This is a genomic window from Nocardia sp. NPDC005978 (genome assembly GCF_040614455.1).
In the GTDB taxonomy this organism is placed as follows: domain Bacteria; phylum Actinomycetota; class Actinomycetes; order Mycobacteriales; family Mycobacteriaceae; genus Nocardia.
In genome coordinates this window covers 1-57,671 of record NZ_JBEXUS010000045.1, presented here as the reverse complement: position 1 = coordinate 57,671, position 57,671 = coordinate 1, and the positions used below count along the sequence as shown (strand labels likewise).

The window sequence follows — 57,671 nt, the reverse complement described above, 5'->3', positions numbered from 1 at the left end:
CGGAGATGTGGCCGTGCTGCGCTATCTGCCCAAGGAGGGTTCGGATGTCCATGCCGCACAAGAACGATGAGGCGCGCACCGATCGCGGCTGGATGCGGCACGCGATCGGCCTCGCCCGCCTGAGCCCGCCCAGTTCGACCGCGTTCTCGGTGGGCGCGGTCATCGTCGGCGCGGACGGCGTGGAGATCATCCACGGCTGGTCCCGCGAGACGGACGAGAAGGTGCACGCCGAGGAGTCGGCCCTGAACAAGCTGGAGCCCGGTGACCCCCGGCTGCCGCACGCCACCCTCTACAGCACCCTCGAGCCCTGTTCGCAGCGCGCGAGCCGGGATCGAAAGCCCTGTGCCGACCGCATACTGGCCGCGGGCATCCGCCGCGTGGTCATCGCCTGGCGCGAGCCGGGAACCTTCGTGGACAACTGCCAGGGTGTGGAGAAACTGCGTGAGCACGGCGTCGAGGTCGTGGAACTCGGGGATCTGGCCGACGAGGCCATGTCGATGAACCGGCATCTGTCGCTCTGACTTTCGCGCCCGCCGGGCCGAATCGGGCTGCCGGGCGGGATGTCTCGCCCCGGAACTACGAAAGCCGCACCCGTGGGTGCGGCTTTCGTGGTCTATCGGTCGAGTCTCACGGCGGTCCCAGGGACAGCACGCCGGTCGTGATGGTCACCGTCTGGCTCTTGGAGATGGACGATCCGGCCGTCGGTTGCTGGGCGAGCACCCGTCCCACGGCGGAGGCGTCCAGCGTGCTCTGCGTCGTCTGGCTGATCTGGCCGTTCCAGCCGCGCTGGCGCAGGATGTCCACGGCCTGGGCCGGGGACAGTCCGATGAGGCTGGGCATGGGGATCTGATCGCCGCTGGAGACCTGCACGGTCACCGCGGAGCCCTTGTCCGCCATGGTGCCCGCGCTCGGCGTGGTGCCGATGACGGTGCCCTTGGGCTGGGAGTTCGGCACCTCCTGCACGGTGACCTTGAATCCGGCGCTGTCGGCCAGGTTCGGCTGGGCCACCTCGATGTTCTGCCCGACCACGTCCGGGACGCGCACCTTCTCCGGCCCGGAGCCGAGGGTGATGGTGACCAGCCCGCCGGCGTCGATCTTCTGGGCCTCGCCGGGGACCTGGCTGGTGACCTTGTCCTTCTCGTCGGCGGCGGAGGCCTCGCGCTGGGTTTCCGGATTGAGCCGCAGCCCCACCGAATTCAGCTGCTGTTCGGCCTGCTGCTGGGTGAGCCCGGCCAGGCGCGGCACCGGGACCTGCGAGGGCCCGGAGGAGATCTGCAGGGTGACGGTGCTGCCCTTGTCGATGCGCGAGCCGCCCAGGGGCTGGCTGGCGATGACGTTGCCCTCGGCCACCTTGCCGTCGGGTTTGGTGGCGGTGACGACGGTGAAGCCGAGCTTCTCCAGATCCCGTTGCGCGAGTTGACCGTTCTTGTTGGCCATCTCGGGCACGGTGATCTGCTCGGCGTTGCTGCCGGGCCCGAGCAGTGCCCAGAACAGGCCGAAGGCGACGGCGAGGGTGCCGAGCACGCCGGCCACGATGAGCGCGGTGCGCCGCGGGTTGCCGTCGTTGTCGACGATCTCCTGTTCGGTGGTGTCGTCGCGGCGCTCGACCGTGCGGTAGCTGCGCGGCGGCGGCAGATCGTCGTCGAGGAAGCTGTTGCGGTCCTCGTCGCTCATGACCATGGGCGCGGTGGGCTTCTGCCCGCCCAGCACCCGGATCAGGTCGGCGCGCATCTCGGCGGCGGTCTGGTACCGGTTGGCCGGGTTCTTGCTCATGGCCTTGAGCACGACCGAGTCGAGTTCGCGCGGCACGCTCGGCAGCACGTGCGAGGGCAGCCGCGGATCCTCGCGGACGTGCTGGTACGCCACCGCGACCGGCGAGTCGCCGGTGAAAGGCGGTTCGCCGGTGAGGATTTCGTACAGCACGCAGCCGACCGAGTACACGTCCGACCGCGCGTCGACCTGTTCGCCGCGCGCCTGTTCGGGCGAAAGGTACTGCGCCGTGCCGATGACCGCGGCGGTCTGGGTCATGGGGTTGGAGCTGTCGGCCAGGGCGCGCGCGATGCCGAAGTCCATGACCTTCACCGCGCCCGCGCGGTTGATCATGATGTTGGCGGGCTTCATGTCGCGGTGCACGATGCCGTTTCGATGCGAGAAGTCCAGCGCCGCACACACATCGGCGATGATCTCCATGGCGCGCCGGGGCGGCATCGGTCCCTTGCCGCGCACGATGTCGCGCAGGGTGTCGCCGTCGACGTACTCCATGACGATGTACGGCAGCGGGCCGCCGTCGACCTCGGCCTCGCCGGTGTCGTACACCGCGACGATGGCCGGATGGTTCAGCGCCGCCGCGTTCTGCGCCTCGCGCTTGAACCGCAGATAGAACGTGGGGTCGCGGGCCAGGTCGGCGCGCAGCACTTTGATCGCCACATCCCGCGCCAGGCGCATGTCGCGCGCCTTGTGCACCTCGGACATGCCACCGAAGCCGATGATCTCGCCCAGCTCATAGCGGGACGAGAGGTTCTTCGGGGTCGTCATCGCGGTCCTTGGGGGATGGCTGGATCACTGTCGGCAGCGCCCTCGACTCCTCGAGCACCGGGGATGGGAAATGATGGTATGCCGATGCCCGGACGGCCCGCCGTGGTGGTCGTGGTCGCGCCCGCCGTGGTGGTCGGCGCGGCGGTCGTGGTCGGCGGGACCGTGGTCGTGGTCTTGGGAACCGTGGTGGTCACCGGCGGCTTGGTGGTCGTCGGCGGCACCGTCGTGGTCGGCGGTTCCTCGGTGGTGGGCGGCGGCTCGTAGGTGGTCACCGGTGGCGGAACCGGCTTCTCCTTCGTCGTAGTGGGCGGGGTGGTGGTCGTCGTGCTCGGCGGCGCCGTCGGCGCGATGACCGCACTGGTGCGGGTGGTCGGGGCCGGATCGTCCGGCGTCCCGCTGAGCAGCACGAAACCCGCCGCGGCGCCCAGGATCAGCGCGCCGACACCGAGTCCGGCCAGTGCCTTCTGACTGTTGGTGAACCGGCCCTGCGGCTCCGGCGCACCGGCCGGGGGCGCACCGAAAGCGGTGTTGCCCACCGGGGTCTGCGAACCCGACATCATGACCGTCGCGCCGGTCGGCGGCGCGGGCGGCGCCTGCCGGTGTGCCTGCGGCGGCGTCGGGTAGCGGGTGGTGGCCGAGTCGGGACGCGGCGCGTTGGGGATGATCACCGTCGGCCCGGGCGGCAGCACCCGGGTGGCGCCGGTCTGGGCGGGCAGGCCGCCGCCGGGTGTGGGCACCCGCCGGCCCGCGCGCACCGCGGCCACCGCGTCGGCGAACTCGCCGCCGGTGGCGAAGCGCTGCTGCGGATCCTTGGCCATGGTGATCTCGATGAGCTCGCGCACGTTCGGCGGCAGATCTGCGGGCAGCGGCGGCGGGGTCTCGCGCACGTGCTTCATGGCGACGGTGAGCGCGCCGTCCCCGGTGAAGGGCCGTTCGCCCGCCAGCGCCTCGTAGCCGACCACACCGAGCGCGTACACGTCCGAGGCCGACGTGGCGTCCTCGCCGGTGGCCTGTTCGGGCGCGATGTACTGCGCGGTGCCCATGACCATGCCGGTCTTTGTGACCGGTGAGGCGTCGACGACCTTGGCGATGCCGAAGTCGGTGATCTTCACCTGGCCGGTGGGCGTGACGAGGATGTTGCCGGGCTTGACGTCCCGGTGCACCACGCCGGCGGAGTGCGCCACCTGCAGTGCGCGCCCGGTCTGCTCGAGCATGTCCAGGCCCTGCTGGACCGAGAGCCGCCCGAGCCGGGACAGCACCGCGTTGAGCGGTTCGCCCTGCACCAGTTCCATGACCAGATAGGCCATTTCGCCGCCCGAGGGATCCAGCGTCTCGCCGTAGTCGTAGATGCCGGCGATTCCCGGATGGTTCAGCTGCGCCGTCGTCCTGGCCTCGGTGCGGAACCGATGCCGGAACGTGGGGTCGGCGGAGAACTCCGCCTTGAGCACCTTGACCGCGACTCGGCGGTCGAGGCGGGTGTCGAGCGCTTCCCAGACCTGGCCCATGCCGCCGGTGGCGATGAGCCGCTGCAGCCGGTAGCGGTCCGCGATCATCGCACCGTTGTTCAGCATTCCTGACCCTGTCTACCTTGCGCCTTCATGTCGTTCAGCCCCCCAGTCCGGCATCGAGCACCGCGCGGGCGACCGGAGCCGCTACCGAGCCGCCGGTGGCGGCCAGGGCGCGGTCGCCACCGTTCTCGACGATCACCGCGATCGCGATCTGCGGTTTCTGCGCCGGCGCGAACGCGATGTACCAGGCGTGGGGCGGGGTGTTGCGCGGGTCGCTGCCGTGTTCGGCGGTGCCCGTCTTCGAGGCGATCTGGTAGGCCCGCTGGCCTCCGCCCTGCGTGTTCTTCTCCGATTCGATCATCATGGTTGTCAGCTGGGTGGCCACCGGCGCGCTGATCGCCTGGCCGACCGACATCGGCTTGATGGTCTCCAGCATCGTCAGGTCGGGTGCTTGCAGCTGATCCACCAGATGCGGTTGCATCCGGACGCCGCCGTTGGCGACGGTCGCCGCGATGACGGCGTTGTCCAGCGGGGTGAGCGCCACATCGCGCTGGCCGATGCTGCTCTGGCCCAGGGCCGCGCCGTCCGGGATGGTCCCGACGGTGCTGTCCGCCCACGGAATCGGAATGTTGGGATGCTGGCCGATTCCGAACGCGGCGGCCTCGTCCTTGAGTTTCGCGGCTCCCACCTTGATACCGAGTTCCACGAAAGCCGTGTTACACGAGTACTTGAACGCCTCGGTGAGCGAGGCGGTCGCGGAATCGCCGGGGCCGCAATGACTCCCGTTGTAGTTCTCCAGCGTCGTCGTGGTGTCCGGCAGTGTGATGCGGGACGCGGCGGTGAGCTGGTCGTCGGGCTTGGCCGCGCCGTTGGAGAGCGCGGCCGCGGTGGTGATCACCTTGAAGGTGGAGCCCGGCGGATAGGTCTGGGACACCGCGCGATTGAGCATGGGCTGGCGCGGATCGGTGCGCAGCGTCTGCCACGCCTGCGCGGAGGCGGCCCCGTCGTGCCCGGACAACAGGTTCGGGTCGTAGGACGGGGTGGACACCATGGTCAGGATGCGGCCGGTGCTCGGCTCGATGGCCACCACCGAACCGGTGTAACCCTTGGCGGTGAGCTGCTCGTACGCGACCTGCTGCATGACCGGGTTGATCGTGGTGATCACGTTGCCGCCGCGCGGATCCCGGCCGGACACCATGTCGATGAGCCGCCGCCCGAACAGCTGGTTGTCCGAGCCGTTGAGCACCGAGTCCTCGGCGTGTTCGAGCCCGGTGCTGCCGTACTGCATGGAGTAGAAGCCGGTGACCGGCGCGTACCCCAGCGGGTCGGTCGGATAGGTGCGCAGGTACCGGTAGCGGTCGTCGGTGGAGACCGAGCTCGCCAGCACGGTGCCCTGCGCGGAGATCTGCCCGCGCTGGCGGGCGTACTCGTCCAGCAGCACCCGGACGTTGCGCGGATCGTTGCGCAGACTGTCCGCCTTGAAGACCTGGACGTAGGTGGCGTTGGCGAGCAGGGCCAGCACCATGACCATGACCGCCATCGCGACCCGGCGCAGCGGAGTGTTCACGCGAGGCCCCCCTTCGGCGGGCGGCGCACCATCTGGGTGGGCGCTTCCGCGATCGGCTCGGGCGCTTTCTTGCGCACCGGGGCGGGCGCGCGCGCCGCGTCGGACACCTTGATCAGCAGCGCCAGCAGCGCGTAGTTGGCCAGCAGCGACGAGCCGCCGTAGGACACGAACGGGGTGGTCAGGCCGGTCAGCGGGATCAGCTTGGTGACGCCGCCGACCACCACGAACAACTGGATGGCGATGGTGAAGGACAGGCCCGCGGCGAGCAGCTTGCCGAAGCTGTCGCGCACCGCCAGCGCGGTCCGGAGACCGCGAATGACGAAGACGCAGAACAGCATCAGCACGGCGGTCAGCCCGATCAGGCCGAGTTCCTCACCGATCGAGGTGATGATGAAGTCGGTCTTGGCGAACGGCACCTGGGAGGGCCGTCCGCTGCCCAGGCCGGTGCCCGCGAGCCCGCCGGTGGCGAGCCCGAACAGCGACTGGGAGATCTGGTAGCCGGTGTTGCTGTAGTCGTCGAACGGGTGCAGCCAGGTCTCCACGCGCACCTGCACGTGCCCGAACATCTTGTAGGCGAAGAAGAATCCGATGCCGAGCAGTCCGAGGCCGATGACGACCCAGCCCACCCGCTCGGTGGCGATGTACAGCATGACCAGCACGGTGCAGAAGATGAGCAGCGATGTGCCCAGGTCCTTCTCGCGCACCAGCACGCCGATGCAGACCAGCCACACCACCAGGATCGGGCCCATGTCGCGGGCGCGCGGCAGTTCCATGCCGAACACGTGCTTGCCCGCGGCGGTGAACAGATCGCGCTTGGCGACCAGCACCCCCGCGAAGAAGATGATCAGCAGGATCTTCGCGAACTCACCGGGCTGCATGCTGAAGCCCGGCAACCGGATCCAGATCTTCGCGCCGTTCACCTCGGAGTACTTGCTGGGCAGCAGCGCCGGGATGGCGAGCGCGATCAGGCCGACGAGCCCGAGGGTGTACGCGTAGCGGGCCAGCGTGCGGTAATCGCGCAGCACGATGATGACCCCCATGAAAACCACCATCCCCAGCCCCGTCCACAGCACCTGCTGATTGGCATCGGGGGAGGGGATGGACTTGGAGGCGAAGATCGCGTCCTGCTTCTCGGCCAGGTCCAGGCGGTGGATCAGTACCAGCCCGAGCCCGTTCAACAGGGCGACGATCGGTAGTAGGAGGGGGTCCGCGAAGGCCGCGAAACGCCGCACCGCCAGGTGCGCCACCCCGAACAGGGCCATGTAGGCCGCGCCCAGTTTGGCGATGTCCCAGGAGATCGACTGTTCCTGGCTGGCCTCGACCAGCACCAGCGACACCGTCGTGATGAGCGCCGCCAGTCCGAGGAGCAACAGTTCCACATTCCGCCGAGTGGACGGCGGAGGCGCGGGAGCGAATCCGCCCGGCGGACTGGGAAAGGCCCCAGCGGACGGTGGTGCCGGTGCGGACATCAGTCCGCCACCCTGCAGTTCTGCCCCGGCGTCTGCGGCGCGGTCGTGGTGGTGGCCGACGGCTGGTCGGTCTTGCGGGGTTCCAGCGGGCGGTTCTCGCCACCGGGCTGCGCCTCGGGCGTGGTGGTCGGGACGACCGTGGTGCTCGCGGGCGGGGTGGTGGTCGTGGTGGTGTTCGGCGTCGAGGCGGCCTGCTTCTCACACGGGGGCAGCAGTTCGCGCTCGGCGAGGGCGCGCATCTGCTTGACGGCGTCGTCGTGCGAGCCCGGGGGCAGCCCCTTGTCGACCGAATCACGGCCGGTGGGCTTGAGATCGATGAGTTTGAGTTCGCGGCAGCCGGCGGGGAATTCCGCGTCCGGCGCGACCAGTTGGAGTTCGCCGCCGCGGGTGACGCAGCCGCGCTGATCGACATCGCGAATGGAGTAGCCGAGTACCGAACCGGGCAGACCGCGGTGAATCACCACGCGGTCACCGTCGGCGCCCACGTAGTAGTTGCCGCGAATCATGTTGTAGCCCACCGTCAGACCCGCCCCGACGGCCACCAGCAGCGCGAGCGACAGGGCCACCCAGCGCAGTTTGTGACTCTTCTTGGGCGGATCGGGCTCCGGCTGCGCGACCGCGCGCCGGGGTGCGGCGCGCGGTGGTCTCATGGCGGCGGCCCGCCCGGCGGCGGTGTTCGGCGGGGGAGTGTCCTCGTCCTGCCCCGACGCCGCGCCCGCGACGATGGGGTGGCTCTGCCCGTAGTCCAGGTCGATGACATCGGCGACCACGACGGTCACGTTGTCGGGACCGCCACTGCGCAGGGCCAATTCGATGAGCCGATCCGCCGACTCGTCGGTGCTGCCCTCGCGCAGGGTGTTGGCGATGGTCTCGTCACTGACCACGTCCGACAGGCCGTCGGAGCACAGTAGGTAGCGATCACCGGCCCGGGCCTCGCGCACCACCAGGGTGGGCTCGATCTCGTTACCGGTGAGCGCCCGCATGATGAGCGAGCGCTGCGGATGGGTGTGGGCCTGCTCGGGGGTGATGCGGCCCTCGTCCACCAACGACTGCACGAAGGTGTCGTCGCGGGTGATCTGGGTGAGCTCACCACCGCGGAGCATGTAGGCGCGGGAGTCGCCGATATGGGCCAGGCCGAGTTTGCGGCCGGCGAACAGGATGGTGGTGAGCGTGGTGCCCATACCATCGAGTTCCGGCTCCTCCTCGACCTGATCGGCGATGGCGGCATTGCCCTCGCGCACAGCGCGATCGAGCTTGCCGAGAAGGTCGTCGCCGGGCTCGTCGTCGTCGAGATGCGCCAGCGCGGCGATCATCAACTGGGAGGCGACTTCACCGGCGGCGTGGCCGCCCATGCCGTCCGCCAGCGCGAGCAGTCGCGCGCCGGCGTAGACGGAGTCCTCGTTGTTGGCTCGGACGAGACCGCGGTCGCTACGCGCGGCGTAGCGGAGAACAAGAGTCACGATCGCAGCTCGATCACTGTCTTACCGACACGGACAGGGGTGCCGAGTGGAACTCGCACCGGGGTGGTGACCTTCGACCGGTCGAGGTAGGTCCCATTGGTGGAACCGAGATCCTCGACGTACCAGTCCTCCCCGCGCGGCGAGAGTCGCGCATGCCGGGTGGAGGCGTAGTCGTCGGTGAGGACCAGTGTGGAGTCGTCCGCGCGCCCGATCAGCACCGGCTGCGCGCCGAGCGAGATTCGAGTGCCGGCGAGTGAACCCTGAGTCACCACGAGATATTTGGCGCCCTTCTGGCCTCGGCGCAAGGATGGGAGCACCGCTGAACCGCCAGGGGCCCGTGGTGCGACCCGGATGCCGGAGGCCGCGTAGATATCGCTGCGCAAGGTCCGGAGCACCGCCCATACGAACAGCCACAACAACAGCAGGAACCCCGCACGGGTCAATTGCAGGATCAATCCCTGCACGGTGCTCCACCTCCTGTTCGACCGTGTCGTAGGTACGGCTTTCGACCCCCAACCGGTGTGCTGGTCGAAGCGGCCCTATTCGCTACGCGTGCCGGGCATTCCGACAGTGGTAGCAGCCGCCGCGCGTGCTGGCAGCATCATAGGGCCGTAGACCGGTTGCGATCACGATACGACCGAGGATTCTCGGGTCATATCGTGACCTGCACCGCGAGCTTACGGGATCAGACGATCCGGATCAGGATCTCGGAATGCCCGGCGCGGATGACATCACCGTCGGCGAGCTGCCAATCCTGCACCGGAGACCCGTTGACCAGCGTTCCATTGGTCGAACCGAGGTCCGAGAGCATGGCCGTCTGGCCGTCCCAGCGAACCTCGATGTGCCGCCGGGAGACACCGGTGTCGGGCAGGCGGAAGTGCGCGTCCTGCCCGCGGCCGATGATGTTGCTGCCCTCACGCAACTGGTACGTGCGGCCGCTGCCGTCGTCGAGTTGCAGGGTCGCGGAGTAGCCGGACGCCGCGGCGGGCGCGTAGCCGCCGCCACCGCCCTGCTGCCCGTAGCCGCCGCCCTGCTGGCCGTAACCCTGGTCGCCGTAACCCGCCTGGCCCTGGTCGCCGTAGCCCTGCTGGTTCGGGTCGGCGTAGCCCTGCTGGCCCTGCTGGCCGTAGCCCGGGTCGGCGTAGCCCTGGTCGTACCCGCCCTGCTGGCCGTAGCCCTGGTCCGCCGGGTAGGCGGGCTGCTGCCCGTAGCCGCCGCCCTGCTGGCCGTAGCTCTGGTCGGCATAGCCCTGCTGGCCCTGATCGCCGTAGCCCTGCTGGCCCTGCTGCCCGTAGCCCTGGTCGGCGTAGCCCTGGTCGTACCCGCCCTGCTGGCCGTACGCCTGGTCCGCCGGGTACGCGGGCTGCTGCCCGTACGCCTGCTGGTCGTAACCCTGCTGGCCGTAGCCCGCCTGATCGCCGTAGCCGCCGCCCTGCTGGGCGCCGTAGCCCTGCTGGCCTTGCTGGCCCTGCTGGTAGTCGTACCCGTTCTGGTACTCGCCGTAGCCCTGGTCGGCGCCGTAGCCACCCTGCTGGCCGTAGCCGGCCTGGTCGCCATAGCCCCCCTGCGGTGCGGGGCGGCCCGCAGGCGGAGCGCCGTATCCACGGCGTGGATCGGACTCCGCGGGCTCACGGCTGGGGTCGTAGCCTGAGTTCTGCGTCATGGGGCCAGCTCCTGGTTGCGGGTTGGGTCGTGGTCTGCGTTCAGGTCCTGCCGCCGGACCCGCCCGGCGGTCGACGCTACCGCCGACGGCGTCCGGATCCACTCGGCCGCGAGTCCTGAACTGTCCGGTGTGCAGCGTAGGGGATGCCTCGAACTCGACGTGTACTTCGCCGTAGGTCTGCCACCCTTGTTCGCGGATGTAGTCCTGCAGATGCTTGGCGAATGCGCGCACGGTGAGGTCGTGATCGGCCTGTCCTTCGCCCTGGACGAGCTGCCCCAGGTCCGACTCGTTGACGGTGATGACGTAGCTGTTCGGTGCGAGCCGATGTCCGCCGCCGATGTCCTGCACGTTGTCCGAGGCCTCGCGCTGCAGCGCGGCCTCCACCTCCTGCGGGACAACGCTGCCGCCGAACGCACGCGCGAAGGCGTCACCGACTGCCCCTTGGAGGCGACGTTCGAATCGCGAAACAATCCCCATCGCCCCTCCTCTCGGGTCAAGGACGCTCCCTCGAGTGAAGCGTTCGTCGTGTCGGGTCTGCGGGTGTGACGCCGTTGACCTGCGCGTTCGTCCGATACAGCGGCACGCGAGCATGGCGTGTCGCTGTGGGGACACGGTGCTTGCATGATATCCGCGTTCGCCCACACCTGTAACTCTTGACGGCACCCCTGGGTTCCCAGCCTGCCATCACCCGCCGGGATAGCCGGTAACCAGCGGATTTCGTTTTGGCGCATACCCCGTGATACGTTTCTTCCCGTCGCTCGGGCGAGTGGCGGAATGGCAGACGCGCTGGCTTCAGGTGCCAGTGTCCGTAAGGACGTGGGGGTTCAAGTCCCCCTTCGCCCACAAACAGTAGGCCCCATCCGAATCCGGATGGGGCCTACTGCGTTTCGTGCTGCCTCCGGGTTCGCGCCTGTGTGCGCTCCCGAGCTTGCGCCCGATCGCACTCCCCGGCGATACCCCGTTTTTCGGGTCTTGTGCGGCGCCGTTCGAACCTCGGCGCCGATGCCCGGGAATCCGCAGGTCAAACGTAGTGTGACGAAGATCGCAGACACGCGCGTGAACTCCTCGGCCGGGGCGTTGCCGGAGTGCCTCCGACGGTCCGCGCGGGGGTGTAAATCGATTGCCGGAAGGTATCGAATCGGGTATGCGCCCGATTTCCTTCCGCCATTGCCGGATGCCCGTTTGGCCAAAATGAGGTTAAACAGACTTGGGGTCTGTTTCACTTTCGGTGACCGCTGGGCAATGGCGCTGAGATGGTGAGAAACACCAGCTTAACGCGGGTTGAACCACCGGCGACGGGTATTGGCCGGACTGATCGGCAAACGGCGCCGGGCGTCGCCGGCGGGGGTGTGCGGCGGGGGCGAAACGGCCCGGAGAAATGGCTCGGGCGCACGGTTCGGAAACGGCTCGGCAGCCGCCCCGCAAAGCCGAAGCTGGAAATTAGCGATGTTCTCGGGTTGCCTTCGTGCGAACCATGTTTCGCCTGGTCGCGTCGTGCGTCCGCTGAGCGAGTCGGAGGTTGCGTAGCCATAACGATTGTGTAGAGTCATCGGCAACGCTGGCCGCAGCTGAGCCGGACTCGCTGCGGCCAGTGCAAATCAATTCCTGGCCGTTGTCGCCGGCGTTCGAGTCGCCGGTGCCGCAGGGAATTCCGGGCTCTCGCCCACATGAACAGCGGGCATCGCCGGATTGCCGAAAATGTGCGCGGCCGCCTCCTCCGCCGCTTCCTCGTCCCGGACCACGCGCCGTCCCAGCCCGAAGACGTAGAGCAGGAAACCGATTTCGGCGAGCGCGCCGATCCCGACCCGCACCGCGGTCGGCCAGCCGCTCGGGGTGACGAAGCCCTCCAGCAGACCCGACACGAACAGCACCACGACCAGCCCCAGCGCGATGACCGCGGTGGCGCGTCCCTGCCGGGCCAGCGCTCGCGCCCGGGTCTCGTGCCCCGGATCGATGAGCGTCCAGCCCAGCTTCAGACCCGCGCCGCCGGCCACGAAAATGGCCGTCAACTCCAGCATTCCGTGCGGCAGGATGAATCCGAAGAACGATTCCAGCCGGCCCGCCTCGGCCATCAGCCCGGCGCTCACGCCGAGGTTCATCGCGTTCATGAACATGACGTAGACCGCGGGCAGGATCAGCACCCCGGTGAACAGCGCCGCCGCCGCCACCGAGGCGTTGTTGGTCCACACCTTGGCCGCGAAGGCGTCGTGCGAGTGTTCGGAGTAGTAGGTCTCGAAGGCCCCGCCGGGCCGGGTCAGCTCGTCGGTGTCCGAGTCGATGCCCAGATGCCGACGCGCCGAATCGGATTCGGCCACCCACGCGCCCAGCGCCGTGGACACCGCCAGGAACAGCGCGGCCACCGACACCCACCACGGCCACGCGCGATAGGCCGCCGCCGGGAAGCGCCGGGTGAAGAACAGGCCGATCTCGCGCATCGTGTCCACCTGCGCGCCGAGCGCGCGCCCGCGCGCCCGCGTCAGGACCGCCGAAAGCCCGGCGATGAGCTCGGGATCGGCCGAGCGGGTCTGCAACCGGGCCAGCTGCTGCGAGCCGATCCGGTACAGCCGCACCAGTTCGTCCGCCTCCGCCCCGGTGAGCCGCTTGCGGCGCGAGGCCAGCTGGTCGAGCCGATCCCACGAGCGCCTGTGCACGAAGGTGTACGCGTCCAGATCCATCGGTTGCCTTCCTGTGCTACCACTCGACAGAATGCTATCCATCGAATCCGGCCGCGAACCCGCCGCAGCGAAGCGAAGGCAGAAGATATGGCACTGTTCACGACCGGTGAGGCCGTCGCGGTCGAATTGCCGATCGCCCGCATTCCCACGCGGGCGGCGGCGTTTCTGCTCGATCTGATCCTGCAGCTGTTCATCGGCCTGGTGCTGGTGGTGATCACCCAGCTCACGCTGGACGCCTGGGACGCGGATTCGGCGTGGCACGACGCCGTCATGGTCGCCACCATCGTCGGGGTGCTCATCGGTTATCCGACACTGAGCGAGACGTTCTCGCGCGGGCGCTCGATCGGGAAGCTCACCCTGGGCCTGCGCGTCGTGCGCGCGGACGGCGGCCCGGTCGACTTCCGGCACGCGGTCACCCGCGGGCTCGCCGGCACCGTCGACTTCTGGTTGCTCGGCACCGGACTGGTGGCCGTGGTGAGTTCGCTGTGCTCGGCCGACGGCCGCCGGATCGGCGACGCGCTGGCGGGGACCGTGGTGGTGCACGATCGCAGCCGCCTGCCGTTCGCGGCGCTGGCCGCGCCGCCGCCGTGGCTGCTGGCCTGGTCCCGGCCGCTGGACCTGACCGGCCTCACCGACGAGCTGGCGCTCGCGGTCCGCACCTACCTGACCCGCTCGCGCACCCTCACCCCGATGGCGCAGGAGCAGCTGGGCCGCACCCTGGTGCTCGCGGTGTGCACGCAGCTCGCGGTGCCCCCGCCCAACGGCTATCCGCCGCTGCAGATCCTGGGCGCGGTGCTGGCCGAACGGCAGCGCCGCGCCATCATGGCCGTTGCGCCCCCGCCCGTGATCGCGCGCCCGGCGTTCGCGACCTAGCGTTCCGGAGCGGTTGCGGCGGAACCGGTCCCGTCGTCCGCGTGCGCAACCGGCCCCGATCCCGGTGATTCCAGCCGGATCCGGCGGCGCCGTCCGGCCGCCGCCCATCGGACACGACGGCCGGTCCCGTCAGAGCGCGCCGGTGCGCTTGAGTTCCAGATACTCGTCGGCCAGGGCCTCGGGGAGCCGGTCGGGCGACGCGGTGATCACGCGGACGCCGATGCGGCGCAGGTTCTCCCGGGCCACCGCGTCGTCGGCGACGACGTTCTCGGCCGCCGCGGCCGCGTACAGATCGGACAGGCCCGAACGCCGGGTGACCGCGTGCGCGACCTCGGGGTCGGTGACCGAAACGACCAGCACCCGATGGCGTTCTGTGAGCACCGGCAGCACGGGCAGCAGCCCCTCCTGCACGGTGGCCGCGTCGAGATGGGTGAACCACACCACCAGGCTGCGGCGGCGGGCGCGCTGCAGCGTGGTGCGCAGCAGACCCTGGTAGTCGGTGTCCACCAGCTCCGGGGTCACCGCGGCCAGCGCGTGCATGAGCTTGAGCTGCAGCCGTTTTCCGCCGACCCCGCGCACCTCGGCGCGCACCCGGCGGTCGTACGCGAGCAGATCCACCGCGTCGCCGCCGGCCGCGGCCAGCCCGCCCAGCAGCAGCGCCGCCTCGATGGTCGCGTCCAGGCGGGTGCCCGCGCCGACGTGGCCCGCGCTCACCCGCCCGGTGTCCAGCAGCATGACCACGTGCCGATTGCGTTCGGGCCGCCAGGTTTTCACCAGTACGTCGTTGGCGCGGGCGGTGGCGCGCCAGTCGATGGTGCGCACGTCGTCGCCGGCCACGTATTCGCGGAAGGAATCGAATTCGGTGCCCTGCCCGCGCACGGTCGTGGTGTTGCGGCCCTCCAGGTGCTGCAGCCGCCTCACCTTGGAGGCCATCAGCTTCTCGCTGGTGAACGGGGGCAGCGCGCGCAGCCGGGCCGGGACCGCGCGGCGCACCTGGCGTCCGGCCAGGCCGAGCGGCCCGTAGAGCCGCACGGTGACGGGCCCGGCGATCCGGTCGCCGCGGTACTGCGGCGTGAGTTCGGTGTGCAGCCGGGTCATCGTGTTGGGCGGCAGCCGCAGCGCGTGCCCGCGGTGATCGGCGTGCGCGCTCGCGGGCCAGTCGTCCCACAGCACGCCGCGCAGCGTCCGCGCGCCGGTGTTGAGCGCGACGAGTTCGACCTCGATGGTCCGCCCGCTGCGCACCGTGGTGATCGGCGCGCGCGAAAGCTCCAGCGCCGCCGCGGAACCCGCCAGCGCGAGATCGGCGAGCGCCAGCGCGGCGAGCACGCCGGTCGCCAGCAGCACCCCGGGCCAGGACGGCAGCACGAAGGTGACGAACAGCGCCGCGAGACCCGCCGCGGCGGCCAGCCGGCCGGTGACGATCACGCGCTACACCGGGACGGGCACGGACATCAGCAGGGACGCCATCACGCCCTCCGCCGTCACGCCCTCGACCTCGTGTTCGGGCCGCAGTTGCAGCCGGTGCCGGAGCACCGCCGTCGCAACGGTTTTCACGTCGTCGGGGGTGGTGTAGCCGCGGCCGTTCAGCCAGGCGAACGCACGGGCCGCGGCCATCAGGGCGGTGGCGCCGCGGGTGGAGGCGCCGTGCGCGACGGCGGGGGAGGTGCGGGTGGCCCGGCACAGGTCCACGGTGTACGCGAGGACCTCGGGGCTGACCGTCACCCCGGCCACGGCCCGGCGGGCGGCCGCGATGTGCGCGGGCCCGGCCACCGGGCGCAGGCCCGCCGCGACCAGATCACGCGGATCGAAGCCGGCCGCGTGCCGCTGCAGGATGCGGAATTCGTCGTCGCGCCCGGGCAATTGGATGTCGACCTTGAACAGGAACCGGTCCAGCTGCGCCTCCGGCAGCGGGTAGGTGCCCTCCTGCTCGATGGGGTTCTGCGTCGCGATCACCACGAACGGGTCGGGCAGCGGTTGCGGCACGCCGTCCACCGAGACCTGGCGCTCCTCCATCGATTCCAGCAGCGAGGACTGGGTTTTCGGTGGGGTGCGGTTGATTTCGTCGGCGAGCAGCAGGTTGGTGAAGACCGGTCCGCGCCGGAAGGTGAACTCGGCCGAGTGCGGGTCGTAGATCTGCGATCCGGTGACGTCGCCGGGCATCAGGTCCGGGGTGAACTGGATGCGCGCGTGCTCCAGATCCAGGGCGGTGGCCAGCGCCCGCACCAGCAGCGTCTTGGCTACGCCCGGAACGCCTTCCAGCAGCACGTGACCGCGGCACAGCAGGGCCAGCACCAGGTACATCACGGCCTGGTCGTTGCCGACGACCGCCTTGCCGATCTCACCGCGCAGTGCGAGCAGCGCCTGCTGGGCCTGCTCGGGGGTGACGGTGTGATTGGTTGTGGCGAACGTGTCCACCTGGGGCTCCGATCGGGTCACAGGACCTCCGCTTCGATCCATTCGAGTTGTGCGGCCACGACTTCCAGCGTGGCCCGGTCGGCGACCGGTTCGTACAGGGCGGCGCGGACCAGCGCCGGATCGGCGCCGCTGCGCGCGGCGACGGCGCCGACCACCAGCTCCGGCGAGCTGTCGGCGGTCAGGCTCAGCACCGGCCGCAGGCGGCGCAGGGTGGCCGCGCGCAGCTTGCCGGCCACGTGATCGTGGTCGTGGGATTTGCGGTACAGCCCGGCCTGCCCGGCGAGCAGCTCGTGCGCCGGAGCCCGGACCGGCAGCGGTTCCTCGACCACGGTGCCGCGCCTGCGGCCGCGCCAGCACAGCACCAGACCCCAGGCGATGAGGAACTGCAGGCCGCCGAACGCCGCCCAGGCGGGCATGGTCTCGAAGATCGAATCCTGGCCCTCGCCGAATTCGCGCGGCCGATCCGGCACCTCGGGGGGCTTGCTCGGCGGATCCGGTTTGTCCGGCACGTCCGGAACATCGGGCGGCGCACCGGCATTCAGCAGCACGTAGATCAGCACCAGCACCACGAGCGTCCCGCCGAGCACGGCCCAGAACCGCCAGTCGCTCAGGATCGGCGGCCAGCGGAACGGCTCGCGATCCCGCTTGTCCCGGGTCTTGCGGACGCGTTTCTTGCGCCGCGCGGCGGTGACCTCGGCGGGTGCGCTCTTGGGCGCCGGGGCGACAGAGAAGCGGTCGGCCTCGGCCAGGCGCCGGTACTCGGCCTCGCCCGCGGGGCGGCCGCCGTACACGACCTCGTCGAAACTGTGTGCGGCCCAGGGGAGTTCCGCCGCGTCCTCGGGGACGGCGGCGGAGGCCGCGCGGGCGGTCTCCCCGGCGGTGCGGGCGCGCTGCTCCTCGAGAATGCCGCGCTGCTCCAGGCCGCGGGTGACGGCGCGGTAGCGCTCGCGCAGCGCGGTGCCGAAGTCGGCGCGGCGCGCGGCGTCCTCGGCGGCGGCCAGGTGCGCGGCGGCGGGGCCGAGCGCGGGTTCGGGCGGGGCCGCCTGCGGCTGTCCGGAATTCGGCTGTCCGGCGGGGTGATCGGTCACGGCCGCGCCTGCCCGGGCACCCGGATGTCCCAGGCTTCGCGCCGGCAGCGCCGGTCCACGTAGGCCACGACCTGCGCGGCGGACTCCACCATCTCGGCGAACGCGATCATGAGCAGGGAGATGGTGATGATCAGGACGGTCACCGTCCAGCGCCGGGTACCGGAGATGTCCGAGACGTAGTTCCACAGCGCGAACAGCGGCACGAGCAGCACGACCATGAGCGCGCGCAGGTACAGCCACACCCCGACCAGCTGCCATTCCGTGCCGCCGGTCAGCAGTCGCGAGCGGGCGGTGGCGGCCTTGTACGGCGCGGAGTCGTCGAAGATCACCGGCAGGGTGAGCGAGCGGCGCGCCCGCAGCCAGGCCAGCCAGAGGACGGCGAGCGGCAGGGTGATCATCAGCGGCGTCCCGAGCGCCAGCACGCCGATCCCGATGAGCGTGAACATGACCTGGTACCCGAGCACCGGTCCGGCCACCTCGGACAGCCGCGCGAACGCGCCCCCGCGGTCGAGCGGCCGCCGGTGCACCACGGCCAGGCCCATCGGCACGGTGACCCCGCGCATGATCAGCCGGACCACCCACGCGCACAGCAGGGTCGCGATGATCGCGCCGACCAGCACGCCGTCATCGGAATCGCGGGTGGCGACCGAGATCAGGACCGTCGCCGCGATCGCGATGGCGCTCGCTCCGGCCACCGCCACCGCGGCCACGCGGGCCAGCGGTTTGATCCGCGCCTGCAACAGCGCGAAGGGGAGATCGAGGAGTTCGCGAAACTGCAGCGGGCGAACGGGCACGATCACCGAATCGGTGGTCGTCCCCCCCACCGAGCCGGTCGACGGTCCGACGGAGTCGGCGGCGGCTGGCAACACGGGCCCGAGTCTAACCGGACGAACCGCCGGTTAGCCGGGTGACGACCTGGCGATAGACCTCCGCGTCGACCGGCGGCATGCCGAGCAGTGCGCGCAGGTAGACCCCGTCGCCGACGAGCCGGATGATCTCGGCGTCCACCGGGTCCTCGATCTCGTTGTCCAGCACGCCTTTCCAGGAGTCGAGCACCTCGAACAGCGCGCGGTCGGTCTCGTCGCCGCTCTGGTCGACGGGACCGTCGACGGTCCGCATGGCCGCGAGCATCGAGCGGTAGAGGGCGAGTTCGTGCACGTCGGCGTCGTCGTAGTGCTGAGGGTTCTGCAGGTACCACTCGGCGACGGACTGTCCGCTGTCCACCACGGTGCGGACCTGCTCCTCGGTGCGCCGGCCGAGCCTGCGCACCAGTCCGGCGAGCAGGGCGTCCTTGGATTTGAAGTGATAGAGCAGGCCGCCCTTGGAGACGCCGGCCGCGGCGGCGACGCTCTCCAGCGTCACCTGGGCCATGCCCTTCTCCAGCAGCAGGGTCTCCAGCGCGTCGAGGATCCGGTTGCGCGTGCCGGCGGGATCACGGGTGGTCACGGCGATCAACTGTACCGTCTGGACGGTTGATCTGTTACTGTACCGTCTGGACGGTTCACCTCTGATCGAAGAGACCCCGAAAGAGAAAGACACATGAGCCCCGACACCACGGCACGTTCCGGACCCGTGTCACCCCAGCACGAGACCACCGCGAGCGGCCCCGCGATCCGGCCCGGCGATCCCGCCCCGAGCAAGGCCACCGCCCGCACCTGGGCGGGCCTCGGCGTCCTCGCGCTGGCCCTGCTGCTCATCTCGGTCGACGCCACCGTGCTGGACCTGGCGGTCCCCGCCATCACCGCGCACCTCGCGCCGACCACGCCGCAGCTGCTGTGGATCATCGACGTCTACTCGTTCGTGCTGGCCGGTCTGCTGATCACCATGGGCACCCTCGGCGACCGCATCGGCCGGCGGCGATTGCTGCTCATCGGCGCGGCCGGATTCGGCGTCGCCTCCGCCCTCGCGGCCTGGGCGGTCAGTCCCGAGATGCTCATCGCGGCCCGCGTGCTGCAGGGCGTCGCGGGCGCGACCCTCATGCCCGCGACCCTGGGCCTGATCCGGTCCATGTTCACCGACTCCCGCGAACGCACCCTGGCCATCTCGGTCTGGGGCGCCATGGCGGGCAGCGGCGCGGCCTTCGGCCCGCTGCTGGGCGGCTGGCTGCTCGAGCACTTCTGGTGGGGCTCGGTCTTCCTGATCAACCTGCCGGTCATGGCCGGTCTGATCGTGGCCGCGCCGTTCCTGGTGCCGGAATCGCGCGACCCGAACCCGGGCCGCTTCGACCTGGTGAGCGCCGCGCTGTCCATGCTGGCGCTGATCCCGATCGTGTACGCGGTCAAGGAATTCGCCGCGCACGGCCCGAGCGTGAGCCTGCTCGCGTTCCTGGCGACCGGCGTGCTGGCCGGATGGTTGTTCATCCGCCGCCAGCGCGCGCTCAGCACCCCGCTGATCGACCTGGACCTGTTCCGGCTGCCGCCGTTCCGGGCCGCGGTGTTCGCCAACCTGCTGGCGGTCTTCGCGCTGGCCGGCGTGCTGTTCTTCGGTTCGCAGTACCTGCAGTCGGTGCTGGGCCGGACGCCGTTGCAGGCCGGCCTGCTGCTGATCCCGGGCACCCTGGGCAGCATCGCCGGTTCGCTGGCCGCGGCCTACGCGGTGCGGTACTGGCGGCCGGTGACGGTGCTGTCCGCCGCGCTGGTCACCGGCGCCGCGGGTGCGTCGCTGTTCTGGTTCGCGGGCGCGGATCCGTCGGCCACGGTGCTGCCGTTCGTGCTGGGCTTCGTCCTGATCGGCCTCGGAGTCGGTGTGGCGCTGACGGTTTCGTCGGATCTCATCGTCAGCACCGCCCCGGCCGAACGCGCGGGCAATGCCGCCGCCATCTCCGAGACCGCGATGGAGGCGGGCATCGCCCTCGGCGTGGCCGTGCTGGGCAGCGCCGTCATGGCGGTGTTCCGCCGCGGCCTCGACCTCACCGGCGTCCCGGCCGAGCAGACCGCGGCCGCCCGCGAATCACTCGGCGGCGCACTGGAAACCGCGAAGCAGCTCCCGGCCGCGGCCGGACAGGCCCTGACCGAGGGCGCCCACCGGGCGTTCGTCGACGGCGTGCACGTGGCCGCCACCGGCACCACGGTCATCCTGCTGCTGACCGCGTACCTCACCTATCGCAGCGCGAAGACGAAGCGGCGCTGACACCTCACCGCACCCCACCTCGGTGCGGTGAGCGGACAACTGAAATCAGTGTGACCCGGGTGTTCCGTGCGGATCGCCCGGGTCACAGTGTCATTCGGGCCGATGCGTCTCGGTATCCGGTTCTTTCGCGTCCGGGCCACGATCGGACGCGCCCTCGGGAGGTCCGCTGGGCCGTGGAAGTACCGCCGGAGGCCGCCGGTTGTCGATACCACTGCCGCGCTGTGCACTCGGCCGTGCCGGTTACGCCGGGCGACCGGCACGAGGCAAGCGTGAAGTCTCCGGCCCCGTCGTGATCGCTGGACTTCCGCGAGATCAGCGCGTCGCCGACCATGTGGATTCGGCCCCGGTACAGCGCGGATGCAGATGGCCGGCACGCCCGGGGCAGTGCCGCGGACAGTTAAGAGCCTGTGCCCGGGGGCAACTCGCGCTGATCGCGGCCACCCAGTTCGGGGGTGTGGCGGCGGTCCAGTTCCGGGCGGTGCTGGGCGGGCAGCGCACCCTGCCGGTCGGCGGGCGGCAGCGGGTAGCCGGGCTCGACCACCGGGCCGGGCCCGAGCGCGGGGTAGCCGGGGGACGAGGCGTAGTGCTGCTCGTACTGAGGATAGGGATGCAGCACGTCGGCGGCCACGCGCTGGGCGTAGACGTGCTGGGGCGAACCCGCGGGCAGCTGGTAGCCGTACTGCGGGGGAGCGCCGTACATCTGCTGCCGGGCCTGCTGCGCGGCCGAATCCTCCGAGTCCACCGTCACCTTGCGAGTGCGCCGCAGCGTGAAGGTGATCTCCTCGGCCTCCTCGAACGCCTGGCGCACCGTGCGCAGCGGATGCGTCGCGGTGTCGATCGCGTTCGCCACGAACGAGGGCACCAGCGGCCGGATCCAGCGAGCCGCGGTATCGGTGAACGGCACCGTGCCGATGATCGGAAGCTCCAGTCCGCCACCCTTGTTCGCGGGCGCGGCCTGCGCCGCGACGGGCGCGACGGGCGCCGGGGCCTGCGCCGCCGGTGCGAGCGCCCCGCCGGCGCCGACCGGTGCCACCCGGCCGGGGGCGTAGCGGTCGGGCAAGTTCGGCGTGTGATTCACGGTCCCCTCCTGAGGCATGTCGTTGCCGGCCGGGCTCGCGGCCGGTAGTTCCCCCCGTGCCGCCGGGAGCTCACGCTGTGCGGCACGGTCGAATTCGTCGATCGCGCGCTGCTGCGCCGGTTCGGTGATGCCGATCTCGAAATTGCCGATGGCGGCGATGATCCGGGTGCGCTGGCGTTCGCGATCGATGGCGGTGTCCGCGTGCGCGGCCAGTTTGGCCGCGGTGAGCTGTTGTTCGGCCCGCAGGGCCTCGGCCTCCACGCGCACCTCGGCCTGTTTGACGGCGATGGCGGTGCCGGCGGCCTGATCGACCCGATCGGCGACGGTGCGGGCGGCGACGTCGCGATCGAACGAGGTCTCCCCGCGCCACCAGCGCAGCAGCAGCGGCAGCAGGGCCAGCAGCACGAAGAGCAGATCCAGCGCGACGCGCAGCGCCAGCGCGCCGGCGTGCGCGGTGGTGTGGTCGTTCATGGCGACCCAGCGCGCCCCGAGCCCGCGGTCGCCGCCGGTGTACGCGCCCGCCCGGGCGCTACCGAGCAGGGCGTCCCGATCGGTGACCCGGGCGTCCAGCGCCTCGACCTTGCCCTGGGCGGTGGTCAGGCGGGTGCGCGCGTCCTCGAGCAGTTGGTTGGCGGTGCGCTCCTCGGGCCCGCGCCCGGGCACGCCGGTGATGCGGGTCCGCGGGCATTCGGGCTGCGGGTTGAATTCGCAGCGCGCGGTGATCAGCGCGGCGTCGATGTCGTTCTGCGCCTTGGTCATCTGCTGATCCAGTGCGATTCGCTCACCCCGCGCCTGCTCCAGCGCGTCCCGGGCGGTCACCACGGCGGGCGCGGATTCGACTCCGCGCCCGGCCTTTTCGTCCAGCAGTCGATCGACGGTGCCGCCGAAGAGCACGGTGCCGGCCAGTTCGGCGACCACGATGCCGACCAGCGCGGCGACCGCGATCCGCGCGGCGAACTGCCCTCCGGCGGGGGTGGCGTACACCGATCCGCCGCGCTGATCCTCTTCGCGCTCGGGCGTCGCGGCCGTCGCCAGGGCGCGAGATATCGCCCCTACCAACAGGGTTGAGAGCAGCGCCGCGACGACGGCGGCGGCGAGATGCCAGTCCGCGGCCCCCGCCGCGAGGGCGACGATCACGCCCGCGGTGATCGCGAACAACGCGACCACGGCTCCGGTCACCGAATAGCCGGTGCGTTCGTGGCGGTCGGACAGGCCCGCGTGCGCGCCCCCGAGCCAGGTGAGCAGAACGGTCATGGGGCTCACATCCTCTAAGTCCCAGGCTTATTCGGGTTCTCTCGAGCGTCGCCGTATCGGTGAAAGGTCACGGTCTTGTCTCAGCGTGACAGGCCGGTGCCGGTTCCACCGACTGTGGCGGCTGGGATGTGGCCAGCCTCACATCGGCACGTTTCCAGCGTGTGACGTGGTGTTGATCACGCTGGTACCGGGCGAAACGGGCTCGCTCGCAGCGACTGGTCACATGTTCAGCGTTTGCTGGACATGTGCTGTAACACACATTCAACAAAGATTCCGTACGGTCGGAACGTTGCGAGAGCATGTCGCCCGGACCGTCGCGGCGTCGACTCGACGTCTCCGGAAAGTTAGCCGCCCCCTGCCCGGTTTGCCGGATGCCCCTGTGGGGAAATCAGTTTCGATGCAGGTGGGAGGTGTTCCGGAGCTGCGCCGGAACCAACCGCCCGAGTTCTCGCGCGCGCGACATCCAGTGGGCAAGTCAACTCGGGCCATCCTGCACTCCTGCTTTACACTGGACAACGCGCAGGTAGTGGAGGATCGATGCAGAAGCCCAGCTAGAGGTTGGTATTAGTGCAACCTAAGTTGGTTGGGTCGCAGGTCTGGACTTATCGTTTGCTCTTACGCCGAACACGACAAGTTCGGCATATCGCTCCATAACCGTCAGAGGCCCACCGGCGCTCAGCGTAATGGGCGAGAACGGCGCGGTTGGTGGCGAGCACGTAAGCGTTCGGTTACCGCCGAGCACCCGACGAGAACTCGAAACGGGTGAAAACAACTGGAGAGTTGACTGCACGGGACGACCATCAGCGCCGCTGGTCTCCAGACACGTCCGGGCGCAGTCCGACGGAGGCGTTCGACGAAGGCCGCAATTCTTCGAAGGCCTGTTTTTTGTGAAGGCAGAGGCATGACGCAACTTCCCGGCCACAGGTCCCCCACCGGCGGTGCCGGCTATGGGCACGGACCCCGCGGGCTCTATGACCCGGCGAATGAACACGACGCCTGCGGCGTCGCATTCGTCGTCGACATGCACGGCCGTCGTAGCCGCGACATCGTCGACAAGGCTATTACCGCCCTGCTGAACCTGGAGCACCGTGGCGCCGCCGGCGCCGAACCCAACTCGGGTGACGGCGCGGGCATCCTGATCCAGCTTCCGGACAAGTTCTTCCGCGCGATCGTCGACTTCGACCTTCCCGCCGAGGGCTCGTACGCCTCCGGTATCGCATTCCTGCCGCAGGCACGCCGCGAGGCGGCCCGCGCCGGGTACGGCGTGGAGCGCATCGTGCGCGAGGAGGGCCTCGAGGTCCTGGGCTGGCGTGAGGTGCCGATCGACGAGTCGTCGCTGGGCGCGCTGTCCCGGGACGCCATGCCGACCTTCCGGCAGATCTTCATCGCCTCCCCGAAGGACGCCGCCGAGCAGCTCTCGGGCATGGACCTGGAGCGCCGGGCCTACGTCATCCGCAAGCGCATCGAGCACGAGCTCGGTAAGTCGGGCGCGGGCGAAGGCGCCACGGGCAAGGAATCGGTCTACTTCCCGAGCCTGTCCGGGCAGACCTTCTGCTACAAGGGCATGTTCACGACCCCGCAGCTGCGCGCGTTCTACCTGGACCTCCAGGACGACCGCGTCGAGTCCGCGCTGGGCATCGTGCACTCGCGCTTCTCCACCAACACCTTCCCGTCGTGGCCGCTGGCCCACCCCTTCCGGCGTGTCGCCCACAACGGTGAGATCAACACCGTGTCCGGCAACGAGAACTGGATGCGGGCCCGCGAGGCGCTGCTGAACTCGGACGCGTTCGGCCTCGACACCGAGGGCAACAACCGCCTCGAGAAGATCTTCCCCGTCTGTACGCCGGGGGCTTCGGACACCGCTCGTTTCGACGAGGTCCTGGAGCTCCTGCACCTGGGCGGCCGCAGCCTGCAGCACGCCGTGCTCATGATGATCCCCGAGGCGTGGGAACGGCACGAGTCCATGGACCCGGCCCAGCGCGCCTTCTACCGCTACCACTCGTTCCTGATGGAGCCGTGGGACGGCCCGGCCTCGGTGTGCTTCACCGACGGCACGGTCGTCGGCGCGGTGCTGGACCGCAACGGTCTGCGCCCCGGCCGCATCTGGGTGACCGAGGACGGCCTGGTCGTCATGGCCTCCGAGGTCGGCGTCCTGGACATCGATCCCGCCACCGTCGTGCAGAAGACCCGCCTCAAGCCGGGCCGCATGTTCCTGGTGGACACCGCCCAGGGCCGCATCATCAGCGACGACGAGGTCAAGTCGCAGCTGGCGAGCGAGCACCCGTACCAGGAGTGGCTCGACAACGGCCACACCAAGCTGTCCGATCTGCCGGACCGCCCGCACGTGCACATGTCGCACGACCGCGTGCTGATCCGCCAGCAGATCTTCGGATACACCACCGAGGAACTCAACATCCTCATGTCGCCGATGGCGCAGACCGGTGGTGAGGCGCTCGGTTCCATGGGCACCGACACCCCGATCGCGGTGCTCTCGGCGCGCCCGCGCCTGCTGTTCGATTACTTCTCGCAGCTGTTCGCGCAGGTCACCAACCCGCCGCTGGATGCCATCCGCGAAGAGGTCGTCACCTCGCTGCGCAGCATGGTCGGCCCCGAGGGCGATCTGCTGAACCCGGGCCCGGAATCCGCCGGTCAGATCACCCTGACCCAGCCGATCCTGGACAACGACGAACTGGCCAAGCTGGTCCACATCAACGACGACGGCTCGCACCCCGGGCTGCGTTCGGTGGTCGTGCACGGCCTGTACCCGGTCGCCGACGGCGGCGCGGGCCTGCGCAAGGCCATCGCGGCCGTGCAGCAGCAGGTCTCGACCGCCATCGACGGCGGCGCGCGGATCATCATTCTGTCCGACCGCGAGTCCAACGAGAAGCTGGCGCCGATCCCGTCGCTGCTGCTCACCGCGGCCGTGCATCACCACCTGGTCCGCGAGCGCACCCGCACCAAGGTCGGCCTGGTCGTGGAGGCCGGTGACGCCCGCGAGGTGCACCACATGGCCCTGCTGGTCGGCTTCGGCGCGGCCGCGATCAACCCGTACATGGCTTTCGAGTCGCTCGAGGACATGCTGGAGCGCGGCGCGCTGCAGATGCCCGGGAGCACCGGCGATATCGCCGAGGACTTCAAGAAGGCCGTCTACAACTACAACAAGGCCGCCGGCAAGGGCGTGCTCAAGGTGATGTCCAAGATGGGCATCTCCACCGTCGCCTCCTACCGGGGCGCGCAGCTGTTCCAGGTCATCGGCCTGTCGCAGGAGCTGGTGGACGAGTACTTCACCGGGCTGCGCTCGCCGCTGAACGGCATCGGCCTGGACGAGATCGCCGGTGAGGTCGCCGAGCGGCACAAGGTCGCGTTCCTGGAGAACCGCAACGAGCGCGCGCACCGCGAGCTCGAGGTCGGCGGCGAGTACCAGTGGCGGCGCGAGGGCGAGTACCACCTGTTCAACCCGGACACGGTGTTCAAGCTCCAGCACGCCACCCGCTCGGGCCAGTACAAGGTCTTCAAGGAGTACACCAAGCTCGTCGACGATCAGTCGGAGCGCCTGGCGTCCCTGCGCGGCCTGTTCAAGTTCAAGTCCAAGGGCCGCAACCCGATTCCGATCGAGGAAGTCGAGCCCGCGAGCGAGATCGTCAAGCGCTTCTCGACCGGCGCGATGAGCTACGGCTCCATCTCGGCCGAGGCGCACGAGACCCTCGCGGTGGCCATGAACCGCCTCGGCGGCCGCTCCAACTCCGGTGAGGGCGGCGAGCACCCGGCGCGCTTCGAGCCGGAGGAGAACGGCGACTGGCGCCGGTCCGCGATCAAGCAGGTGGCCTCGGGACGCTTCGGCGTGACCGCGCACTACCTGACCAACTGCACCGACATCCAGATCAAGATGGCGCAGGGCGCGAAGCCCGGTGAGGGCGGCCAGCTTCCGGCCCACAAGGTGTACCCGTGGGTCGCCGAGGTCCGGCACTCCACGCCCGGCGTGGGCCTGATCTCCCCGCCGCCGCACCACGACATCTACTCGATCGAGGATCTGGCGCAGCTGATCCACGACCTGAAGAACGCGAACCCGCAGGCGCGGATTCACGTGAAACTTGTCGCGGAGCCCGGCGTCGGCACCGTCGCCGCGGGTGTGTCCAAGGCGCACGCGGACGTGGTCCTGATCTCGGGTCACGACGGCGGCACCGGCGCGTCCCCGCTGACCTCGCTCAAGCACGCGGGCGGTCCCTGGGAGCTCGGCCTGGCCGAGACCCAGCAGACCCTGCTGCTGAACGGGCTGCGCGACCGCATCGTGGTGCAGGTCGACGGTCAGATGAAGACCGGCCGCGATGTCATGATCGCCGCCCTGCTGGGCGCCGAGGAGTACGGTTTCGCGACCGCTCCGCTGGTGGTCTCGGGCTGCATCATGATGCGCGTGTGCCACCTCGACACCTGCCCGGTCGGCGTCGCGACGCAGAATCCGATTCTGCGCGAGCGCTTCACCGGTAAGGCCGAGTACGTCGTGAACTTCATGATGTACATCGCCGAAGAGGTTCGTGAGCTGCTGGCTTCGCTGGGTCTGCGCAGCATCGACGAGGCCGTGGGCCGCGTCGACCTGCTCGACACCGCCGTGGCCAAGGCGCACTGGAAGGCCGCCAAGCTGGATCTGTCGCCCATCCTCGACGATGTCGAGACGGCGTTCATGCAGCAGGACCGCCGCAACACCAAGGGCCAGGACCACGGTCTGGACAAGGCCCTGGACATCCAGCTCATCGCGCAGTCCACCGACGCGCTCGAGCGCGGCAAGCCGGTCAAGTTCGACACCAAGATCACCAACGTGAACCGGACCGTCGGCACCATGCTCGGCCACGAGGTGACCAAGCTGTACGGCGGCGTCGGCCTGCCGGACGACACCATCGACATCACGTTCACCGGTTCCGCCGGTAACTCGTTCGGTGCGTTCGTCCCCGCCGGCATCACCCTGCGGGTGGTCGGCGACACCAACGACTACGTCGGCAAGGGCCTGTCGGGCGGCCGCATCATCGTGCGCCCGTCGCTGTCCGCGCCCGAGGCCTACGTCGCGGAGCAGAACATCATCGCGGGCAACGTGATCCTGTTCGGCGCCACCAGCGGCCAGGCCTTCATCCGCGGTGTCGCGGGCGAGCGCTTCAGCGTCCGCAACTCCGGCGCCACCGCCGTGGTCGAGGGCGTGGGCGATCACGCCTGCGAGTACATGACCGGCGGCAAGGTGGTCATCCTGGGCGAGACCGGCCGTAACTTCGGCGCGGGCATGTCCGGCGGCATCGCGTACATCTACAACCCGAACGGCACCTTCGAGGCCAACCTGAACACCGAACTGGTGGATCTGGAACAGCTTTCGGAGGAGGAGACCACCTGGCTGCGCGACACCATCGCCCAGCACCGGGACGAGACCGGTTCGGCCGTGGCGGAGCGCCTCGTCGCCGACTGGGCGGCGCAGGTCGGTCACTTCGTGAAGGTCATGCCGCGCGATTACAAGAAGGTTCTGCTGGCCATCTCGGAAGCCGAGAAGGCAGGTCGCGACGTCGACACCGCAATCATGGAGGCCGCTCGTGGCTGAGATTGCACGCACCGTGGTAGTTGTCGGGTGCGCCGAGGTCGGCGCGAAAATCGGAGTCGTAAATGGGTGACGCACAGGGCTTCCTGAAGCACACGAGTCGGGAACTGCCGAAGCGCCGTCCGGTTCCGCTGCGCTTGCTGGATTGGAAAGAGGTCTACGAGGAGAAGTTCTCCCACGAGACCCTGCAGAAGCAGGCCAGCCGCTGTATGGACTGCGGTATCCCCTTCTGCCACAACGGCTGTCCGCTCGGGAACCTGATTCCCGAATGGAACGACCTGGTCTACAAGGGTTCCTGGAAGGAATCGTTCGATCGGCTGCACGCCACGAACAACTTCCCGGAGTTCACCGGCCGGCTCTGCCCCGCGCCCTGCGAGGCGTCCTGTGTCCTGGGCATCAACCAGGATCCGGTGACGATCAAGCAGGTCGAGGTCGAGATCATCGAGAACGGTTTCGACGAGGGCTGGGTCACCCCGGTGTACCCGACCCGCCTGACCGGCAAGAAGATCGCCGTGGTCGGTTCCGGCCCCGCCGGTCTGGCCGCCGCGCAGCAGCTGACCCGGGCCGGGCACACCGTGACCGTGTTCGAGCGCGACGACCGCATCGGCGGCCTGATGCGCTACGGCATCCCGGAATTCAAGATGGAGAAGCGCTTCATCGATCGCCGCCTGGCGCAGATGGAGGCCGAGGGCACCGTCTTCAAGACCGGCGTGAACGTGGGCGTGGACATCTCCGCCGAGCAGCTGCGCGAGCAGTTCGACGCGGTGGTGCTGGCCGGCGGCGCGACGATCGCGCGCGATCTGCCGGTTCCGGGTCGCGACCTGGACGGCATCCACCAGGCCATGGAGTTCCTGCCGCTCGCGAACCGCGTGCAGCTGGGCGACGACGTCACCGACGAGGACGGCCTGCCGCGCATCAACGCGCGCGGCAAGAAGGTCATCATCATCGGCGGCGGCGACACCGGCGCGGACTGCCTGGGCACCTCGCACCGTCAGGGTGCGGCGTCGGTCCACCAGTTCGAGATCATGCCGCGTCCCCCCGAGGAGCGCGCCGGTTCGACCCCGTGGCCGACCTACCCGCTCATGTACCGGGTCGCCTCGGCGCACGAGGAGGGCGGCGAGCGCGTGTTCTCCGTCAACACCGAGCGTTTCATCGGTGCGGACGGCAAGGTCACCGGCCTGCAGGCGCACGAGGTCTCCATGGTGAACGGTCGTTTCGAGAAGGTCGAAGGCACCGACTTCACCCTCGAGGCCGATCTGGTGCTGCTGTCCATGGGCTTCGTCGGACCGCAGAAGCACGGTCTGCTCGAAGGTCTGGGCGTGGGCTACGACCAGCGCGGCAACGTGATGCGCGACGGCGAGTGGGCCACCACCGTCCCGGGCGTCTTCGCCGCCGGTGACATGGGCCGCGGTCAGTCGCTCATCGTGTGGGCCATCGCCGAGGGCCGTGCCTGCGCGTCCGCGGTGGACAAGTACCTCGAGGGCGAGACGGCGCTGCCGTCCCCGGTCCGCCCGACCGATGTCGCCCAGCGATAAGCGGTAATTCCGCCTCGACCCGAGAGCGCCCGTGGACTTCGAGTCCACGGGCGCTCTCGCGTTATCGGAAGGGTGATCCGGTCCGGCTCGAATTGCGATTCGATCACGCCGCCCGGCCATTATTGTGACTCGGCTCACATTCCAGTTACGGCTCGGCATACAGGTGAAATCGGACAACTTACGAAACACACGTGGCGTCGCTCGTAAGGCCCCTTTATTGTTATTCGCGGTGTGTTGTTGATCTCGGTCATGCGGTCGGGTTCGCACATCTCATACGGGGAGGTAACTGCGGTTAACCCCATATGCACCGGATGGACATCCGGCGACTTCACCATGATCGGGAATCGGGACGGAATCGGCGGTCCCGGGCGGCGCGAACTGGAGCAGAATGCGTGTGAAAAGAATAGTCGCGGCCGCGGGAGCGGCGGCGAGTGTGCTCATGTCGGGAATCGTGGTGGGCAGCGGTTCCGTTACGGCTGATCCGGGCTGCCCGGTCATGTACACCGTGGCCATTCCCGGCACCTGGGAAACCGGCCATGACAAGGAGCCCGGCCCCGGCATGCTGTCCGTGGTCACCAACGGGCTACCCGGCGACGTGGACTACGTGACCTACGCCGCCACCGCCTTCCCGTGGGAGGGCGACGTCTACGGCGCTTCCAAGAAGGAGGCGACCGACAAGGCCCGCGCGCTGGTCCAGAACATGGCCGGCCGCTGCGCCAACACCAAGATCTCGCTCACCGGCTACAGCCAGGGCGCCGACGCCGCCGGTGATCTCGCCGCCGAGATCGGCAGCGGGCTCGGCGTGGTGCGGCCCGAGCGCATCGGGGCCGTCGCCCTGATCTCGGATCCGCGCCGCTCGCCGACCGACGTGCAGGTGGGTCAGCCGGTGCCCGGCGCCGGCGCCGGCGGCGCTCGGGTCGGCGGCTTCGGCTGGATCGCGGACCGGGTGCGCACCGTGTGCGCCTCCGGCGACCTGTACTGCTCCACCGAGGAGAGCGACTTCATCAGCCGGTTCGCCGGATTCCTCGCCCAGACCTCGAATCCCAACCCCGCCAGCATCTGGCGGTACCAGCTCGAGGTCGGCGCGATCATCAACGATCTGATGGCCCAGGGCGGCATTCCCACCCTGCAGTCCCAGCTCAGCGAGGGCGCGAACGAGGCGCGGGTCAAGCAGTTCGAGCAGTTCTTCCGCACCGGACGGCACACCAGCTACGGCAGCTACGGCGTGGGCGGCGGCCAGACCGCGCTCACCTGGATGCACGGCTGGCTGGCCGGGGCCGCGTAAAGAACTCCGCCACACCGCTTTTCACGAGCGGGCTGTTCCAGGGCGCAACGCCGCGCCCGATCATGCGCAAGGCCGCTTCCCCGAACGGGGGAGCGGCCTTCGCCGTGTCCCGGATCAGCCGCGAGCGAGGCTGCGCGGCAGCAGATCCCAGACGTGCCCGTTCTCGTTCACCGTGGACACGGTGCGGCGGCCGGTGCGCGAGTAGAGGATTCGGGTGATCGAGCAGTAGTCGATTGGGAAGGTGAGCGGGCGTTCGAGCCCCAGTGCCTCCTGCAGCAGCACATTGATGACGCCGCCGTGCGCGAAGACGACCACGGTCTCGGTGTGCTCGGCCGCGGCGACGATGCCGTCCACGGCTGCCCGCACCCGGGCCACGAAGGCGTCGCCGTCGATCTGCTCGGGCAGGAACCCGGCCTTGATGCGGTCGTACACCTCGCGGAAGTCCTGCTGGGCGTCCTCGATGGGAATGTAGACCGGCAGCTCGCGATCGTATTCGGCCAGGCCGTCGAGGATCTCGACGTCGAGCCCCGCCTTCTCGGCGGTGGGCCGGGCGGTCTGCCGGGCGCGTAGCTGCGGGCTGCTCACCACGCGGGCGATGCGGTGCTGTGCCAGGGCCGCGGGCACCCGCCCCGCCTGCTCGACCCCGATCTCGGTGAGATCGGGGTCCGCCGGGCCGGACACCCCTTGGACGCGAAGCGGCTGGGCGTGGCGAACGAGGATCAACTGCACGGGGATCACTCTGCCGCACCGCGCGGGACGCGGCGTCGCGGGGGCCGAGCCGCTGTTACTGGCCCTTCTTCTTTTTCTGGGTGAGGAAGTAGACGATCGCCGCGATGGCGACGACGAGCCCGACGCAGCAGATGAGGCCGAAGATCAGTCCGCCGCTGCTCTTCTTCTTTTTCTTCGCGGCCAGTTCCAGCGCCGAGTTCCAGGTGTCGGGGCTGGCCCAGACGTGGTGGTCGAGCAGGCTGGCCTGGGTCATCAGGTCGAGGTAGTGCATCGGGAAACCCCATCTCATCGGTCGGTCACCCCCTCCCCGGGGCCAATCAAGGTTAGCTGGCCGTCCCGGTTCGAGGAGTCCACTGTGAATATGTCACCGCCGCCGAAACGTTTACACCGATCGTGATCTCGCCCGGAATCGGTCAGCTGGTACGGGGTTTCACCAGCGGGAAGGGCAGGGTCTCCCGAATGCTGCGACCGGTGAGCAGCATGACGACACGGTCGACGCCCACGCCGAGCCCGCCGGTCGGCGGCATGGCGTGTTCGAGGGCCTGCAGGAAGTCCTCGTCGAGTTCCATGGCCTCGGGATCGCCGCCCGCGGCGAGCATGGACTGCTCGGTGAGCCGGCGGCGCTGTTCCACCGGATCGGTCAATTCGCTGTAGGCGGTACCCAATTCGACGCCCCAGGCCACCAGGTCCCAGCGTTCGGTGACGCCCGCGATGTGCCGGTGCGAGCGGGTGAGCGGGGAGACCGAGGTGGGGAAGTCGATGTAGAACGTCGGCTCCTGGGTCTGCGACTCCACCAGGTGCTCGTACAGTTCGAGCACCAATTGCCCTACGTCCCAGCCCAATTGCCAGGCGATGCCGGTCTTGTCGCACAGCAGCCGCAGCCGTTCGGCGTCGGTCTCGGGGCCGATGGTCTCCCCGAGCGCCTCCGAGACCGCGCCGTGCACGGTCTTCACCGGCCATTCGCCCGAGATGTCCACCTCGATGATGTCGCCGTCCGGACCGGGCCGCAGCGCGACCGCCCGGCCGTTCGCGGCCGTCGCCGCGGCCTGGATGAGCTGTCGGCACACGTGCATCATGCGCTCGTAATCACTGTGCGCCTCATAGGCTTCCAGCACCGTGAACTCGGGGTTGTGGCTGAAGTCCACGCCCTCGTTGCGGAACACCCGGCCCAGTTCGAAGACCTTCTCCATACCGCCGACGCACAGTCGCTTGAGATACAGCTCGGGCGCGATGCGCAGGTACAGATCCAGGTCGTAGGCGTTGATGTGGGTGGTGAACGGGGTGGCGTTGGCGCCGCCGTGCACCTGCTGCAGCACCGGGGTCTCCACTTCCAGGAAGCCCCAGCCGTGCAGGGTGTCCCGCATGGACCGCACCACCGCGCTGCGCTTGGTCATCACCTCGCGGATGTCGGTGTTGATGGCCATGTCGACGTAGCGCTGGCGTACCCGCGCCTCGGGATCGGCCAGGCCCTTCCACTTGTCGGGCAGCGGATGCAGGCACTTGCCGATCATGCGCCAGTCGGCCGCGAGCAGCGACAGCTCGCCGTTGCGGCTGCGCCCGATCTGACCGCTGACCTCGATGAGGTCGCCGAGATCGAAGAATTCGTCGAACGCGGCGCTGCGCTCGGCACCGACCCGCCCGCGATCGATGACCAGCTGGATCTCCCCGGACCAGTCCCGCACCAGCGCGAAGGTGACCCCGCCGTAGTCGCGAATGCGCAGGAGCCGCCCGCACACTCGCACGGTGGTGCCCTGCGGGGAGCGGCGCGCGCCGGCGACGGTGTGGGTCGGGGGATAGGCCACCGGGTACGCGTCGATGCCCGCGTCGTTCAGCTTGGCGAGCTTGTCCATGCGCACCCGGACCTGTTCGGGGCGGCGCGGTCCGGTCTCGTCCCGGTCCTCCGGCGGCAGATCGGGCGCGCTGCCGTCCGCGTGCAGTCCGGTCATGGTGTCCGGGACCGAGGATCGGACGCCGGTGTGCGCGGAGGTGTTCGTCTCGATGCCGATGCGCGGCAGGAAGCCTTCGGCCAGCGCGCTGGCCAGCGCGACCCGGGGTAGCTGGCGGCGTTCCTCGAAGAGCGAGAAACGCGGCACCCAGTCCGGTTGGTACTTCACGTTGGACCGGTACAGCGCTTCGAGCTGGTACCAGCGCGAGAAGAACATCAGGATGCTGCGCCACAGGCGCAGCACCGGGCCCGCGCCGATCCGGCTGCCCTCTTCGAAGACGGCGCGGAAGACCGCGAAGTTCAACGAGATTCGGGTGATGCCGTACTGCTCGGAGCCCAGCGCCAGCTTGGAGATCATCAATTCCATGACGCCGTTGGGGCTCTGGCGGTCGCGGCGCATGAGATCGAGCGAGACGCCGGTGCGCCCCCACGGCACCAGCGACAGCATGCCGAGCACGCGCTCGTTCCGGTCGATGGCCTCGACCAGCAGGCAGTCCCCGTCCAGCGGGTCGCCGAGCCGGTCCAGGGCCATGGAGAAGCCGCGTTCGGTCTCGGTGTCGCGCCACGCCTCGGCGCGCCGCATGACCTCGCGCATCTCCTGCTCCGGGATCTCCCGGTGCCGCCGCACCCGGACGGTGACGCCCTGTTTGACGAGCCGGTTCACCGCCTGGCGGACCTGTTTCATCTCGGGCCCGGCCAGGGAGAACGTGCGGGTTTCGAGAATGGCCTCGTCGCCCAGGCGCAGCGCGGAGAGTCCGGCCCGGCGGTAGGCGGTCGCGCCGAGCTCGCTCGCGCCCATGACCGCGGGCGCCCAGCCGTACTGGTCGGCCAGCTGCAGCCAGGCGTCGATGGCGTGCGGCCAGGCTTCCTTCTTGCCGATGGGATCGCCCGAGGCCAGGCAGACGCCGAGTTCGACGCGATAGGTGACCGCGGCCTTGCCGCTGGGCGCGAAGACCACGGCCTTGTCCCGGCGGGTCGCGAAGTAGCCGAGCGAGTCCTCGACGTCGGAGCGTTCGAGCAGACCGCGCAGCGCGGATTCGTCCGTGCCGGTCAGGGCGTTGGCGGCGCGCTGGGAGCGGAACAGCACCGCGACCGCGGCCAGCAGCGCGACCGCGCCGAACAGCCCGAGCAGCAGGTTGATCAGATGGTTCGGTTTGCCGTTGAAGTCCTCGTTGCTGACGAGGATGGCTCCGGTGACCCGGGAGACGGCCCACAGCGGCCGCTGCACGCCGCCCTGCAGGCTGCCGGGGAACAGTTCCACCAGACCCCAGCCGACCATGCAGCCGAGCGCCAGGCCGCCGGCGAGCACCCCGAGCGCGCGCAGTACCGCGCCGCTCTGCACGCGGGTGTAGAACTCCGGCCAGGCGGCGATCAGCACGCCGATCACGCCGATGTGCACCAACAGGGCGATCAGTTCGTTGATATCTCGCTCTTGCGCGAAGCCGAGACCGTTCGCGAGCGCGAAAATCCCCATGTAGCCGACCAGTAGCCACCAGGCGATGCGCTTGCGGCTGGCGGTCGCGCCGGCGAGCAGGCCGACGAACACCGCCCAGACCAGCGAGGTGTCGGGCGCGTCGAAATAGTAGGTGTCGACGTAGTGCCGCAGGCCCGAGGTCAGATAGCGCAGTGCGGGCGAAACGCTCCACAGCGCGCAGAAGGCCGCGAAAACGCCCAGAATCAGCCCGGCGACGTGCGGAACCTCGCCCAGGCGGCCGTGCCCGCGATGCGGTACCTCCGGCGACCGGCCGGTTGCTCTGTGGTCGGTGTCGTGGTGCTGCCGGTCCTGCGTCGAAGTCACCGCACCAGTGTGTCTCTTGTTTTCGCCCATGTGCACTCAGCACCCGCCTCGTGTCGGGGTGAGACAGCTTACCGGCAGGTTGCCGGACCCGTATTTGTTCTGCCGCGCGGCACGGGTGAGGATGTATCCATGTCGGATCCCGTCGATGTGCCGATCGAAGACGATGTCATCCGTCTCGGCCAATTCCTGAAGCTGGCGAACCTCATCGATTCCGGCGCCGAGGCCAAGACGGTCATCGCCGAGGGCCTGGTTCGCGTCAACGACGAGGTCGAACTCCGCCGCGGCCGCCAGCTCCGCGACGGCGACGTGGTTCATCTCGCGGGCCATCAGGCCCGCGTCACCGCCCGCTGAATCCCGGGCGTGTCCTTCGGCCCGGGTCCAGGGGCGGCGGGGCGCCGGCGGCGTGAGCCCCGGGGAGCTCAGTCCTCGGCGCGGACGACGACCCCGTCGGAATCGCTGTAGAGCATGTCGCCGGGGGTGAAGGTGATGCCCCCGAACTCCACCTCCACGTCCTTCTCGCCGGATCCGGTCTGGGTGCTCTTGCGCGGGTTGGTGCCCAGCGCCTTGACCCCGATGTCCAGGGTGCGCAGGATCGCCGAGTCCCGGACCGCGCCGTTGACGACCACGCCGGACCAGCCGTTGTCCACGCCGCGCCCGGCGATGATGTCGCCGACCAGGGCGGTGTGCACGCTCGCGCCGCCGTCCACGACCAGCACGCGGCCGTCGCCGGGCTCGCCGAGGGTCTGCTTGACCAGGAGGTTGTCCTGGAAGCAGCGGATGGTCACGATGCGCCCGGCGAAGGCCTCACGCCCGCCGAACTGGATGAACTGGGTGTCGCAGCTGCGGATGCCGGGGCCGATCTCGTCGGCCAGGTCCGCGGTGGCCACCACGCTCTTGTCGGATGCACTGTTCGATTGGGTCACTCGATCATCTTGGCAGGGTGAAACGCGTAGGTCGCGTGTGCGGGTCCCCGGTGTGACGACGATCCCGTCGCCGATCGCGGCCGGACATATTCGGCTTTCCGCGAACCTGTGGCGAGCGCATACTTGACACAGTGGCGCCCACCGGAGGGAGGACCGGTAGCCATGGTTCGTATGGAGGGTGAACGGCTCGACGCGGCAATCGAATCCGATGCCGTGGGTGCGGCGCGTTCCTTGCTGGCGGCGGTGGCCGCGCGTTTCGCCGCGGCCTGGGAGGCGCACGGCACGCCCCCGGAGCTGGGGGAGTACCTGCCCGACGCGCCGGAGTTCCGGCGGCTGTGCCTGATCGAACTGATCAAGGTCGATCTCGAGTACCGCTGGATTCGCTACGACTTCCCCAAACGCCTGGCCGACTATCGCGCCGAATACGACGAATTGCGGTACGGCCCGCTGCCGCCGGATCTGGCGTACGAGGAGTTTCACGCGCTGCGCCGCTCCGGCCGCCCGGTCGACCACAGCGGTTTCCCGACCGAATCCGCGGGCACCGAGATCGCCTGGGGCGAGCGCGACTATCGCAGCACCTGGATCTCGCGCCCGGTGGCCCGCCAGTCCCTGGACGGCATCGAGGTCGGCGACCGGGTCGACGATTTCGATCTGCTGGTGGAATTGGGCGCGGGCGCGTTCGCCCGTGTCTTCCTGGCGCGCCAGCGTTCCATGCAGCGCCTGGTCGCGGTGAAGGTGTCGCAGAATCACGGCACCGAATCCGAGACCCTGGCCCAGCTCGATCACGAGAACATCGTGCGCGTCTTCGATCAGCGGCTGATGGTCGAGCGCGAACTCAAACTCATGTACATGCAGTACCTGCCCGGCGGCACGCTGTCCAAGGTGCTGAGCCTGGTGCGCGAGCGCCCGGTCGCCGAGCGCGACGGCCGGGTGCTGCTGGACGCGGTCGACACGGCCATGCGCGACAAAGGCGGTCTGGCCCCGAGCGAATCGCTCACCCGCGCCGCCGTCGCCGCCATGTCCTGGCCCGAGACGGTGGCCTGGCTGGGCAGCCGCCTGGCCCGCGCGCTGGACTACGCCGCGGACAACGGTGTGCTGCACCGGGACATCAAGCCCGCGAACGTCCTGCTCACCGCGGACGGGGTGCCCAAGCTCGCGGATTTCAACATCAGTTTCAGCCTGCACGTGGCGGGCGCGAGCCCGCTGGCGTATTTCGGCGGATCACTCGCGTACATGTCGCCCGAGCAGCTGGCCGCCTGTCACCCGCAGCTGCCGGACAGCGCCGAGGATCTGGACGGGCGCAGCGACATCTTCGCGCTCGGGGTGGTGCTGTGGGAATTGCTCACCGGCGAAAGACCTTTCGACGACGAGACGCGCGCTGGGGATTCGGAGTCCTCGCTCGAGCGGATGCTGCGCCTGCGCAGGCACGAGCTGGATCGGTCGCGCCTGGACGAGCTGCCCCCGGACTGCCCGCCGACGCTGCGCCGCGTCCTGCTGAAATGTCTCGCCCCGCGGCGTGAGGACCGCTGGCGCACCGGCGCCGCCCTGGCCCAGCAGCTGGACCTGTGCCTGGATCAGCGTGCCCGCGATCTGGTGGACCCGCCGCGAAACAGCCTGCGCGCCAAGGTCGGACCGTGGTCGCTGCTGCTGCTGGTCACCGCGGCCAGCTTCGTCGGCGACTTCCTCGGCATGCTGTACGCGAACCTGCACAACGGCCCGCTCTGGAATCTGTGGTTCTCCGCCGCCGAGCAGTCCAGGCTGCAGGCCGTCGGCGCGGGTCTGGCGCTGTGCACCACCCCCGCGGCCATCATCGTCACCAATTATCTGTGCCGCCGGGCCTTCATCGTGTGGCGCGGGCTGCGCCGGGGCCGCGCCTACGATCCGGACGAGCTGGCCGCCGCGCGCCGCGACACGCTGATCAACGGTGATCGCGTCGCCGGCATCGCCTTCCTGTGGTGGGTGATCTCGGCGATCGTGGCCGCCGTCTCGCTGATCGTGTTCACCGATCTGCCCGCCGGCCCGCTGGTGAATCTGACGGCGACGCTGCTGGTTTCGGGTGTGATCGCGGTGGCGTACCCGTTCTTCCTGGTGACGTTCTTCGTGGTCCGCTGCTTCTATCCGCGCCTGCTCACGCACGGTGAGACGGCCTCGGATCAGGACGCGCTGCGGGCGCTGGGGCGGCGGTGCACCCGCTATCTCGCGGTGGCGGGCGCGATTCCGCTGATCGGCGTGGTCACCAGTCTGCTGTTCCTGACCCCGCACGAGGTGTCGCTGGTCATCGGGCCGATCAAATGGCTGTGCCTGGCGGGCGTGCTCGGATTCCTGGGCGACTATTGGCTTTTCCGGCAATTGGAGGCGGATCTGCGGGCCTTCGAACGCGCGGTCAGTTCAGGAGCATCAGCACGAACAGAATGATCCAGAACGCGCCGACCGCGATGCCGGCGACGGCGAAACCCTTGTCCTCGCGCTGGGCGTCCACGCTCAATGCCGCCGCGCCCAGCGCGATCGCGGGAATGGCGGTGATGCCGCAGATGAATCCGAATATGCCGAGCACGAACGCGGTGAGCCCCATGCCGTTCCAGCGCGCGGCCTGGGTGAGGGAATAGCCACCCGGCCGATTCCCGAAGGGTTGATAGGTCACGGGATTGACGTACATCGGCGCCGGGGCCGGTCGCGGCACCGGCAGGTGCACCAGCACCGCGTGCAGATCGCCGAAGGTCCGGGCGTTGAGCGCCAGCCCTATTCGGTCGGAGAGTTCCTGGGCATTGATGCGACCGTCCTGGAAACAGGTCTTCAGGGTGTCGATCGCGCGTTCCCGATCGGCGTCGCCCGCCAGATAGCGCGGGTCCGTCCAATGAGGTTGCATGGCGTGCTCCAACGAAGCCGAAGCGGTGAAACTCTCTCCCCCCGAGCGTATTCCTCGGCGCGGGCTCGACGCGGGAATCGAGACCGGAAGCACAGGAACTCTTCAGCCTCGCCCGTGCCGCGCCGGAAGACGTACAGCGGGGTGATCCGGGCGAGCCGGGGCCGGAAGCGCTCCGGGCGGGGGTCGGCGGCTCTGACGACCCCGGGTGGTCAGGCGGAGGTGCGAGCGGAGTGGAATTCGGCGACCTGGGTCACCAGATTCTTGGTGGAGCTCTTCACCGCGAGCTTCACGAACGGCTCGATGGTCTTGCCGAGCAATTTGCCCGCGATGCCGCCGGGCACCCGGTAATCGACGATGGCGTCGATGGTGCACGACTCATCGCCCTTGGCCTGGAAAAGGAAGGTGGATTCGATCTCGAAGCCCCTGATGGATTTCACGCCGATGGCGAATCCGGGTTCGTGGCGCACGATTTCGATGGTCGAATGCAGGGTGACCGGGCCGAGTGAGATGGTGCCGTCGAAGGTGGCCCCGACGCCTTCGGTCTGTTCGGTCAGCGGGGTGAAGGCGCTGATCTCATTGATGAACCGGGGCAGATGCCGGTAGTCGTTGACGTAGGAATAGGCGGATTCGGCCGAGGCGGCGCAGTCCGCGACGATCTTGACAGCTGTCATGTAATCGACAGTAACGTGTTCTAATTCTGTTCGCAGATGATGAGGTGAGGGACACATTCACCCGAATCGGCCGGTACTCACGCGGTCACTGCCAGGGTGGCGGCCACGCCGAACACTACCGCCATCAGCAGCACCTCGGCAATCGCCCGGCGCAGCGAGGACTCCGCGTCCATGCGGTGGTCGCCGGCCACCGGCACCCAGGTCCGCCGCCACCACCAGCCCAGCGCCAGCAGCGCCAGCAGCAACGCCGTCTTGGCCAGCAGGATGCGCCCGTACCCGGTCGTCGCCAGCTCTGCCACGCCGCCGACCCGGACCAGACCGTTCACCAGCCCGGTCAGCGCCACCGTCACCGCCAGCGGCAGCGCCCAGCGCGAATACCGCGGCAGCAGATTCGCCCATTCCCCCCGCGTGCGCACGGTCAACGCCAGGGCCAGCAACACCCCGAGCCAGGCCGCGGCCGCCAGCGCGTGCACCGCGCCCAGCACCGACCCGAACGCCTGCTGCGACATGTGCCCGGTGATGGGCCGCAGCGCCAGCGTCACCGCGGTGAACACCAGCACCAGATCCGCGGTCGCGCGGTCGGGACTGCGAAAACCGAAGGCGCTGTACGCCGCGACCGCGCCGCAGCCCAGCAGGATCGCGATGCCGATCTGCCCGCCGCTGACCGTGGTGAGGTACTCGCCGAACTGGTTCGCGCCCAGTTCGGTCACGGGCAGGCCCATCACCTCGGCGGATTCCATGGCGAGCATGGCGAATTCCATGGCCGCCCACACCGCGGCGGCGATCGCGAGCAACCGCCACGGCGGCGACAGCCGCTCGGAAAGCCTTGGCAGCGCGGCCGCTCCCAGCACGGTCGCGCCCGCGCAGTCGGCGAGCACCCGGGCCGGGGCCTCGGGCTGCACCGGATCCCCGGCCGCGAGCAGCCACGCCGCGCCCGCCCCGGCCAGGCCGAGCGGGACGATCAGCAGCAGCAACCAGCGCAATCGGCTACCGCCGCTGTACGTTCCGCTCATTCGGGGTCCCGGGCGAGGATCGGTGCGGGGTCGAACCGGTTCACGAACGCCGCTTGCTCCGGCCGCCCAGCAGGGCGAAGGCCAGGCCGCCGCCGAACAGCACCACCGCGCCCACGATGAACACCCACAGCGGCACGCCGCCGTCGTCCCCGTTCGAGGAACCGGCGGCGCCGGCCTTCGCACCGGGTGTGCCGTTGCCGGCCTTGGTCAGGGTGAAAGTGCGCTTGTCCTTCACCGCGTGCCCGTCGGCCGAGGTGACACGGTAGGCGATGGTGTACACGCCCGCCGGGCCCAGTTCGCCGACCTCGATGCTCACCGTGGAGCCCTCGACCTTGGGATCGCCCTTGGACCAGAGATTGCCGTCCGGGCCGGTCACCGTCATCGACGGGTAGCTCGGCTGGAGTTCCTCGTTGAAGGTGACGCTGACCCGCGCGGGCGAGGTGTCGATCTGCGCGCCGTTCTCCGGGCTGGAGCCGATGGCGGCCGAATGCGCGTTCGCCGTGCCCGCGCCCAGCAGGGCGAAACCGGTCAGCAGCAGGCCGGTCAGGACACCGGCGAGGATCCTGCGGCTCATGCGCTGCGCCCCCGGATCACGGCGCCCAGGCCCAGGGCCGCGCCGAGCGCGCCCAGGGCCAGGCCGAGGCCGCCGAGCCAGCGGGCGGTGTCGTCGGTGGCCTCGGGGGCGGCCGGGGCGTCGGCGCTGTCGTGGCCGTCGCCCGAGCTCGCCGCGAGCTGCACGGCCGGGGCGGGATGCTCGGGCTCGCTGCCGTCGGCGTTCTCCTGCTGATCCCACTTCACGACCTTGCCGTCGCTGTAGGTCTGGGTCGCGGCGAAGCTCAGGGTCTCCTGCTTCGGGAGCGGGCCCAGCGAGATGACGAAGCGCTGGAACTGGCCCGGGGCCACGCCGGCGTTGCCGGGTTCGACGGCCCAGGTGACCGAGACGGCCTCGCCCTTGTCGTTGCGGTCGACCTTCTCGGACCAGCCCGCGAGGGGTTCGGTGCGGACGCTCTTCAAATTCGGTACTGCCACGGTGAGTTTGGTGGTGGACGCGGTGTCGGATTCGGTGGGCACCTTGAAGGTGGCGACCGTGTATCCGCCCTGGGCCGCGCCGGGGGCGTCGACGGTGACGTGTGCGGACGCGATGCCCGCGCCGAACAGGGTGATGCCCGCGGCGGCTACGGTCGCGGTGCCGAGCGCACGCGAAAGCGAGGTATGCATGGGTGATATGCCTTCTCTGACAAAGGGATTACGGGGTGTGGGAGAGGTTCACGCCGTAATCGGTGGCGCGCGCGGCGCACCCGCGCCGGAACGGCGCGCGTCCCGGACCGTCGCGGCCGTGCGCGCCCAGCGCCCGCCCGCCGCCACCGGCGCCGAATGCGGCCGGGACAGGACGGCACGCACCGCTCGGGAGACGAACCCGTACAGCCGCTCCGCGAGCAGCAGCAGGGCCGCGAACACCACGGTCGCGAGCGCGTGCGCCGCCGCCATCGACCCGTCGGTCACCAATTCCCTTGCGGGCGAACCGTGTCCGCTGTGTGCGAGCCCGCTCAACGCCACATGGCCCACCGGCTGGCCGAGCGCCATGAGCGCCACCAGCGCGCCGGGGGAGCGCAGCGTCGCCGCCAGCGCCCCGATCGCCGCGGCGGCCGCGATCAGCAGGGTGAGCCCGGCCGAACCGGGTATGCCGCCGCCCGCGATACCGTGCGCGGCGACCGCCAGCACCGCCACGGCGCCGCCCGCTACGACACCGCGCCCGAATCGGCTGTCCGCGCGCTGTTCTCGCACCCCGTGCGTGCCGGTTCCGGCACAGCCGCCGACCCCGCCGGGGAGGTGACCCCGGTGGCGGAGGCGTCGGCGGCGCACGGGAACCGGCTCAGTTCACGCCGAGCCGGGCGAGCACGTCGGTCTCGATGCCCGCGAGCTCGTTCGAGATAGAGGCGTGCACCGCGCGCCGGCGCTGCACCGGCATCTGGTCGGAGGTGCGGATCGCGGCGGACAGGCTCTCCAGCCGGTCGCGCACGTCGGCCACGAACTTCCCGTTGTCCTGCGGGTTCTTCTTCTCGATCTCGGCCAGCGTCGATTCCACGTTGGCCACCCGCGCCTGCAGGCGCGCGCCCGGGCCCGAGAACTCACCGAGCTGGTTCACCCCGACCCCGAGCTGTGCGGCCCGGCGGGTGTCGAGCTGCCCGCGCACGAAGGTCGCGCCCCGGTAGGCGAGCGGCGCGAGCACCGGCACCAGGATCCGCGCCACGCCCAGGTACTTGCGCACCTGCGCGGCGCTGAAGAGCTCGCGATCGGCCCGGGCGGCCACCTTCAGCGCGGCCTTCTCCTCGGCCTGCAACTTGGCGATCTCCGCCTTGGCGACCTTGGCCTGCGTGCGCGCCTCGTTCCGGTTGCGCTTGCGCTCGTTCCGCGCACCGAGCTTGGCCTCCATACCGGCCTTGTGCTTCAGCGCCTTGGCTTCGGCCCGCCGGCTGACCTTCTTCTTCCGCTTGGTGAACAACCCCATAGATGGCCTCCGTCATGCTGGTTCGCCATGGCAGCACAGGGCCGGGGGAAATGCCTGTCCGCCCATGAAACACAGTTTCCGCCCACCCTAGTGCGTCCCGACAACCCGTCGCGAGCGTGTGCCGTCTCGTGGCGAAAATCAGCCGTCTCGCGCCCCCCGGCCCGGCACACCGGCGGCGCGGCGGCACCCGCGAGGGTGGGTGTGTCGGGACATCAAGCCATACTGCTTGTCGTGTATTCGGGCATCGGTGACCATGGCGAGCGCGCCGCGTTCTTGGACGCGCGGGCGTTGATCGGCTGCCGGCACCGGCTGCTACTGGATTCCACCCATCCGCGGGTGCTGACCGGTGTCAGTGAGGATGCCGGCGTGCAGCAGCGGCGGGAAGCCGCGGCCGCGCATCGAATGCTGGTGCGGGACACCCTGGTTGCGGCCGATCCGGAGCGCTGGCTGGTGATCGCCCCGGAGCAGACCGCCGCCCAGCGCGCGGCCGAGACCATGGCGGCCATGGAGGCCGGGATCGAACGCATCTGGGGCGGGCTGCTGCCGCAGGAGCTGGACACCGGGCGGCGCGGCGGCTGCGAGATCCTGCGCCGGGATCCCGATCGCGGCGGCTACGTGCCGATCATCGTGGTCAATCACAAGGTCACCGACCCGCGCCAGCCCGACCCGGCCGACTTCCATCCGCTGACCACCGAGCTGTACACCTGGAATCCCAAGCCGGACAAGCATGTCCGCAACCGTCCGCAGCCGCGCGACCAGCAGCGCCTCGCGCACCTGTACCGCATGCTGCAGCGGCACGGCTACGCCAGCCCCGCCCTGGTCGGCGGCGCCATCGGCTACCACTTCGATCGCGTCCTGCTGCACGATCTGGGCCCGATCCTGGACGACTACGACCGCCGCTACGCCGACCGTATCGCGGTGGTGCGCGGCGAGCTCCCCACCGTTCCCTCCAAGGTCCCCGAATGCCGCCAGTGCCCGTGGTGGTCCCGCGCGCCCGAGGAGGGCGGGCAGAGCTGTGAGCAGTGGCTGGTCGGCCGGCGCGATATCAGCCTGGTGGCGCCCGGTTCGCGCGCCGAGGTGCTGCGCCGCCACGGCGTGGAGACCATCGACGATCTGGCCGCCTGGGAGGGCGACGACCCGGACGACTGGCAGTACGAGCCCTTCACCGAGGCCATCGTCACCGCCCGCGCCTGGGCCACCGGCGCGCCGCTGGTCCGGCGCGTGGACCGCGTCCAGGTCACCCGCGCCGACGTCGAGGTGGACGTGGACCTCGAGTCCTACCAGGAACACGGCGCCTACCTGTGGGGCACGCTGCTGGACGGCGTCTACCGCGGCTTCGTCACCTGGGATCCGCTGCCCACCCGCGACGAGGGCCGCTCCTTCGCCGAGTTCTGGTCCTGGCTCATGGAGATCCGCGCGCAGGCCGCCGCGGACGGCAAAACCTTTGCCGCCTACTGCTATTCCCGCACCGCCGAGGACAAGTGGCTCTACGAGTCCGCGCGCCGTTTCGCGGGCATGCCCGGCATCCCCACCGAGCGGGAGATCCAGCGCTTCGTGGACAGCCCGCAGTGGGTGGACATGTTCCAGGCCGTCTCCGAGCAGTTCATCTGCCCGAACGGCAAGGGCCTGAAGAAGATCGCCCCGGTGGCCGGCTTCTCCTGGCGCGATCCCGAGGCGGGCGGCGAGGCGTCCATGAGCTGGTACCGCCTGGCCGTGGCCTACGAGGGCGGCGAACCCGACCTGTCCCAGCGCACCCGCATCCTCGAGTACAACGAGGACGACGTGCTGGCGACCCAGGTCCTGCGCGACTGGATGACCGATCGGGCCGATGCCGAGGTTCCGGCCATCTCCGATTTCGGCCGTCGTAGTATCGCGGAGTGACCGAACACGTCGAACACCTGGAGTTTCAGGCCGAGACCCATCAGCTCCTGGAGCTGATGATCCACTCGGTGTATTCGAACAAGGACACGTTCCTGCGGGAACTGATCTCGAATGCCTCGGACGCGCTGGACAAGCTGCGCATGGAGACCTTCCACGACAAGGACCTGTCGGCGGACATCTCCGACCTGCATATCGAGCTCTCGGTGGACTGCGAGAATCGTGTGCTCACCGTCCGCGACAACGGCATCGGCATGAGTCGTGCCGAAGTTGTCGACCTCATCGGCACCCTCGCCAAGTCCGGCACCGCCGCGATGCGCAAGCAGTTGCTGGAGAACAAGACCGACACCGCCGCCGCCGAAGAACTCATCGGCCAGTTCGGCATCGGCTTCTATTCGACCTTCATGGTGGCCGACAAGGTCGCGCTCACCACCCGCAAGGCCGGCGAAACCACCGGCACCCGTTGGGAATCGGCCGCGGGCAGCCCCACCTACACCATCGAGGAGCTGGCCGAGGCGCCGCAGGGCACCACCGTCACCCTGCACCTGAAGCCGGCGGACGACGACGATCACCTCTTCGACTACACGCAGGAGTGGAAGCTCCGCGAAATCGTCAAGAAGTACTCCGATTTCATCGCCTGGCCGGTCCGCATGGATGTGGAACGGACCATCATGGACGGCGAGGGCGAGGACGCCGTCGAGAAGTCCATCACCGAGACGCAGACCCTGAACTCCCAGAAGGCCCTGTGGACCCGCCCCAAGAGCGAGGTCTCCGAAGAGGAGTACCGGGAGTTCTACAAGCACGTCTCGCACGCCTGGGACGATCCGCTGGAGATCATTCCGATGAAGGCGGAGGGCACGTTCGAGTACCAGGCCCTGCTGTTCCTGCCCTCGCACGCCCCGTTCGACCTGTTCCAGCGTGAGCACAAGCGCGGGGTGCAGCTGTACGTGCGCCGCGTGTTCATCATGGACAACTGCGAAGAGCTCATGCCGGAGTACCTGCGCTTCGTCAAGGGCGTGGTGGACGCGCAGGACCTCTCGCTGAACGTCTCGCGCGAGATCCTGCAGCAGGACAGGCAGATTCGGGCCATTCGCAAGCGCCTGGTCAAGAAGGTCCTGTCCACGGTGCAGTCGCTGCAGTCCGCCGAGGATCAGGAGAAGTACCAGACCTTCTGGCGCGAGTTCGGCCGGGTTCTCAAGGAGGGCCTGCTCTCCGACACCGACAACCGCGAAACCATCCTGAAGGTCTCGTCTTTCGCCTCCACGCACAGCGCGGACGAGCTGACCACCCTCGCACAGTACGTTGAGCGCATGCCCGATACCCAGACCGGCATCTACTACATGACCGGCGAATCGCGCGAGCAGATCGAGAACTCGCCGCACATGGAAGCCTTCAAGGCCAAGGGCCTCGAGGTGCTCATCCTGACCGATCCGGTCGACGAGATGTGGGCCACCCAGACCCCGGAATTCGCCGGCACGCCGTTCCAGTCCATCGCCAAGGGCGAGGTCGACCTGGAGACCGAGGACGAGAAGAAGGAGTCCGAGGCGCTGCGCGAGCAGCAGGAGAAGGACTTCGGCGACCTGCTGGGCTGGCTGGGGGAGACCCTCGGGTCCAGCGTCAAGCAAGTCCGCTTGACCGCTCGCCTGACCACGTCCCCCGCCTGCATCGTGGGCGACACGTTCGACTTCTCGCCGATGCTCGAGCGCATGTACCGGGCCTCGGGTCAGGACCTGCCCGAGACCAAGCGCATCCTCGAGCTGAACCCGTCGCATCCGCTGGTCACGGGCCTGCGCGACGCGTACGCCAAGGTCGCGGACGAGGCGGACAAGCCCGCCGAACTGGCCGAGACCGCGGAGCTGCTGTACGGCACCGCGGTGCTGGCCGAGGGCGGCGAGCTCAAGGATCCCGCGCGGTTCGCCCGGGTGCTGGCGGATCGCCTGACCCGCACGCTCTGATCGCCGGGAACGCGCGGTCCGAAGGCTCCGACCTGTGCGTTCGCTGAATCACCCTGCGCTCCCCGCTGTTTCGGCAGCGGGGAGCGCGGTCGTTTCCGGCGGAAAACGGTCATTGCCGGAGGGTTTGAAATGTGACCCTCGCAATGTTTTTCCGATTCCGGGAACCCGCGCCCGCGGCGTACGTTGAACGTCTTGGTCGTAAGTTTTTCGTGTTCGTGTCTCACATGCTCGCGCTGAACATCGTGCGGGCGCTTCTCTTGCCAGGCAAGCTGCAAGTCGCCTTCTGATTTCGACCCGGTCACCGTGACCGCGGCGGCCGATGCAACATCCAGCAGGAGAAAGTTATGGTTCAGGGCACCGTCAAGTGGTTCAACGCGGAGAAGGGCTACGGCTTCATCGCCCGCGAGGACGGCCCCGATGTGTTCGTTCACTACTCCGAGATCGAAGGCAACGGCTACCGCCAGCTCGAAGAGGGCCAGGCCGTGAGCTTCGAGATCACCGAAGGCAAGAAGGGCCCGCAGGCCGCGGCCGTCAAAGCCCACTGAGAATTCCGGTCAGGCGCTGAAGCCTCCGCGTCGGCCGAGCTCGTGAAATAACAAGGCCCGCACCGTGTTCCGGTGCGGGCCTTGTGTTGTTCGCCCCTAGCGCGGAGCCATGCGCAGCGCGCCATCCATGCGGATGGTCTCGCCGTTCAGGTAGTCGTGCTCGGTGATGTACTGCGCCAGCTGCGCGTACTCGTCCGGGCGGCCCAGGCGCGACGGGAACGGAACGCCGGCCTCGAGGCCCTTGCGGTACTCCTCGGTGACACCGGCGAGCATCGGGGTGTCGATGATGCCGGGGGCGATGGTGTTGACGCGGATGCCGAACTGCGCCAGGTCGCGCGCGGCCGGGATGGTCATGCCGGCGACGCCGCCCTTGGAGGCGGAGTAGGCGATCTGCCCGATCTGGCCCTCGAACGCCGCGACCGAGGCGGTGTTGATGACCACGCCGCGCGAGCCGTACTCGTCGACCGGCTCGGTCTTGGAGATCGCGTCCGCGGCCAGGCGCATGACGTTGAAGGTGCCCAGCAGGTTCACGGTGATGACCGTGCGGAACAGCTCCAGATCGTGCGGGCCGTTCTTGGACAGGATGCGCCCGGCCCAGCCGACGCCGGCGCAGTTGACCACGATGCGCAGCGGCACACCGGATTCCACGACGGTGGCGACCGCGGCGGCCACCTCGTCACCGGAGGTGACGTCGGTCGGGATGAGGGTGATCCCGGCCGGGACGCTGTCGCCCGCGCGCTCGATCGACTGGGCCAGGTCCAGGCCGAACACGGTGGCGCCGGCGTCGGCCAGGCGCTTGGCCGTGGCCGCGCCCAGGCCCGAAGCGCCTCCGGTGACAATGGCGGCAGATCCCGAAATCTCCACGGGGTGGTCCTCTCGAACGTGGACGGCCCTCTCACTGGCCTTCCGTCAATAGGCACCATAGTGGGGCGGTGCACCGGCCTCGAGGGGGGCCGGGTATGTACGGGTTCGCCCGTACCCGTCAGTTTGCGAACATGACTGTTCGCCGAGTGCTACTGTCGCTGCATGAACGCCGGTCAACCCCCACGTCAGCGCCGTGGTTTCCGTCGCTCCGTCCCGCGCGTGGCCGGCAAACGGATCCTGATCACCGGCGGAGCGCGCGGCATCGGCGCCGCGCTGGCCCGCCAGCTGCACGCGCACGGCGCACGCGTTGCCCTGCTCGGCATCGAGGAGGCGCTGCTGGCCGAGGTCGCCGCCGACTGCGGCGACGCGCCCTGGCGCTACTGCGACATCGGCGATCCCGCGCAGGTGGAGCGCGTGGTCAACTCCCTCACCGCCGAACTCGGCGGCCTCGACGCGGTCGTCGCCAACGCCGGCATCGCCCGCCAGATGTCCCTGCTCGGCGGCGATCCGGAGGTGCTGGAACAGACCCTCACCGTCAACGTGCTCGGGCTCTACTACACGCTGCGCGCCGCGGGCCCCCACCTCGCGCACCGCGACGGCTACGTCCTGATCGTCACCTCGCTGGCCGCCGCGGTCCACCTACCCCTGGCCGGCGCCTACAGCGCCTCCAAGGCCGCGGTCGAGGCGCTCGGCAACACCCTGCGCATAGAAATGCGGCACACCGGCGCGAAGGTCGGCCTCGCCTACTTCGCCGAACTCGACACCGACATGACCAGCCGCGGCTTCGGAACCCATGCCGCGCACAGCATTCTGGGCCGCTCGACGGTGTCCGGCATCGCCCCGCTCGGCCCCGCCATCGACGCCATGGAACGCGCCCTGGCCCGCCGCGCCCGCCGCGTGGTCTCGCCCTACTGGGTGGGCGTGGTGCTGGAGTTCCGCGGCATAGGTCAGCGGGTGATCGACTACGCTCTGCGCCACGGCGTCGCGTCCGGTCTCGACATAGCTCGCACCGAACAGGTCGGTTTCACCACCGAACAGCCCGCCCGACCGAGCAGAATGGGGAAGTTCGCCTAACCCGTCCCGGCCCAACGGAGTTCACCGCATGCCCGAATCGGCTGTCACCGCCCGCCAGCTGCCCCGCGGCCGCCACGGTCTGCCCCGGGAGATCGTGGTCGCCGCTCAGCGCGACCGGATCCTGCTGGCCATGGCCGAGGCGATGGCGGAGAACGGCTACGTCGGCACCCCGGTCGCCGCGGTCATCAAACGCGCGGGCGTGTCCCGCGAAACCTTCTACGAGCAGTTCCGTTCCAAGGAGGACTGTTTCGAGGCCGCCTACGAGCGCGCGGTGGAACTCCTGCTCACCGGCATGCTCGCCGTCACCGGCCTGGAGATCGAGGGCGAGACCGAAGCGGCCCGCATGGAACGCGTCCTGGGCGCCTACCTCGACGCGCTCTCCGCCGAACCCGCCTACGCCCGCCTGTTCCTGGTCGAGGTCTACGCCGTCGGCCCCGAGGCCATCGCCCGCCGCACCCAGCTCCAGGAAACTTTCGTGGCGATCGTCGCCGACATCCTCGAGGCCGACACCGACCAGCAGCACTTCGCCTGCCAGACCCTCGTCGCCGCCCTGAGCGCGATGGTCACCAACCGGATAGCGATCGGCGACCTGGAAGGCCTGCGCGCGCTCCGCGAGCCCCTCATGGACCTGGTACGCCGCAGCGGCGGCCTGTTCGGCACGATCCCGCTGGCGGACGGGCCCGCGCCCGAGAACGCCGACTAGGCCTCGGGAAGCAGCGTTTTCGTGCGGCCGGGGTGGTTCGTCGCCACCCAGCTCACGCCGAGGTCGGCGCAGAGTTGCACGTCGTCGGGATCGTCGACCGTCCAGACATAGGTCGCCCGGCCCGCGGCGGCGGCCTTGTCGACCAGGTCGGGGTGTTCGCGCAGGGTGCGGACCGAGGGGCCGATCGCGGTCGCGCCGACCGTGGTGGCCGCGCCGCCGGACAGGTAGAGCGAGGACTCGCCCAGCAGTACCGTCGGCAGCAGCGGCGCGGCGCGGCGGATGCGCCACACCGCCGTGGCGGCGAAGGAGATCACCACCGCGCGTGAATGATCGGCCGAGGCGGGTGCGGCGATGCCGTAGCGCTGCAACTCGGTCAGCAGCGTCGTCTCCACCTGGGCGCCGAAGCGCACCGGGTGCTTCGTCTCGATGAAGAGCTTGGTGGGGCGGCTCTTCCAATCCAGCACCAGCTCGATCAGCTGGGCCAGGGTCAGCACCGGGGACGGTTCCTCGGCCGTGCCGAAGTTCAGGGCCTCGAGTTCCTCGAGGGTCATCTCCGAGACCGCGCCCACGCCGTCCGAGGTCCGGTCCACGGTGCGGTCGTGCACGCAGACCAGCTGACCGTCCTTGGTCAGTCGCACATCGCATTCGACGCCGTCGGCGCCCTCCTGCAAGGCGAGTTCGTATGCGGCGAGGGTGTGTTCGGGTCGCGCCGCCGACGCCCCCCGGTGCGCGACCACGAACGGCGCGCGACTGGCCCGGCTCACTTCGCCAATACCTCCTCATGCTCGGCTTCCGGCGCCCCCGTGGACTCCGGGCCGGCCGCCTCTGCGGCGATGGCCTCATCATTGCCGACGGCGGTCGCCGGCGCGCGCCCGGCGGCGGCCGCCGATCCCGGCTGCACCGGTTCGATGACCGGCGCGGCGGGTGTGGTCGCGATCAGCCAGCGCTGCGCGGTGAGCTCGCGCCCCCGCAGATCGCGCCCGGCGAAGCCGCGCACCAGCCACAGCGTCAGCACCGCGATCCCGGCCGCGAACGCATCGGTCCACAGCGTGATCAACACGCCGTCCGCGCGCACCTGCAGCGAATCGCCGAAGCGGTACAGCACCGCGATGACCACCAGCAGGCCATTGAGAACCCAAGCGGCCCACCAGATCCGAACCATGCGCAGCAGCCGCGGTTCGTCGGCCCCGGTGGCGCCGACCCGGACCGTCTCGGTCAGGAAGACGCCCGGCCACACCAGATTCACCCCGGGCACGAGACAACCCGCGAACAGTTCCGCGAGCGACCGCGAATCCTCGCGTCCCGCAGCGGCATACAGGCTCGTCCGGGTGCGCGCCAGCCAGCCCACCACGGCCACCGCGGTGATCAGCGCTACAACCATCGCCGTCACCGCGGCGACCGTCACCGCGGCGTCGGACAGCCACAGCAGCCACGGCTCGATCAACCGGCGGCGATTGCGCAGCAGAATCCCGTAGCGCCCCAGCTCGGTCAGGGCCGCGACGCCGAACACCACGGCGGTCGTGACGAGCAGGCGGGGCAGGCGCGCGACGAGCCGGTCGATCCGGTGCACGGGCTCGGCGGCGGTCTGCGGCTGCCGGTCCTGCAGACCCCAGCGCGGGATCTGCGTGTAGTGCGGGGTCGCGAGATTCGGTGCGGTGCGGCGCGGCGTCCCGGGATGCGGGGCCTTGCGGCCCGGCGGGCGGGCGACCCAGCGGTAGTTGCGCCGCTCGGGCGGAGCGTCGACCGGGGCGGGTGAGAGCAGCACGCCGTGGCAGCGCGGGCACCAGTGCAGCGGTTTGCCCTGCACGGCCCAGCGCGCGCCGCAGCGGGCGCACGGCTGCACGACCGCTGATCGCGGTTGGCCCACATTTCCCCCTGTCATCGCTCCATCATCCTGCGCCTAGTAGACCTTCGCGTCGGCGCCGTCGCCGGTGAGCGGGCGTCCCGTCTGCTGCCAGGCAACCATGCCGCCGCTGACATTCGTGGCATCGAAACCGACATGCGTCAGATACTGCACAACCTGGATCGAGCGACCGCCCTGCCGGCAGATCACGTAGATCTCGGAGTCGTAGTCCAATTCGTCCAGCCGCGCGGGCACGTCGACCATCGGGATGTGGATGGCGCCGGGCGCGTGGCCCAGGCTCCATTCATCGTCCTCGCGCACGTCCAGCAGCAGGGCCGGGGGCGGGGTGGTGGCGGCCCACGGCTCGGCGGCGTCGAATTCCGCTGGCACGGCATCGATCGGTACCGAGGGGACGTGGGAACTGGTCACGGTTTCGATCCTGCCACGCGTGCCGGGGAGCCGGGGAGTTCTATCCCCTCGAACCGGCCTGCCGCATCGACATTCCGGGTGCACGCGACTCGCCGAGCGGCACGAAACCGCCGGTCGGTTCCCCCGGTGGAAGCCCGTCACCCACCCCGTTGCGGTGGGTCTGTGCATATCTCACTTGTAGTTATCCACATAATCCACAGGCTGATCCACAGCCGGGTTGTGGATAGCTCGGGTTGCGCGCGTGGCCGCGGCGAAAAAACCCGACAACACTACCAATAATCGGAAATCCTCTGACGGACAACGCAAGATCGGTAGCCTGACGCTATGACTGTGAGCAGGGGGCTACTCGACGGCGTGGACATTTCCGGACTCAACACCGCTCTCTCCGAGGCGACCTGCCTCGGCGTGGAGGTCGACACCGCAGCCGCCGAGCTGCGCCTGGAGCTCGACGTGCTGACCCTGCCCGCCGACGGCCCGCCGCCGACGGACTGCGACGTCTTCCTGATCCTGTCCGGGGTCAGCCGCGTCGCGGCCTCCCTGCGCAGGCAGCGCTGGGACGACCTGGATCCGGTGGTGCTCCCGCTCGCGCTGGACGGCCTGCACGACGCGGTCAGCAGCTTCGGCGGCGGCGCACTGCACGGCTGGGAGTTCTTCGACCTCGACGACAACGCCTGGACGCAGTGGCGCAAACTGCTCAGCTTCGACACCGTGCTGTCCGACCGCTCGGCCGCGCACATGCTCGAGTTCTCCCAGGAGGAGGGCATCGACCCCCGCGAGCTCGATATGCGGGTGTGGTTCGACGGCATCAGCGTGCAGGACAAGGCGGGCAAGGAGATTCCGCTCGAGGAGTTCGTCGCGGGCGGGGTGCGCTGGTGGAAGGCGCACTCGGCGGGCGATCCGCGCACCATGCGGCCGAATATCGTTCCGCCGCTGTAACTTCGGATTCCTCGAATCGAACGGGCCGCACCGGGTCAGGCGCCGGGCGGCCCTTCCGCATGTTCGGGCCCGCGCCCGGCCGGGTTGAGATCAGCCTGTGTCCATAGGTTGGGAAAACTGGGTAAGCGCTGGAATGTGGGGGCACGCGGCCCGGTTGCACGGGAGCGGGTGTACGAATGATGGTTGGGTGCGCCGCGGCACGGGCCGAGGGCACACAGCCGACGACACTGAGCACTGAGGAAGGGACATCGTGGCCGAGTACACGCTGCCAGAACTGGATTACGACTACAGCGCCCTGGAGCCTTTCATCTCCGGGCAGATCAACGAGATCCACCACACCAAGCACCACGCGGCCTACGTCGCGGGCGCCAACGCCGCCGTCGAGAAGCTGGAAGCCGCGCGCGAGTCCGGCGACCACGCGGCCATTTTCCTGAACGAGAAGAACCTGGCCTTCCACCTGGGCGGCCACGTCAACCACTCCATCTGGTGGAAGAGCCTGTCCAAGGACGGCGGCGACAAGCCGGTCGGCGACCTGGGCGCCGCGATCGACGACCAGTTCGGTTCGTTCGACAAGTTCGTCGCGCAGTTCTCCGCGGCCGCCAACGGCCTGCAGGGCTCGGGCTGGGCGTGGCTGGGCTACGACACCCTGGCCGGCAAGCTGCTCACCTTCCAGCTCACCGATCAGCAGGGCAACGTGCCGCTCGGCATCATCCCGCTGCTCGGCCTGGACATGTGGGAGCACGCCTTCTACCTGCAGTACAAGAACGTCAAGGCCGATTACGTCAAGGCGTTCTGGAACGTCGTGAACTGGGAAGAGGTGCAGGACCGCTTCGGTCGCGCCGTCAACCAGGGCAAGGGCCTGATCTTCGGCTGAGATCGCACGCATCGCGGAGTTCACGCTCCGTGACACGCCCGGCTCGGTAGGCCCGCGAACCCACCCCGGTTCGCGGGCCTACTGCTGTTTCCGGCCCCTGAACGGCGCGATGTTCGCCGGGCCGTTCGTCTGCTAGCACTCTTTGGTACTTGTGTGCCAGTCCGATTCCGGGGCATTCTCTGAATCCACAACCAGGACGGGCAGGGCCGCCCCCGTATTTCCGCACTTCGGGAGGGCGTAATGAGCGAACAGATCGGTGTACTGCCGTTTCAATCGCGTGGGTCGCTACGCGGATTCGTGATTTCGGGCCGCTGGCCGGACTCCACCAAGGAATGGGCGCAGGTTCTGGTCCTGGCCGTGCGGGTGGCCAGCCTGCCCGGACTGCTGCCGACCACCACCGTGTTCGGGGCCCGCGAGGAACTCCCCGAGGATCCGGATCCGGACATGGTCGGGCTCGTCATCGCCGAGGGCACCGTGCTCGGGCAGGAGGCACTGCTGCCGGGCCGGTTCGCCCAGCATGTGCCGCCGGCCCTGATCATGTTGCATCCGCCGCGCGAAACCCGGCCCTCGCTGCCCGAATGCCTGGGCGCAGCCTCGGGTTGCCTGCTGCTGCCGGGACTGCCGCATCTGGGCCTCGAGCATCGGGCCGCGTGGGTGGAGACCGACACCGACGGCACGGTCACCTCCATGGTGAGCCGGGTCGGGGTGGATCCGATCAGTGATCCCGACACCGCGGTTCTGGCCATGCTGCTGGCGGCGTGAGGGTACCCGAAACCACCCGGCAGTGTTCCCAAACTTATTGCGCGCATTGCGATTTCGGCGATAGATGTTTGCGTCTGCCGGGTTTGCCGGGGTAAAGTCTCCGGCAGCGAAGGGGAGTAGCCCCCAATCGCGTAGTCGACATACTGGTCCCGCGCGGATCCGGCTGCGTGAACCGTCAGCGCCCTGTCCGGCGCCCGGTGGGCGAGACCTTCGGCCGACGAGAACCAAACCGATACACGGTGCGGCGTCGGCTGAAGCGCCCGCGCATCTTCAGCCGACAGGCCGGAAACCCTGGGAGCTGATGTGATCACCACGATTTTGCTGACATTCGGCGTGCTGTTCCTCGCCGAACTCGGCGACAAATCGCAGTTGATGGCCCTGACCTTCGCGCTGCGCTACCGCTGGTGGGTGGTGCTGAGCGCGATCACCGTGGCCAGCGTCCTGGTCAACCTCATCGCCGTCGGCGTCGGCCACTTCCTCGGCGCAGCCCTGCCCACCGAGATCATCTCCTTGTTCGCGGCGGCCATCCTGATCGGCGTCGGCCTGTGGACCCTGCGTGAGACCCTGCCCGGCCGGGAGGACGACGACGAGGCGGAGGACGAGGCCCAGCTGCCGGCGTCGCGCTCGGCCTTCTTCGTGGTGCTGTCCGCGTTCCTGCTCGCCGAGCTCGGCGACCGCACGATGTTCGCGACGATGGCCCTGGCCACCAACAACGGCTGGGTGGCGGTGTGGATCGGCTCGGTGCTGGGCATGGTCGCCGCGGGCGGACTGGCCATCCTCGTCGGCGTCACCGTCGGCAAGCACGTGCCCGAACGCACGATCGCCGTCTGCTCGGGTCTGCTGTTCCTGTACTTCGGCGCGACGACCCTGCTGGGTACCGTCGCCCCGGGCCTGGGGACGGTCGCGATGGTCGCGGCCGGCGCCCTGCTGCCGCTGGCGGCGGGCGCGGTGCTGCTGGCGCTGCGCCGTCGCGCGGGTTCCGGCGAGCGGCACGTGCACCACCCGGACGCCGAGGCGCTTCCGCGGTCCTCGGCGCAGGCGTCTCCGCCGGACGCGCACTGATCACCTCGAGCGGCCGCCCGTACTGCGATGGATGTCCGGAAACGCTGAACAGCGCTGTGCCCGAGAGCCGTTGGAAAGCCTAAACAGGCAGGTCAACGCAAGGAAATAATCTCCGCCCTGCTACCCTTCCGCGTCATGGGTAAGAGCAAGCGCAACAGTCCCAAGCCGGACAGCAACCGCGCGCAGAAGCTGGCCGCGCGCCGGGCCGAGCAGGAGCAGGCTTCGCAGGCGGTCACGCGGCCGTTCGAGGGTCTGGCCGCGGAGTGCGATCTGGTCGCGCTACGGGAATTCGTGCCGTCGGCTACCGCCACGCTGAAGCTGGCGCCGGGGGTCGCGGCCGAGCGCGCGGTGACCCTCGCGACGGTGCTGCCGGGGGCGGTTGCCGCATTGGTGCGGGCGGGCGACGAGCCGCTCGGATTCGTCGGCACGCAGGTGCAGTTCCAGTCGGACAACCCGGCGAGCGATCTGGCCACCGCGATCCTGTGGACCCAGTCCGCGGAGCCGGGCGAGTCGCTGGCCGCCGCGAGCGTGGACGGCGCGCCGACGCTGACCGACGTCCTGGATCCGGGCGCCGCGCTGGACCTGACCGTGCACCAGGACTTCAACTGGTGGGTCCCCGAGGGCGTCACCCCGGACAAGCAGGTGGCCGCCACCATCGAGCAGGCGAACCAGGCGATCATGCCCTCGGCGCGCCTGAACCTGGGTGCGGACGCCGTCGGCGCGGCCTGGTGGGTGGACGCGGGCGAGAAGGCGCATCTGCGCTGGGTGCGGCCCGAGGACGAGGATCAGCTGATGCTGGCGCTGGCGCGGCTGCATGCGGCCGGCGAGCTGCATCTGGGCGAGGATTCGCGGTTCGCGGGTTCGTTCCGCACGCACGGCCTGCTGGTGCCGGTCTTCGACCTGGACCCGGAGAAGCACGCCACCGAGTGGGAGCCCGCCGCTCGCGAGTTCGGCGCGCGCCTGATCGCGGCGCTGGCGAACACCGAGCCGCTCACCTCCGAGGAGCGCCGCTCCCGCGACGGTCTGCGCTCGCGCCAGGTGACGCTGCGCTGATTCTCGCGCATCGGTCCGCCGCACCCGGATCCGGGTGCTGAGCGGGCGATCTCCGGGCCGTTTGCCGGTTGGTTGCGACCACCAGATCGGAAGAGCGTCGGGGAGGGAAAGAGTGTTGGTGGGATTGTGGAGA

Annotated in this window: 48 protein-coding genes and 1 tRNA gene (1 of these 49 running past the window's edge); 20 read left to right on the top strand and 29 right to left on the bottom strand. The window is 69.5% G+C overall.

The window, feature by feature from the left end:
- Positions 1-70, top strand: partial view of a dihydrofolate reductase family protein gene (locus ABZ319_RS21375; RefSeq protein WP_354988202.1) — the 3' end only. It extends 644 nt beyond the left edge of the window; the window shows 70 of its 714 coding nt (coding positions 645-714); its start codon lies beyond the left edge, outside the window; the stop codon is at positions 68-70.
- Positions 45-521 (top strand): deaminase, encoded by a 477-nt coding sequence (locus tag ABZ319_RS21370; protein ID WP_354988201.1) that lies wholly within the window; start codon positions 45-47, stop codon positions 519-521. Before ABZ319_RS21375 ends, ABZ319_RS21370 begins: the two co-directional genes overlap by 26 nt.
- A gap of 106 nt (positions 522-627) precedes the next feature.
- On the opposite strand, the gene pknB is transcribed toward ABZ319_RS21370, so the two are convergent.
- The 7 genes from pknB to ABZ319_RS21335 form a co-directional block, all read right to left on the bottom strand.
- The gene (gene pknB / locus ABZ319_RS21365; RefSeq protein ID WP_354988200.1) at positions 628-2,535 is read right to left on the bottom strand and encodes a Stk1 family PASTA domain-containing Ser/Thr kinase; all 1,908 of its coding nucleotides are present in this window, start codon (positions 2,533-2,535) and stop codon (positions 628-630) included.
- A complete protein-coding gene (locus tag ABZ319_RS21360; RefSeq protein ID WP_354988199.1) occupies positions 2,532-4,106 on the bottom strand; it encodes a protein kinase in 1,575 nt (524 codons plus the stop codon). Before ABZ319_RS21360 ends, pknB begins: the two co-directional genes overlap by 4 nt.
- A gap of 34 nt (positions 4,107-4,140) precedes the next feature.
- Positions 4,141-5,610: a penicillin-binding protein 2 gene (locus ABZ319_RS21355; protein ID WP_354988198.1), complete on the bottom strand. Its 1,470-nt coding sequence runs from the start codon at positions 5,608-5,610 to the stop codon at positions 4,141-4,143.
- A complete protein-coding gene (locus ABZ319_RS21350; RefSeq protein ID WP_354988197.1) occupies positions 5,607-7,079 on the bottom strand; it encodes an FtsW/RodA/SpoVE family cell cycle protein in 1,473 nt (490 codons plus the stop codon). Before ABZ319_RS21350 ends, ABZ319_RS21355 begins: the two co-directional genes overlap by 4 nt.
- Entirely contained in the window at positions 7,079-8,539 is a 1,461-nt protein-coding gene (locus tag ABZ319_RS21345) for a PP2C family serine/threonine-protein phosphatase (RefSeq protein WP_354988196.1), read from the bottom strand. Before ABZ319_RS21345 ends, ABZ319_RS21350 begins: the two co-directional genes overlap by 1 nt.
- Complete coding sequence (locus ABZ319_RS21340) at positions 8,536-9,003, bottom strand: FHA domain-containing protein (RefSeq protein WP_354988195.1); 468 nt, start codon at positions 9,001-9,003, stop codon at positions 8,536-8,538. Before ABZ319_RS21340 ends, ABZ319_RS21345 begins: the two co-directional genes overlap by 4 nt.
- 221 nt (positions 9,004-9,224) lie before the next feature.
- Positions 9,225-10,679, bottom strand: a complete 1,455-nt coding sequence (locus ABZ319_RS21335) for an FhaA domain-containing protein (RefSeq protein ID WP_354988194.1) — start codon at positions 10,677-10,679, stop codon at positions 9,225-9,227.
- Between the two features lie 283 nt (positions 10,680-10,962).
- Between ABZ319_RS21335 and ABZ319_RS21330 the strand changes: the two genes are divergently transcribed.
- Positions 10,963-11,045, top strand: a tRNA-Leu gene (locus tag ABZ319_RS21330).
- Between the two features lie 755 nt (positions 11,046-11,800).
- Here ABZ319_RS21330 and ABZ319_RS21325 read toward each other — a convergent pair.
- A complete protein-coding gene (locus ABZ319_RS21325) occupies positions 11,801-12,877 on the bottom strand; it encodes a stage II sporulation protein M (protein WP_354988193.1) in 1,077 nt (358 codons plus the stop codon).
- A gap of 87 nt (positions 12,878-12,964) precedes the next feature.
- Between ABZ319_RS21325 and ABZ319_RS21320 the strand changes: the two genes are divergently transcribed.
- Positions 12,965-13,750, top strand: coding sequence for an RDD family protein (locus tag ABZ319_RS21320; RefSeq protein WP_354988192.1), 786 nt, complete (start codon positions 12,965-12,967; stop codon positions 13,748-13,750).
- Between the two features lie 129 nt (positions 13,751-13,879).
- On the opposite strand, the gene ABZ319_RS21315 is transcribed toward ABZ319_RS21320, so the two are convergent.
- Genes ABZ319_RS21315 through ABZ319_RS21295 form a run of 5 tightly spaced genes read right to left on the bottom strand, consistent with a single transcriptional unit; the run spans position 13,880 to position 18,699 of the window.
- Entirely contained in the window at positions 13,880-15,175 is a 1,296-nt protein-coding gene (locus ABZ319_RS21315) for a DUF58 domain-containing protein (RefSeq protein ID WP_354988191.1), read from the bottom strand.
- 3 nt (positions 15,176-15,178) lie between these two features.
- Positions 15,179-16,186, bottom strand: a complete 1,008-nt coding sequence (locus ABZ319_RS21310; RefSeq protein WP_354988190.1) for a MoxR family ATPase — start codon at positions 16,184-16,186, stop codon at positions 15,179-15,181.
- Positions 16,183-17,253, bottom strand: a complete 1,071-nt coding sequence (locus tag ABZ319_RS21305; RefSeq protein WP_354988189.1) for a DUF4129 domain-containing protein — start codon at positions 17,251-17,253, stop codon at positions 16,183-16,185. The genes ABZ319_RS21310 and ABZ319_RS21305 overlap by 4 nt, the downstream gene beginning before the upstream one ends.
- A complete protein-coding gene (locus ABZ319_RS21300; RefSeq protein ID WP_354988188.1) occupies positions 17,250-18,122 on the bottom strand; it encodes an MYXO-CTERM sorting domain-containing protein in 873 nt (290 codons plus the stop codon). The genes ABZ319_RS21305 and ABZ319_RS21300 overlap by 4 nt, the downstream gene beginning before the upstream one ends.
- A 10-nt stretch (positions 18,123-18,132) precedes the next feature.
- Positions 18,133-18,699: a TetR/AcrR family transcriptional regulator gene (locus ABZ319_RS21295; RefSeq protein WP_354988187.1), complete on the bottom strand. Its 567-nt coding sequence runs from the start codon at positions 18,697-18,699 to the stop codon at positions 18,133-18,135.
- A gap of 93 nt (positions 18,700-18,792) precedes the next feature.
- Between ABZ319_RS21295 and ABZ319_RS21290 the strand changes: the two genes are divergently transcribed.
- Positions 18,793-20,382 (top strand): MFS transporter, encoded by a 1,590-nt coding sequence (locus tag ABZ319_RS21290; RefSeq protein WP_354988186.1) that lies wholly within the window; start codon positions 18,793-18,795, stop codon positions 20,380-20,382.
- 397 nt (positions 20,383-20,779) lie between these two features.
- On the opposite strand, the gene ABZ319_RS21285 is transcribed toward ABZ319_RS21290, so the two are convergent.
- Positions 20,780-22,714 (bottom strand): DUF4407 domain-containing protein, encoded by a 1,935-nt coding sequence (locus ABZ319_RS21285; protein ID WP_354988185.1) that lies wholly within the window; start codon positions 22,712-22,714, stop codon positions 20,780-20,782.
- Between the two features lie 901 nt (positions 22,715-23,615).
- On the opposite strand from ABZ319_RS21285, the gene gltB reads away from it, so the two are divergent.
- From gltB to ABZ319_RS21270, 3 genes are all read left to right on the top strand, one after another.
- Positions 23,616-28,289 carry a glutamate synthase large subunit gene (gene gltB / locus ABZ319_RS21280; protein ID WP_354988184.1) on the top strand — a complete coding sequence of 1,558 codons (4,674 nt, stop codon included), beginning with the start codon at positions 23,616-23,618 and terminating at the stop codon, positions 28,287-28,289.
- Between the two features lie 62 nt (positions 28,290-28,351).
- Positions 28,352-29,821, top strand: a complete 1,470-nt coding sequence (locus ABZ319_RS21275; RefSeq protein WP_354988183.1) for a glutamate synthase subunit beta — start codon at positions 28,352-28,354, stop codon at positions 29,819-29,821.
- Positions 29,822-30,209: 388 nt separating this feature from the next.
- A complete protein-coding gene (locus ABZ319_RS21270) occupies positions 30,210-31,106 on the top strand; it encodes a cutinase family protein (protein ID WP_354988182.1) in 897 nt (298 codons plus the stop codon).
- 114 nt (positions 31,107-31,220) lie between these two features.
- Here the strand turns inward: ABZ319_RS21270 and ABZ319_RS21265 are convergent, their stop codons facing one another.
- From ABZ319_RS21265 to lysX, 3 genes are all read right to left on the bottom strand, one after another.
- On the bottom strand, positions 31,221-31,835 hold the full coding sequence (locus ABZ319_RS21265; RefSeq protein WP_354988181.1) for a histidine phosphatase family protein: 615 nt from the start codon (positions 31,833-31,835) through the stop codon (positions 31,221-31,223).
- A 55-nt stretch (positions 31,836-31,890) separates the two neighbouring features.
- On the bottom strand, positions 31,891-32,124 hold the full coding sequence (locus tag ABZ319_RS21260) for a hypothetical protein (RefSeq protein ID WP_354988180.1): 234 nt from the start codon (positions 32,122-32,124) through the stop codon (positions 31,891-31,893).
- A gap of 124 nt (positions 32,125-32,248) precedes the next feature.
- The gene (lysX, locus tag ABZ319_RS21255) at positions 32,249-35,488 is read right to left on the bottom strand and encodes a bifunctional lysylphosphatidylglycerol synthetase/lysine--tRNA ligase LysX (protein ID WP_354988210.1); all 3,240 of its coding nucleotides are present in this window, start codon (positions 35,486-35,488) and stop codon (positions 32,249-32,251) included.
- A gap of 219 nt (positions 35,489-35,707) precedes the next feature.
- On the opposite strand from lysX, the gene ABZ319_RS21250 reads away from it, so the two are divergent.
- Positions 35,708-35,929 (top strand): RNA-binding S4 domain-containing protein, encoded by a 222-nt coding sequence (locus ABZ319_RS21250; RefSeq protein WP_354988179.1) that lies wholly within the window; start codon positions 35,708-35,710, stop codon positions 35,927-35,929.
- Between the two features lie 68 nt (positions 35,930-35,997).
- On the opposite strand, the gene rraA is transcribed toward ABZ319_RS21250, so the two are convergent.
- A complete protein-coding gene (gene rraA / locus ABZ319_RS21245; RefSeq protein WP_354988178.1) occupies positions 35,998-36,501 on the bottom strand; it encodes a ribonuclease E activity regulator RraA in 504 nt (167 codons plus the stop codon).
- Between the two features lie 162 nt (positions 36,502-36,663).
- Here rraA and ABZ319_RS21240 point away from each other — a divergent pair, with 162 nt between their 5' ends.
- The gene (locus ABZ319_RS21240; protein WP_354988177.1) at positions 36,664-38,916 is read left to right on the top strand and encodes a serine/threonine-protein kinase; all 2,253 of its coding nucleotides are present in this window, start codon (positions 36,664-36,666) and stop codon (positions 38,914-38,916) included.
- Here ABZ319_RS21240 and ABZ319_RS21235 read toward each other — a convergent pair.
- From ABZ319_RS21235 to ABZ319_RS21205, 7 genes are all read right to left on the bottom strand, one after another.
- Entirely contained in the window at positions 38,885-39,367 is a 483-nt protein-coding gene (locus ABZ319_RS21235; protein WP_354988176.1) for a DUF1707 and DUF4190 domain-containing protein, read from the bottom strand. The two genes, ABZ319_RS21240 and ABZ319_RS21235, sit on opposite strands and share 32 nt — an antisense overlap.
- Before the next feature lie 209 nt (positions 39,368-39,576).
- Positions 39,577-40,038, bottom strand: coding sequence for an SRPBCC family protein (locus ABZ319_RS21230; RefSeq protein ID WP_354988175.1), 462 nt, complete (start codon positions 40,036-40,038; stop codon positions 39,577-39,579).
- A gap of 77 nt (positions 40,039-40,115) precedes the next feature.
- On the bottom strand, positions 40,116-41,051 hold the full coding sequence (locus ABZ319_RS21225; RefSeq protein WP_354988174.1) for a CopD family protein: 936 nt from the start codon (positions 41,049-41,051) through the stop codon (positions 40,116-40,118).
- A 40-nt stretch (positions 41,052-41,091) separates the two neighbouring features.
- Positions 41,092-41,625: a copper resistance CopC family protein gene (locus ABZ319_RS21220; RefSeq protein WP_354988173.1), complete on the bottom strand. Its 534-nt coding sequence runs from the start codon at positions 41,623-41,625 to the stop codon at positions 41,092-41,094.
- Positions 41,622-42,269: a YcnI family protein gene (locus tag ABZ319_RS21215; protein ID WP_354988172.1), complete on the bottom strand. Its 648-nt coding sequence runs from the start codon at positions 42,267-42,269 to the stop codon at positions 41,622-41,624. The genes ABZ319_RS21220 and ABZ319_RS21215 overlap by 4 nt, the downstream gene beginning before the upstream one ends.
- Positions 42,270-42,317: 48 nt before the next feature.
- Positions 42,318-42,836, bottom strand: coding sequence for a hypothetical protein (locus ABZ319_RS21210; protein WP_354988171.1), 519 nt, complete (start codon positions 42,834-42,836; stop codon positions 42,318-42,320).
- 88 nt (positions 42,837-42,924) lie between these two features.
- Entirely contained in the window at positions 42,925-43,560 is a 636-nt protein-coding gene (locus tag ABZ319_RS21205) for a DUF6474 family protein (RefSeq protein WP_354988170.1), read from the bottom strand.
- 231 nt (positions 43,561-43,791) lie between these two features.
- Between ABZ319_RS21205 and ABZ319_RS21200 the strand changes: the two genes are divergently transcribed.
- The 3 genes from ABZ319_RS21200 to ABZ319_RS21190 all read left to right on the top strand — a co-directional run bounded on the left by ABZ319_RS21200 (position 43,792) and on the right by ABZ319_RS21190 (position 47,938).
- The gene (locus ABZ319_RS21200) at positions 43,792-45,441 is read left to right on the top strand and encodes a TM0106 family RecB-like putative nuclease (RefSeq protein ID WP_354988169.1); all 1,650 of its coding nucleotides are present in this window, start codon (positions 43,792-43,794) and stop codon (positions 45,439-45,441) included.
- Positions 45,438-47,393, top strand: coding sequence for a molecular chaperone HtpG (gene htpG / locus ABZ319_RS21195; protein ID WP_354988168.1), 1,956 nt, complete (start codon positions 45,438-45,440; stop codon positions 47,391-47,393). The genes ABZ319_RS21200 and htpG overlap by 4 nt, the downstream gene beginning before the upstream one ends.
- A 344-nt stretch (positions 47,394-47,737) precedes the next feature.
- Positions 47,738-47,938 carry a cold shock domain-containing protein gene (locus tag ABZ319_RS21190; RefSeq protein WP_354988167.1) on the top strand — a complete coding sequence of 67 codons (201 nt, stop codon included), beginning with the start codon at positions 47,738-47,740 and terminating at the stop codon, positions 47,936-47,938.
- A gap of 96 nt (positions 47,939-48,034) precedes the next feature.
- On the opposite strand, the gene ABZ319_RS21185 is transcribed toward ABZ319_RS21190, so the two are convergent.
- Entirely contained in the window at positions 48,035-48,802 is a 768-nt protein-coding gene (locus ABZ319_RS21185; protein WP_354988166.1) for an SDR family NAD(P)-dependent oxidoreductase, read from the bottom strand.
- A gap of 162 nt (positions 48,803-48,964) precedes the next feature.
- On the opposite strand from ABZ319_RS21185, the gene ABZ319_RS21180 reads away from it, so the two are divergent.
- Positions 48,965-49,876, top strand: a complete 912-nt coding sequence (locus ABZ319_RS21180; RefSeq protein ID WP_354988165.1) for an SDR family NAD(P)-dependent oxidoreductase — start codon at positions 48,965-48,967, stop codon at positions 49,874-49,876.
- Between the two features lie 28 nt (positions 49,877-49,904).
- Positions 49,905-50,579, top strand: coding sequence for a TetR/AcrR family transcriptional regulator (locus ABZ319_RS21175; RefSeq protein WP_354988164.1), 675 nt, complete (start codon positions 49,905-49,907; stop codon positions 50,577-50,579).
- On the opposite strand, the gene ABZ319_RS21170 is transcribed toward ABZ319_RS21175, so the two are convergent.
- From ABZ319_RS21170 to ABZ319_RS21160, 3 genes are read right to left on the bottom strand one after another with little or no spacing between them, the layout of a single operon-like run.
- Entirely contained in the window at positions 50,576-51,343 is a 768-nt protein-coding gene (locus ABZ319_RS21170) for a glycerophosphodiester phosphodiesterase (protein WP_354988163.1), read from the bottom strand. The genes ABZ319_RS21175 and ABZ319_RS21170 overlap by 4 nt on opposite strands.
- Positions 51,340-52,461 (bottom strand): DUF4328 domain-containing protein, encoded by a 1,122-nt coding sequence (locus ABZ319_RS21165; RefSeq protein ID WP_354988162.1) that lies wholly within the window; start codon positions 52,459-52,461, stop codon positions 51,340-51,342. The genes ABZ319_RS21170 and ABZ319_RS21165 overlap by 4 nt, the downstream gene beginning before the upstream one ends.
- 18 nt (positions 52,462-52,479) lie before the next feature.
- A complete protein-coding gene (locus ABZ319_RS21160) occupies positions 52,480-52,851 on the bottom strand; it encodes a rhodanese-like domain-containing protein (protein WP_354988161.1) in 372 nt (123 codons plus the stop codon).
- 324 nt (positions 52,852-53,175) lie between these two features.
- Between ABZ319_RS21160 and ABZ319_RS21155 the strand changes: the two genes are divergently transcribed.
- The 5 genes from ABZ319_RS21155 (at position 53,176) to ABZ319_RS21135 (ending at position 57,538) form a co-directional block, all read left to right on the top strand.
- Entirely contained in the window at positions 53,176-53,787 is a 612-nt protein-coding gene (locus ABZ319_RS21155; protein WP_354988160.1) for a hypothetical protein, read from the top strand.
- 250 nt (positions 53,788-54,037) lie between these two features.
- Positions 54,038-54,661: a superoxide dismutase gene (locus ABZ319_RS21150; protein WP_354988159.1), complete on the top strand. Its 624-nt coding sequence runs from the start codon at positions 54,038-54,040 to the stop codon at positions 54,659-54,661.
- A gap of 240 nt (positions 54,662-54,901) precedes the next feature.
- Positions 54,902-55,423, top strand: coding sequence for a peptidase (locus ABZ319_RS21145; RefSeq protein ID WP_354988158.1), 522 nt, complete (start codon positions 54,902-54,904; stop codon positions 55,421-55,423).
- Between the two features lie 303 nt (positions 55,424-55,726).
- Positions 55,727-56,485, top strand: coding sequence for a TMEM165/GDT1 family protein (locus tag ABZ319_RS21140; protein WP_354988157.1), 759 nt, complete (start codon positions 55,727-55,729; stop codon positions 56,483-56,485).
- Between the two features lie 135 nt (positions 56,486-56,620).
- Positions 56,621-57,538 (top strand): DUF5926 family protein, encoded by a 918-nt coding sequence (locus tag ABZ319_RS21135; RefSeq protein WP_354988156.1) that lies wholly within the window; start codon positions 56,621-56,623, stop codon positions 57,536-57,538.
- Positions 57,539-57,671: the final 133 nt, after the last annotated feature.

What these genes read in the sequence shown, in the direction of transcription:
- ABZ319_RS21370 (WP_354988201.1), top strand. Translation starts at nt 45, where the DNA reads ATGTCCATGCCGCACAAGAACGATGAGGCGCGCACCGATCGCGGCTGG.
- pknB (WP_354988200.1), bottom strand. Translation starts at nt 2,535, where the DNA reads ATGACGACCCCGAAGAACCTCTCGTCCCGCTATGAGCTGGGCGAGATC.
- ABZ319_RS21360 (WP_354988199.1), bottom strand. Translation starts at nt 4,106, where the DNA reads ATGCTGAACAACGGTGCGATGATCGCGGACCGCTACCGGCTGCAGCGG.
- ABZ319_RS21350 (WP_354988197.1), bottom strand. Translation starts at nt 7,079, where the DNA reads ATGTCCGCACCGGCACCACCGTCCGCTGGGGCCTTTCCCAGTCCGCCG.
- ABZ319_RS21335 (WP_354988194.1), bottom strand. Translation starts at nt 10,679, where the DNA reads ATGGGGATTGTTTCGCGATTCGAACGTCGCCTCCAAGGGGCAGTCGGT.
- ABZ319_RS21325 (WP_354988193.1), bottom strand. Translation starts at nt 12,877, where the DNA reads ATGGATCTGGACGCGTACACCTTCGTGCACAGGCGCTCGTGGGATCGG.
- ABZ319_RS21320 (WP_354988192.1), top strand. Translation starts at nt 12,965, where the DNA reads ATGGCACTGTTCACGACCGGTGAGGCCGTCGCGGTCGAATTGCCGATC.
- ABZ319_RS21290 (WP_354988186.1), top strand. Translation starts at nt 18,793, where the DNA reads ATGAGCCCCGACACCACGGCACGTTCCGGACCCGTGTCACCCCAGCAC.
- ABZ319_RS21285 (WP_354988185.1), bottom strand. Translation starts at nt 22,714, where the DNA reads ATGACCGTTCTGCTCACCTGGCTCGGGGGCGCGCACGCGGGCCTGTCC.
- gltB (WP_354988184.1), top strand. Translation starts at nt 23,616, where the DNA reads ATGACGCAACTTCCCGGCCACAGGTCCCCCACCGGCGGTGCCGGCTAT.
- ABZ319_RS21275 (WP_354988183.1), top strand. Translation starts at nt 28,352, where the DNA reads ATGGGTGACGCACAGGGCTTCCTGAAGCACACGAGTCGGGAACTGCCG.
- ABZ319_RS21270 (WP_354988182.1), top strand. Translation starts at nt 30,210, where the DNA reads ATGCGTGTGAAAAGAATAGTCGCGGCCGCGGGAGCGGCGGCGAGTGTG.
- ABZ319_RS21260 (WP_354988180.1), bottom strand. Translation starts at nt 32,124, where the DNA reads ATGAGATGGGGTTTCCCGATGCACTACCTCGACCTGATGACCCAGGCC.
- ABZ319_RS21250 (WP_354988179.1), top strand. Translation starts at nt 35,708, where the DNA reads ATGTCGGATCCCGTCGATGTGCCGATCGAAGACGATGTCATCCGTCTC.
- ABZ319_RS21240 (WP_354988177.1), top strand. Translation starts at nt 36,664, where the DNA reads ATGGTTCGTATGGAGGGTGAACGGCTCGACGCGGCAATCGAATCCGAT.
- ABZ319_RS21235 (WP_354988176.1), bottom strand. Translation starts at nt 39,367, where the DNA reads ATGCAACCTCATTGGACGGACCCGCGCTATCTGGCGGGCGACGCCGAT.
- ABZ319_RS21230 (WP_354988175.1), bottom strand. Translation starts at nt 40,038, where the DNA reads ATGACAGCTGTCAAGATCGTCGCGGACTGCGCCGCCTCGGCCGAATCC.
- ABZ319_RS21225 (WP_354988174.1), bottom strand. Translation starts at nt 41,051, where the DNA reads ATGAGCGGAACGTACAGCGGCGGTAGCCGATTGCGCTGGTTGCTGCTG.
- ABZ319_RS21220 (WP_354988173.1), bottom strand. Translation starts at nt 41,625, where the DNA reads ATGAGCCGCAGGATCCTCGCCGGTGTCCTGACCGGCCTGCTGCTGACC.
- ABZ319_RS21215 (WP_354988172.1), bottom strand. Translation starts at nt 42,269, where the DNA reads ATGCATACCTCGCTTTCGCGTGCGCTCGGCACCGCGACCGTAGCCGCC.
- ABZ319_RS21205 (WP_354988170.1), bottom strand. Translation starts at nt 43,560, where the DNA reads ATGGGGTTGTTCACCAAGCGGAAGAAGAAGGTCAGCCGGCGGGCCGAA.
- ABZ319_RS21190 (WP_354988167.1), top strand. Translation starts at nt 47,738, where the DNA reads ATGGTTCAGGGCACCGTCAAGTGGTTCAACGCGGAGAAGGGCTACGGC.
- ABZ319_RS21180 (WP_354988165.1), top strand. Translation starts at nt 48,965, where the DNA reads ATGAACGCCGGTCAACCCCCACGTCAGCGCCGTGGTTTCCGTCGCTCC.
- ABZ319_RS21175 (WP_354988164.1), top strand. Translation starts at nt 49,905, where the DNA reads ATGCCCGAATCGGCTGTCACCGCCCGCCAGCTGCCCCGCGGCCGCCAC.
- ABZ319_RS21165 (WP_354988162.1), bottom strand. Translation starts at nt 52,461, where the DNA reads ATGACAGGGGGAAATGTGGGCCAACCGCGATCAGCGGTCGTGCAGCCG.
- ABZ319_RS21155 (WP_354988160.1), top strand. Translation starts at nt 53,176, where the DNA reads ATGACTGTGAGCAGGGGGCTACTCGACGGCGTGGACATTTCCGGACTC.
- ABZ319_RS21145 (WP_354988158.1), top strand. Translation starts at nt 54,902, where the DNA reads ATGAGCGAACAGATCGGTGTACTGCCGTTTCAATCGCGTGGGTCGCTA.
- ABZ319_RS21135 (WP_354988156.1), top strand. Translation starts at nt 56,621, where the DNA reads ATGGGTAAGAGCAAGCGCAACAGTCCCAAGCCGGACAGCAACCGCGCG.